Source organism: Nonomuraea sp. NPDC049152 (assembly GCF_040648355.1).
Classification (GTDB): domain Bacteria; phylum Actinomycetota; class Actinomycetes; order Streptosporangiales; family Streptosporangiaceae; genus Nonomuraea.
Genome location: NZ_JBEZDO010000001.1, coordinates 503955 through 554390 on the forward strand (window position 1 = coordinate 503955; position 50436 = coordinate 554390).

78 protein-coding genes (1 of these 78 cut by a window edge) are annotated in these 50436 nt (G+C 67.9%); 11 read left to right on the top strand and 67 right to left on the bottom strand.

Features of this window, described 5'->3' with window-relative positions:
* The 6 genes from AB0B45_RS02450 to AB0B45_RS02475 form a co-directional block, all read right to left on the bottom strand.
* On the bottom strand, window positions 1-109 hold the beginning of the coding sequence (locus AB0B45_RS02450) for a hypothetical protein (protein WP_358124029.1). It extends 179 nt beyond the left edge of the window; only the first 109 of its 288 coding nucleotides appear in the window; the start codon lies at window positions 107-109; its stop codon lies off the left edge, out of view.
* A gap of 10 nt (window positions 110-119) precedes the next feature.
* On the bottom strand, window positions 120-1916 hold the full coding sequence (locus tag AB0B45_RS02455) for a hypothetical protein (RefSeq protein WP_358124031.1): 1797 nt from the start codon (window positions 1914-1916) through the stop codon (window positions 120-122).
* Window positions 1917-2182: 266 nt separating this feature from the next.
* A complete protein-coding gene (locus tag AB0B45_RS02460; protein WP_358124033.1) occupies window positions 2183-2665 on the bottom strand; it encodes a hypothetical protein in 483 nt (160 codons plus the stop codon).
* 163 nt (window positions 2666-2828) lie between these two features.
* A complete protein-coding gene (locus AB0B45_RS02465; RefSeq protein ID WP_358124036.1) occupies window positions 2829-4115 on the bottom strand; it encodes a PBSX family phage terminase large subunit in 1287 nt (428 codons plus the stop codon).
* A complete protein-coding gene (locus AB0B45_RS02470; RefSeq protein ID WP_358124038.1) occupies window positions 4112-4600 on the bottom strand; it encodes a hypothetical protein in 489 nt (162 codons plus the stop codon). The genes AB0B45_RS02465 and AB0B45_RS02470 overlap by 4 nt, the downstream gene beginning before the upstream one ends.
* Before the next feature lie 18 nt (window positions 4601-4618).
* The gene (locus AB0B45_RS02475) at window positions 4619-5350 is read right to left on the bottom strand and encodes a ParB/RepB/Spo0J family partition protein (protein ID WP_358124040.1); all 732 of its coding nucleotides are present in this window, start codon (window positions 5348-5350) and stop codon (window positions 4619-4621) included.
* 71 nt (window positions 5351-5421) lie between these two features.
* Between AB0B45_RS02475 and AB0B45_RS02480 the strand changes: the two genes are divergently transcribed.
* Window positions 5422-5805 (top strand): hypothetical protein, encoded by a 384-nt coding sequence (locus tag AB0B45_RS02480; RefSeq protein WP_358124042.1) that lies wholly within the window; start codon window positions 5422-5424, stop codon window positions 5803-5805.
* A 6-nt stretch (window positions 5806-5811) separates the two neighbouring features.
* Here AB0B45_RS02480 and AB0B45_RS02485 read toward each other — a convergent pair whose 3' ends face one another.
* Window positions 5812-6597, bottom strand: a complete 786-nt coding sequence (locus AB0B45_RS02485) for a DNA adenine methylase (protein WP_358124044.1) — start codon at window positions 6595-6597, stop codon at window positions 5812-5814.
* Between the two features lie 269 nt (window positions 6598-6866).
* Window positions 6867-7031, bottom strand: a complete 165-nt coding sequence (locus AB0B45_RS02490; RefSeq protein WP_358124046.1) for a hypothetical protein — start codon at window positions 7029-7031, stop codon at window positions 6867-6869.
* Between the two features lie 68 nt (window positions 7032-7099).
* Here AB0B45_RS02490 and AB0B45_RS02495 point away from each other — a divergent pair, with 68 nt between their 5' ends.
* Window positions 7100-7390, top strand: coding sequence for a hypothetical protein (locus AB0B45_RS02495; RefSeq protein ID WP_358124048.1), 291 nt, complete (start codon window positions 7100-7102; stop codon window positions 7388-7390).
* Window positions 7391-7407: 17 nt separating this feature from the next.
* Here AB0B45_RS02495 and AB0B45_RS02500 read toward each other — a convergent pair whose 3' ends face one another.
* The 30 genes from AB0B45_RS02500 to AB0B45_RS02645 form a co-directional block, all read right to left on the bottom strand.
* Window positions 7408-8388: a tyrosine-type recombinase/integrase gene (locus tag AB0B45_RS02500; RefSeq protein ID WP_358124050.1), complete on the bottom strand. Its 981-nt coding sequence runs from the start codon at window positions 8386-8388 to the stop codon at window positions 7408-7410.
* 25 nt (window positions 8389-8413) lie between these two features.
* Window positions 8414-8632, bottom strand: a complete 219-nt coding sequence (locus AB0B45_RS02505) for a hypothetical protein (protein ID WP_358124052.1) — start codon at window positions 8630-8632, stop codon at window positions 8414-8416.
* 232 nt (window positions 8633-8864) lie between these two features.
* Window positions 8865-9074 carry a helix-turn-helix domain-containing protein gene (locus AB0B45_RS02510; RefSeq protein WP_358124054.1) on the bottom strand — a complete coding sequence of 70 codons (210 nt, stop codon included), beginning with the start codon at window positions 9072-9074 and terminating at the stop codon, window positions 8865-8867.
* A gap of 375 nt (window positions 9075-9449) precedes the next feature.
* Window positions 9450-9842 (bottom strand): hypothetical protein, encoded by a 393-nt coding sequence (locus tag AB0B45_RS02515; protein WP_358124056.1) that lies wholly within the window; start codon window positions 9840-9842, stop codon window positions 9450-9452.
* A 526-nt stretch (window positions 9843-10368) separates the two neighbouring features.
* Window positions 10369-11055 (bottom strand): hypothetical protein, encoded by a 687-nt coding sequence (locus AB0B45_RS02520; RefSeq protein ID WP_358124058.1) that lies wholly within the window; start codon window positions 11053-11055, stop codon window positions 10369-10371.
* Window positions 11056-11157: 102 nt separating this feature from the next.
* Complete coding sequence (locus AB0B45_RS02525) at window positions 11158-11823, bottom strand: hypothetical protein (RefSeq protein ID WP_358124060.1); 666 nt, start codon at window positions 11821-11823, stop codon at window positions 11158-11160.
* Between the two features lie 1643 nt (window positions 11824-13466).
* On the bottom strand, window positions 13467-14321 hold the full coding sequence (locus AB0B45_RS02530) for a hypothetical protein (RefSeq protein ID WP_358124062.1): 855 nt from the start codon (window positions 14319-14321) through the stop codon (window positions 13467-13469).
* Between the two features lie 93 nt (window positions 14322-14414).
* Window positions 14415-14945, bottom strand: a complete 531-nt coding sequence (locus tag AB0B45_RS02535) for a J domain-containing protein (RefSeq protein WP_358124064.1) — start codon at window positions 14943-14945, stop codon at window positions 14415-14417.
* A gap of 42 nt (window positions 14946-14987) precedes the next feature.
* The gene (locus AB0B45_RS02540; protein WP_358124066.1) at window positions 14988-16100 is read right to left on the bottom strand and encodes a hypothetical protein; all 1113 of its coding nucleotides are present in this window, start codon (window positions 16098-16100) and stop codon (window positions 14988-14990) included.
* Window positions 16097-16642 carry a hypothetical protein gene (locus tag AB0B45_RS02545; RefSeq protein WP_358124068.1) on the bottom strand — a complete coding sequence of 182 codons (546 nt, stop codon included), beginning with the start codon at window positions 16640-16642 and terminating at the stop codon, window positions 16097-16099. The genes AB0B45_RS02540 and AB0B45_RS02545 overlap by 4 nt, the downstream gene beginning before the upstream one ends.
* Entirely contained in the window at window positions 16642-17031 is a 390-nt protein-coding gene (locus AB0B45_RS02550; protein ID WP_358124070.1) for a hypothetical protein, read from the bottom strand. Before AB0B45_RS02550 ends, AB0B45_RS02545 begins: the two co-directional genes overlap by 1 nt.
* Window positions 17028-17495, bottom strand: a complete 468-nt coding sequence (locus AB0B45_RS02555) for a hypothetical protein (protein WP_358124072.1) — start codon at window positions 17493-17495, stop codon at window positions 17028-17030. The genes AB0B45_RS02550 and AB0B45_RS02555 overlap by 4 nt, the downstream gene beginning before the upstream one ends.
* A complete protein-coding gene (locus AB0B45_RS02560; protein ID WP_358124074.1) occupies window positions 17492-18001 on the bottom strand; it encodes a hypothetical protein in 510 nt (169 codons plus the stop codon). The genes AB0B45_RS02555 and AB0B45_RS02560 overlap by 4 nt, the downstream gene beginning before the upstream one ends.
* Entirely contained in the window at window positions 17994-18371 is a 378-nt protein-coding gene (locus tag AB0B45_RS02565) for a hypothetical protein (protein WP_358124076.1), read from the bottom strand. The genes AB0B45_RS02560 and AB0B45_RS02565 overlap by 8 nt, the downstream gene beginning before the upstream one ends.
* Entirely contained in the window at window positions 18361-18909 is a 549-nt protein-coding gene (locus AB0B45_RS02570; protein ID WP_358124078.1) for a WhiB family transcriptional regulator, read from the bottom strand. Before AB0B45_RS02570 ends, AB0B45_RS02565 begins: the two co-directional genes overlap by 11 nt.
* Window positions 18909-19241: a hypothetical protein gene (locus AB0B45_RS02575; RefSeq protein ID WP_358124080.1), complete on the bottom strand. Its 333-nt coding sequence runs from the start codon at window positions 19239-19241 to the stop codon at window positions 18909-18911. The genes AB0B45_RS02570 and AB0B45_RS02575 overlap by 1 nt, the downstream gene beginning before the upstream one ends.
* Window positions 19238-20167: a hypothetical protein gene (locus AB0B45_RS02580; RefSeq protein ID WP_358124082.1), complete on the bottom strand. Its 930-nt coding sequence runs from the start codon at window positions 20165-20167 to the stop codon at window positions 19238-19240. The genes AB0B45_RS02575 and AB0B45_RS02580 overlap by 4 nt, the downstream gene beginning before the upstream one ends.
* A complete protein-coding gene (locus AB0B45_RS02585) occupies window positions 20161-20703 on the bottom strand; it encodes a crossover junction endodeoxyribonuclease RuvC (RefSeq protein ID WP_358124084.1) in 543 nt (180 codons plus the stop codon). The genes AB0B45_RS02580 and AB0B45_RS02585 overlap by 7 nt, the downstream gene beginning before the upstream one ends.
* Entirely contained in the window at window positions 20700-20927 is a 228-nt protein-coding gene (locus AB0B45_RS02590; protein ID WP_358124086.1) for a hypothetical protein, read from the bottom strand. The genes AB0B45_RS02585 and AB0B45_RS02590 overlap by 4 nt, the downstream gene beginning before the upstream one ends.
* A gap of 5 nt (window positions 20928-20932) precedes the next feature.
* The gene (locus AB0B45_RS02595) at window positions 20933-21313 is read right to left on the bottom strand and encodes a hypothetical protein (protein WP_358124088.1); all 381 of its coding nucleotides are present in this window, start codon (window positions 21311-21313) and stop codon (window positions 20933-20935) included.
* Window positions 21310-21666 carry a hypothetical protein gene (locus tag AB0B45_RS02600; RefSeq protein ID WP_358124090.1) on the bottom strand — a complete coding sequence of 119 codons (357 nt, stop codon included), beginning with the start codon at window positions 21664-21666 and terminating at the stop codon, window positions 21310-21312. Before AB0B45_RS02600 ends, AB0B45_RS02595 begins: the two co-directional genes overlap by 4 nt.
* Complete coding sequence (locus AB0B45_RS02605) at window positions 21663-22046, bottom strand: hypothetical protein (RefSeq protein WP_358124092.1); 384 nt, start codon at window positions 22044-22046, stop codon at window positions 21663-21665. The genes AB0B45_RS02600 and AB0B45_RS02605 overlap by 4 nt, the downstream gene beginning before the upstream one ends.
* Before the next feature lie 8 nt (window positions 22047-22054).
* Window positions 22055-22312, bottom strand: coding sequence for a hypothetical protein (locus AB0B45_RS02610; protein ID WP_358124094.1), 258 nt, complete (start codon window positions 22310-22312; stop codon window positions 22055-22057).
* A 70-nt stretch (window positions 22313-22382) separates the two neighbouring features.
* Window positions 22383-22637: a hypothetical protein gene (locus tag AB0B45_RS02615; protein ID WP_358124096.1), complete on the bottom strand. Its 255-nt coding sequence runs from the start codon at window positions 22635-22637 to the stop codon at window positions 22383-22385.
* Window positions 22638-22696: 59 nt separating this feature from the next.
* Window positions 22697-23125: a hypothetical protein gene (locus tag AB0B45_RS02620; protein WP_358124098.1), complete on the bottom strand. Its 429-nt coding sequence runs from the start codon at window positions 23123-23125 to the stop codon at window positions 22697-22699.
* Window positions 23125-24837, bottom strand: a complete 1713-nt coding sequence (locus AB0B45_RS02625) for a hypothetical protein (protein WP_358124100.1) — start codon at window positions 24835-24837, stop codon at window positions 23125-23127. Before AB0B45_RS02625 ends, AB0B45_RS02620 begins: the two co-directional genes overlap by 1 nt.
* Window positions 24837-25793 carry a hypothetical protein gene (locus tag AB0B45_RS02630; RefSeq protein WP_358124102.1) on the bottom strand — a complete coding sequence of 319 codons (957 nt, stop codon included), beginning with the start codon at window positions 25791-25793 and terminating at the stop codon, window positions 24837-24839. The genes AB0B45_RS02625 and AB0B45_RS02630 overlap by 1 nt, the downstream gene beginning before the upstream one ends.
* Window positions 25793-26002, bottom strand: coding sequence for a hypothetical protein (locus tag AB0B45_RS02635; RefSeq protein WP_358124104.1), 210 nt, complete (start codon window positions 26000-26002; stop codon window positions 25793-25795). The genes AB0B45_RS02630 and AB0B45_RS02635 overlap by 1 nt, the downstream gene beginning before the upstream one ends.
* A complete protein-coding gene (locus AB0B45_RS02640) occupies window positions 25999-26208 on the bottom strand; it encodes a hypothetical protein (protein ID WP_358124106.1) in 210 nt (69 codons plus the stop codon). Before AB0B45_RS02640 ends, AB0B45_RS02635 begins: the two co-directional genes overlap by 4 nt.
* Before the next feature lie 16 nt (window positions 26209-26224).
* Window positions 26225-26527: a hypothetical protein gene (locus AB0B45_RS02645; protein ID WP_358124108.1), complete on the bottom strand. Its 303-nt coding sequence runs from the start codon at window positions 26525-26527 to the stop codon at window positions 26225-26227.
* A gap of 281 nt (window positions 26528-26808) precedes the next feature.
* Between AB0B45_RS02645 and AB0B45_RS02650 the strand changes: the two genes are divergently transcribed.
* Window positions 26809-27333: a hypothetical protein gene (locus AB0B45_RS02650; RefSeq protein ID WP_358124110.1), complete on the top strand. Its 525-nt coding sequence runs from the start codon at window positions 26809-26811 to the stop codon at window positions 27331-27333.
* Between the two features lies 1 nt (window position 27334).
* On the opposite strand, the gene AB0B45_RS02655 is transcribed toward AB0B45_RS02650, so the two are convergent.
* The 3 genes from AB0B45_RS02655 to AB0B45_RS02665 are packed head-to-tail and all read right to left on the bottom strand — an operon-like array spanning window position 27335 to window position 28883.
* Window positions 27335-28285: a helix-turn-helix domain-containing protein gene (locus tag AB0B45_RS02655; protein WP_358124112.1), complete on the bottom strand. Its 951-nt coding sequence runs from the start codon at window positions 28283-28285 to the stop codon at window positions 27335-27337.
* A gap of 34 nt (window positions 28286-28319) precedes the next feature.
* Window positions 28320-28607, bottom strand: coding sequence for a hypothetical protein (locus AB0B45_RS02660; protein WP_358124114.1), 288 nt, complete (start codon window positions 28605-28607; stop codon window positions 28320-28322).
* 24 nt (window positions 28608-28631) lie between these two features.
* Complete coding sequence (locus AB0B45_RS02665; protein ID WP_358124116.1) at window positions 28632-28883, bottom strand: hypothetical protein; 252 nt, start codon at window positions 28881-28883, stop codon at window positions 28632-28634.
* 125 nt (window positions 28884-29008) lie between these two features.
* Here AB0B45_RS02665 and AB0B45_RS02670 point away from each other — a divergent pair, with 125 nt between their 5' ends.
* The 5 genes from AB0B45_RS02670 to AB0B45_RS02690 all read left to right on the top strand — a co-directional run bounded on the left by AB0B45_RS02670 (window position 29009) and on the right by AB0B45_RS02690 (window position 32237).
* A complete protein-coding gene (locus tag AB0B45_RS02670) occupies window positions 29009-29431 on the top strand; it encodes a hypothetical protein (RefSeq protein ID WP_358124118.1) in 423 nt (140 codons plus the stop codon).
* A 50-nt stretch (window positions 29432-29481) separates the two neighbouring features.
* Window positions 29482-30018, top strand: a complete 537-nt coding sequence (locus AB0B45_RS02675; RefSeq protein WP_358124120.1) for a hypothetical protein — start codon at window positions 29482-29484, stop codon at window positions 30016-30018.
* Window positions 30019-30020: 2 nt separating this feature from the next.
* Window positions 30021-31106 carry a DUF6545 domain-containing protein gene (locus tag AB0B45_RS02680; RefSeq protein ID WP_358124122.1) on the top strand — a complete coding sequence of 362 codons (1086 nt, stop codon included), beginning with the start codon at window positions 30021-30023 and terminating at the stop codon, window positions 31104-31106.
* Entirely contained in the window at window positions 31103-31657 is a 555-nt protein-coding gene (locus AB0B45_RS02685; RefSeq protein ID WP_358124124.1) for a hypothetical protein, read from the top strand. Before AB0B45_RS02680 ends, AB0B45_RS02685 begins: the two co-directional genes overlap by 4 nt.
* A gap of 334 nt (window positions 31658-31991) precedes the next feature.
* Window positions 31992-32237 carry a hypothetical protein gene (locus tag AB0B45_RS02690; protein WP_358124126.1) on the top strand — a complete coding sequence of 82 codons (246 nt, stop codon included), beginning with the start codon at window positions 31992-31994 and terminating at the stop codon, window positions 32235-32237.
* Between the two features lie 79 nt (window positions 32238-32316).
* Here the strand turns inward: AB0B45_RS02690 and AB0B45_RS02695 are convergent, their stop codons facing one another.
* The 6 genes from AB0B45_RS02695 to AB0B45_RS02720 form a co-directional block, all read right to left on the bottom strand.
* Window positions 32317-32802 carry a GntR family transcriptional regulator gene (locus AB0B45_RS02695; protein WP_358124128.1) on the bottom strand — a complete coding sequence of 162 codons (486 nt, stop codon included), beginning with the start codon at window positions 32800-32802 and terminating at the stop codon, window positions 32317-32319.
* Between the two features lie 148 nt (window positions 32803-32950).
* Window positions 32951-33361 carry a hypothetical protein gene (locus tag AB0B45_RS02700; protein WP_358124130.1) on the bottom strand — a complete coding sequence of 137 codons (411 nt, stop codon included), beginning with the start codon at window positions 33359-33361 and terminating at the stop codon, window positions 32951-32953.
* Window positions 33358-33693: a hypothetical protein gene (locus tag AB0B45_RS02705; RefSeq protein WP_358124132.1), complete on the bottom strand. Its 336-nt coding sequence runs from the start codon at window positions 33691-33693 to the stop codon at window positions 33358-33360. Before AB0B45_RS02705 ends, AB0B45_RS02700 begins: the two co-directional genes overlap by 4 nt.
* Entirely contained in the window at window positions 33690-34025 is a 336-nt protein-coding gene (locus tag AB0B45_RS02710; protein ID WP_358124134.1) for a hypothetical protein, read from the bottom strand. Before AB0B45_RS02710 ends, AB0B45_RS02705 begins: the two co-directional genes overlap by 4 nt.
* On the bottom strand, window positions 34022-34732 hold the full coding sequence (locus AB0B45_RS02715; RefSeq protein WP_358124136.1) for a hypothetical protein: 711 nt from the start codon (window positions 34730-34732) through the stop codon (window positions 34022-34024). Before AB0B45_RS02715 ends, AB0B45_RS02710 begins: the two co-directional genes overlap by 4 nt.
* Window positions 34733-34801: 69 nt before the next feature.
* Window positions 34802-35164 carry a hypothetical protein gene (locus AB0B45_RS02720; RefSeq protein ID WP_358124138.1) on the bottom strand — a complete coding sequence of 121 codons (363 nt, stop codon included), beginning with the start codon at window positions 35162-35164 and terminating at the stop codon, window positions 34802-34804.
* 262 nt (window positions 35165-35426) lie between these two features.
* On the opposite strand from AB0B45_RS02720, the gene AB0B45_RS02725 reads away from it, so the two are divergent.
* Complete coding sequence (locus AB0B45_RS02725; protein ID WP_358124140.1) at window positions 35427-35927, top strand: hypothetical protein; 501 nt, start codon at window positions 35427-35429, stop codon at window positions 35925-35927.
* Window positions 35928-36060: 133 nt separating this feature from the next.
* Here the strand turns inward: AB0B45_RS02725 and AB0B45_RS02730 are convergent, their stop codons facing one another.
* The 4 genes from AB0B45_RS02730 to AB0B45_RS02745 all read right to left on the bottom strand — a co-directional run bounded on the left by AB0B45_RS02730 (window position 36061) and on the right by AB0B45_RS02745 (window position 37544).
* Window positions 36061-36591, bottom strand: a complete 531-nt coding sequence (locus AB0B45_RS02730; protein ID WP_358124142.1) for a hypothetical protein — start codon at window positions 36589-36591, stop codon at window positions 36061-36063.
* Window positions 36592-36683: 92 nt separating this feature from the next.
* Entirely contained in the window at window positions 36684-36848 is a 165-nt protein-coding gene (locus AB0B45_RS02735) for a hypothetical protein (RefSeq protein ID WP_358124144.1), read from the bottom strand.
* Between the two features lie 16 nt (window positions 36849-36864).
* A complete protein-coding gene (locus AB0B45_RS02740) occupies window positions 36865-37092 on the bottom strand; it encodes a hypothetical protein (protein WP_358124146.1) in 228 nt (75 codons plus the stop codon).
* A gap of 173 nt (window positions 37093-37265) precedes the next feature.
* Window positions 37266-37544: an HU family DNA-binding protein gene (locus AB0B45_RS02745; protein WP_358124148.1), complete on the bottom strand. Its 279-nt coding sequence runs from the start codon at window positions 37542-37544 to the stop codon at window positions 37266-37268.
* 139 nt (window positions 37545-37683) lie between these two features.
* On the opposite strand from AB0B45_RS02745, the gene AB0B45_RS02750 reads away from it, so the two are divergent.
* On the top strand, window positions 37684-38187 hold the full coding sequence (locus AB0B45_RS02750) for a hypothetical protein (RefSeq protein WP_358124151.1): 504 nt from the start codon (window positions 37684-37686) through the stop codon (window positions 38185-38187).
* An 85-nt stretch (window positions 38188-38272) separates the two neighbouring features.
* Here AB0B45_RS02750 and AB0B45_RS02755 read toward each other — a convergent pair whose 3' ends face one another.
* The 4 genes from AB0B45_RS02755 to AB0B45_RS02770 all read right to left on the bottom strand — a co-directional run bounded on the left by AB0B45_RS02755 (window position 38273) and on the right by AB0B45_RS02770 (window position 41490).
* Window positions 38273-39058 carry a hypothetical protein gene (locus tag AB0B45_RS02755; protein WP_358124154.1) on the bottom strand — a complete coding sequence of 262 codons (786 nt, stop codon included), beginning with the start codon at window positions 39056-39058 and terminating at the stop codon, window positions 38273-38275.
* A 64-nt stretch (window positions 39059-39122) separates the two neighbouring features.
* Window positions 39123-41036, bottom strand: coding sequence for a DNA cytosine methyltransferase (locus AB0B45_RS02760; RefSeq protein WP_358124156.1), 1914 nt, complete (start codon window positions 41034-41036; stop codon window positions 39123-39125).
* Window positions 41030-41218 carry a hypothetical protein gene (locus AB0B45_RS02765; protein ID WP_358124159.1) on the bottom strand — a complete coding sequence of 63 codons (189 nt, stop codon included), beginning with the start codon at window positions 41216-41218 and terminating at the stop codon, window positions 41030-41032. Before AB0B45_RS02765 ends, AB0B45_RS02760 begins: the two co-directional genes overlap by 7 nt.
* A 119-nt stretch (window positions 41219-41337) precedes the next feature.
* Window positions 41338-41490: a hypothetical protein gene (locus AB0B45_RS02770; protein WP_358124162.1), complete on the bottom strand. Its 153-nt coding sequence runs from the start codon at window positions 41488-41490 to the stop codon at window positions 41338-41340.
* 318 nt (window positions 41491-41808) lie between these two features.
* Here AB0B45_RS02770 and AB0B45_RS02775 point away from each other — a divergent pair, with 318 nt between their 5' ends.
* Complete coding sequence (locus AB0B45_RS02775) at window positions 41809-42363, top strand: hypothetical protein (RefSeq protein WP_358124165.1); 555 nt, start codon at window positions 41809-41811, stop codon at window positions 42361-42363.
* Between the two features lie 338 nt (window positions 42364-42701).
* Here the strand turns inward: AB0B45_RS02775 and AB0B45_RS02780 are convergent, their stop codons facing one another.
* The 12 genes from AB0B45_RS02780 to AB0B45_RS02835 form a co-directional block, all read right to left on the bottom strand.
* Window positions 42702-44330 (bottom strand): DUF3560 domain-containing protein, encoded by a 1629-nt coding sequence (locus AB0B45_RS02780; RefSeq protein WP_358124167.1) that lies wholly within the window; start codon window positions 44328-44330, stop codon window positions 42702-42704.
* 63 nt (window positions 44331-44393) lie between these two features.
* Complete coding sequence (locus AB0B45_RS02785) at window positions 44394-44759, bottom strand: hypothetical protein (protein ID WP_358124170.1); 366 nt, start codon at window positions 44757-44759, stop codon at window positions 44394-44396.
* Window positions 44759-45208, bottom strand: coding sequence for a hypothetical protein (locus AB0B45_RS02790; protein WP_358124173.1), 450 nt, complete (start codon window positions 45206-45208; stop codon window positions 44759-44761). The genes AB0B45_RS02785 and AB0B45_RS02790 overlap by 1 nt, the downstream gene beginning before the upstream one ends.
* Window positions 45205-45615: a hypothetical protein gene (locus AB0B45_RS02795; protein WP_358124176.1), complete on the bottom strand. Its 411-nt coding sequence runs from the start codon at window positions 45613-45615 to the stop codon at window positions 45205-45207. The genes AB0B45_RS02790 and AB0B45_RS02795 overlap by 4 nt, the downstream gene beginning before the upstream one ends.
* A complete protein-coding gene (locus AB0B45_RS02800) occupies window positions 45612-46367 on the bottom strand; it encodes a protein phosphatase 2C domain-containing protein (RefSeq protein ID WP_358124179.1) in 756 nt (251 codons plus the stop codon). Before AB0B45_RS02800 ends, AB0B45_RS02795 begins: the two co-directional genes overlap by 4 nt.
* Before the next feature lie 10 nt (window positions 46368-46377).
* Complete coding sequence (locus AB0B45_RS02805) at window positions 46378-46656, bottom strand: hypothetical protein (protein WP_358124181.1); 279 nt, start codon at window positions 46654-46656, stop codon at window positions 46378-46380.
* Between the two features lie 12 nt (window positions 46657-46668).
* A complete protein-coding gene (locus tag AB0B45_RS02810) occupies window positions 46669-46923 on the bottom strand; it encodes a hypothetical protein (protein ID WP_358124184.1) in 255 nt (84 codons plus the stop codon).
* Window positions 46924-46932: 9 nt separating this feature from the next.
* Window positions 46933-47619 (bottom strand): hypothetical protein, encoded by a 687-nt coding sequence (locus AB0B45_RS02815; RefSeq protein ID WP_358124187.1) that lies wholly within the window; start codon window positions 47617-47619, stop codon window positions 46933-46935.
* Window positions 47620-47861: 242 nt separating this feature from the next.
* Window positions 47862-48569, bottom strand: coding sequence for a hypothetical protein (locus AB0B45_RS02820; protein WP_358124190.1), 708 nt, complete (start codon window positions 48567-48569; stop codon window positions 47862-47864).
* A 146-nt stretch (window positions 48570-48715) separates the two neighbouring features.
* Window positions 48716-49303: a hypothetical protein gene (locus AB0B45_RS02825; RefSeq protein ID WP_358124193.1), complete on the bottom strand. Its 588-nt coding sequence runs from the start codon at window positions 49301-49303 to the stop codon at window positions 48716-48718.
* Window positions 49300-49863, bottom strand: coding sequence for a hypothetical protein (locus AB0B45_RS02830; protein WP_358124195.1), 564 nt, complete (start codon window positions 49861-49863; stop codon window positions 49300-49302). The genes AB0B45_RS02825 and AB0B45_RS02830 overlap by 4 nt, the downstream gene beginning before the upstream one ends.
* Before the next feature lie 85 nt (window positions 49864-49948).
* Window positions 49949-50287 carry a hypothetical protein gene (locus AB0B45_RS02835; protein WP_358124197.1) on the bottom strand — a complete coding sequence of 113 codons (339 nt, stop codon included), beginning with the start codon at window positions 50285-50287 and terminating at the stop codon, window positions 49949-49951.
* Between the last annotated feature and the right edge of the window lie 149 nt (window positions 50288-50436).

Consider the following 50436-nt stretch of genomic DNA (forward strand, 5'->3'; position numbering starts at 1 on the left):
TGGGCTCGACTCCAGGAGTCGTGAAGGCAGCCTCCACGCCCTCCGTGCCTGAGGCGCCCTCGATGGGGATGTACAGGTAAACCTTCGACAGGGAGGAAATGCCCTCCATCTGGCCCTCCCTACGTGTGTGGTGAGCTTGCCGACCAGCGGATACGTCGTCGTCCAGCGCTCCAGATGACGCGGGCCGTAGACGCTGCCCACGTCGGCGCGGGCTGGCCCGCCGTCCACCGGCTCGCTGGCGAGGCCGCCCGCCACGCGGTGCGGGCAGCGCCTGCCTTCAGCGGCTGGGTCTTGTGCAACAGCGGCGTGATGGGCAACGCCCGCTCACCAGAGCGGACGAGGCCGAGCGTCCCGGGGAACATCCGGTCAGCGAGGCCTCGTTCGCCTGCCGTGCCGAGCGTGCGACGGTGGACCTTCCAGACCGCAGCCGCCTGATCCCGGTCGGCAGCCGTGCCCACCAGCCGCACGCGGGCGGGCCGAGCGGTCAACGCGGCGCTGACGTCCGAGGCCTGACCGACCTGATAGATCTTCACAGCCCGGATCGGCAGCGCCGACTCAGTCTCCACCGCGGGGTCGACGCCGCGGCCGCCGCGGACGATCACGGCTCCGGCGTCGTCGCCCTCGCGGGCCTGGCCGACGAGCCGAGCCCGGACCGGCCTGGCGACGGTAGCGGCGTCGATCTGCGCGGCCGCCCCAACGGTGCGGACTTTGACTGGCCTGATCAGCTGCGCCGCGCCGACCTCGCCGACCGCGCCCACGGTGCGGCGATGCACCGACTTGATCGAGGTAGCCGTCTCTTGCGAGACGGGCTGCGCGAGCAGCCGCCGCTTCCGCCGCACAACGGGCAGCGCCTGGTGGCCGCCGCCAACCTGACCGACCGTCCCCGTGATGGGCCCGCCCCCAACAGGGCCGAGCTTGGTCGGGCCGATCGCGACGTCGTCGAGGTAGACCCGGCCCGACGACTCGCTCGTCACGTGGAACTCCGCCGTGGACGGCTTGCCGCCTGGCCAGGCCACCGTTGCCGACGTCACGTGGTTGGTGTGGGTCGTGGAGTCGGCGCTGAGGTACGTCCACACCTCGACGGTGCCGTTGCCCGCGGAGTTGATCGTGTACCGGAACTCGATCCGCACCCACTGATCAGCCGGGATCGCCGTCCCCGTGGTGGCCACGTTGGTGGTCGCCGAGCTGGTGTAGACGTAGATCTTGTTGTCGCTGTTGATCCACGCCTTGCTGACGATCCCCGTGGGGCCGTTCAGCGCGAACAGACCGCGAAACCCGGTGAAGGAGCCGGTCCGGTACACGTACAGACGCGAGCAGAACACGTCGCCCGCCATCGCGACCGATTGCCAGTCGAGGTGTGTGTCGCTGTCCACCCCTGGGTTGATCACCGCCAGGCCAGGGCCGTGTGTGAACGAGGTGGTGTAGTAAGCCAAGCCGACGACGTTGGTGAAAGCGTTGCCGCTGGCGCCGCCCGAGTTGCCGACCGTGATGGCTGCGTTGGCGCTGCCGCCGTTGAACGAGTTGGTCAGCGGACCCGATGGCGGCGTGGGGGCGGGCGCGATCCTGGCCAGCATGATCGCCCATCGCGGATTGGTCGCTGTGGTCGCGAAGTTGACCGTGACCGGCCCGGCGCTGAGCACGGCCCCGGACTTACGCACTGCGATGCCATCCGACTGGCCGCCGTTGTCGAACGCTTCGCCCACGTCGCTCGTGCTGCACGTGCCGGCGCCGCTGTAGTCGTTGCCTGCGCCGATCACCCACTCACCGGGCTGGGCGCTGATCGACGCATCGGTGACGTTCTGCAAGGTCGACGACGTGCCGAACAGGCCCGCGAGTGGATTCGCGGTGTCGGCGCCCGTCACGACGAACACCTTCAGCGCACAGTCGTCGCTGTTGACCGTCAGCGTGACGGTCATCCCTGTCTGAGCAGAGGCCAGGGACGCGGCATAGATGCCTGACCGGCCAGCTGGCGCTGAGGTCTGATCACCCGTCCATGCGCTCGTAGCGGCCGACGCCGACAGAGTGAACGTCGACGCTCCGGCCTCGGTGAAGCACATCGCCACGAGCACGGCTCCGGCCGGTGCGTTGAATGGCGCGGTCGTCGTCGTGCCGCCCGCGCCCGCGAGCTTGATGGGCGGCGAGGCCAGGAAGGAGATCGGCAAGGCTCGGCCCTCTGGTTTTGTTACACCGGGGTGGCGCGGAAGAAGCCCGCGGCGGAGATCTGCGCGAGCACATCGGAGCCGTCCGGTGTGATCACGAAGTCATGGCAGGTGAGCGGGATGATCGCCGAGTCAGGGGAAGCCGACGCAGGCTTGTAGGCGACGACGAGCTTGGACCAGCCGCCGGACGCGACCAGCACGCTCGTCCATGTCTGGTCCGGGATGTCGAGGTCGAGCCTGTCGTTGACGTCGTCGGGCACGACCACGTTCAGGTCGGCCGCCGTCAGCGACTTGCGGGCGTAGCCGTTGCCTGCCGGGACCTCGTTGGTGGAGCCGATGACGACGTCGGCCAGGGTGTCCTTGTCGCGCAGGACCGCGTCGGTCTCCAGGCCGCTGGTGGCCAGCGCAGCGACCACGAGCGTGGAGCCGGACGGGTCGGCGTTCTTGACCCGCCAGTAGAACTCGGCCACGCGCCCCAAGCTGATGTTGAAGGTGAAGTCGGCCACAGCGTCTCCCTAAAGGGTGAAATGGTCTGGCGGTGCGGCCCGACCTGCGCTGCCCCTCAACAGCATCAGGCCGGGCCGCACCGGGGCTCGACGCACGCGGGTGGGACGTGCGGAGCGGCGCACCCCTCAGCCCGCCACAGATTGGGGGTGCGCGTTCAGGGGGTCAGAAGGCAGGCTGCAGCATCGGCAGCCAGGCCGCCTGAGTGGTGTGCAGGGCATACCTGACGGCGTCCAACGCGTGGTCGTCGACCTTCACGGGGGCGTCCTCGCCGCGTTCGGCTTTCTTGTCGTCCCACGCGTAGCTGCCGACCTCGTCGAGGAACCCGGACACCGACCGGTGAATCCGCAGGTGGTCGGCCGCCAGCAGGTTCGACACGGTGCGGATGCCGTCGTTGACGGAGTTGTCGCCCATCGTCGGGGTGAACCCGTCCCGCAGCAGTTGCGTGATGAACGACGCGGCGGACGGGTCAACGACCACCCACTGCGGCCGCACCCCGTGCGTGCCCGGACCGTAGGTGCCGGGCACGTTGTCCAGCCAGTCGGTGAGCTTCTGCGAGTACTCGCTGTCCGTGAGCTGGCGCCGCTCCCTGCGGGAGTCCCACCGGAACTCCGACGCGAGGTAGACGCGGCGCTGCCCGGCGTTGTCCGGGGTGGACACACCGACGAGGATCGCGTCAAACGGGTTGACCGTGCCATAGTCCACACCCACGCTGAGCCAGCGCTCCATCAGCGGCAGCTCGTCAACGACGTGCCGGTCCGGGTCGAACATGTCGTAGATGGCGCCCTCGGCCATCACCCAAAGCCCCTGGATGAACCGCTTGTACCAAAGGCCGGTGTACTCCGCCTTGAGCGCGGCGACATACGACGGGTCCAACGCCTTGTTGTCGTCCAGGGTGAAGTGCCAGTGCCGCAGGTCCAGCTCGTGCTTACGGTCGAGGAACTGCCGCTTAAGCCAGTGATTCGGGGCGTCCGGGTTGGTGGTCGCGAACAGCTTCGCGCCCTTCACAGACAGACGGGCCAGCAGCTGATCCCAGAACTCCTTCTCAATCAGCGTGGCCTCGTCCACGTACGCCCCGGCCGCCGTCATGCCTCGCAGCCGGTTCTCCGACCGGGCGTCGTTCGAGCTGATGATCTCGACCCGCCGCCCGAGGATGTTCGCCGTGGGGGCGCCGCGGGTGTAGATGATGCGGCGCGCGATCGGGCCGGTGATCGCCGGGTCCGTCAGCGGGTCGAACACGTTACGAGCGATCGTGTCGCTCGTCTTGCCCACGATGACCAAGCTGCCGCCGCGGGGCGCGTTCGCGATGTAGATCAACCAGCGCAGCAGGCTGGCGATCGTCTTGCCCGATCGGATCGCGCCCGACCAGATGTTCAGGCGCGCCGTGGACTCCGCGATGCTGCGCTCCTGCTTGGGCGACAGCGTCAACGGGCTCGTCGTCGGAGTGCTCACAGGTCGTCGTCACCCGACTCGATCTCGACAAGGACCTCGGCCTCGAAGATCGTGTCCGTGTCCGGGTCGGGTATGGCGTGGCGCTGCTGGAGCTGGATCAGCATGTTGCCCAGCAGCGACGCCATGTCGCCGTCCGCGACACCGTTGCGGTTGATCAGGTCCAGTCCGAGCAGGCTGGAGCGCCGGTTGATGCACTTGAGCGCCGTCTCAGCCGCCGCGACCTCGCCCTTGATGACCTTCGGCCACAGGCTGGCCATGATGCGGTCGAGCCGGTCGATCTCCAGCTTGAGCAGCTGCTCGCTGGCCATCTGCTCCTGCTTGGCCGCCCGCTGCAAAGCCCGATCGATGTCCTTGGACACCGACGCCGCGCCCGAGTAGCCCAGCCGCTCGGCGATGACCGTGGGCGACACACCCGCGATCCGCATCTGCACCGCCTGGTAGCGGCGCTGGGACACTTCGACCTGGCGTGCCTTGCTGACAACCATGAGGGGACTCCCGGTCTGCTAGTCGGCGTAGGCCCGCAGCGCGGCCAGGACGATCTGCGTGGTGCTGGCGGCGCCGTCGCGGGCCCGGATACGGCCGAGCAGCGCGTTCACCTCGTCGTGCTCGGCGGCGGTCAGCGTGAGGAGAAGGTCAGCCGTCAGGCCGGCCTTCGGGCGGGGCGGGGGCACATCGTCCTCGTGGCCGTCGTCACCGCCGTCGTCGTCCAGGTCGTCCTCGTCGTCGAGGTCGATACGCGGCCGCGCCCGCGGCCGCTCCTGCTCGTCGTCGTCGCCGGCGGCCGCCACGGCGGGCCGGCGCTCGGCCGGGCTGTCCTCGACGATTTCGATACCGCTATCAAGGTTGGCGAGCAGGTCGTTCAGGTCATCGTCGTGCCAGCCGGTGCCGTCGAGGTCGTCGAGGCCGCGCAGCAGTTCGGCAAGCACCTGGTCGTCGTACGCCCCGAACTCAGCGGTCCGGTTGTCGGCCAGCATGATCCGGGTGGCGATGTCGTCGTCCACGTCGATGACGAGGGCGGGCACCTGCTCCAGCCCGTTGGCCTTCGCGCCGCGCCAGCGGTGCTCCCCGGCGATGATCCGCATCCGCGACTTCTGGACAAGGACGGTGCCGTAGAAGCCGTTCTTCGCGATCGACTCGGTGATCACGTCCACGTCGCCCTTGTGCGGGTTATGCGGGTGCGGCTCCAGGTCGCCGACCGGGACCATGCGGTATGTCTGAGAGACGATGGCGGGCACAGCACCTCCAGGCGAGGGAAATGGTGGACAATGGGCCTGCACAGGCGCAGGGTCGCCCAGCGAGGAGAGCCATGAGCGACGATTTCGACGAGATTGAGTCCGCCATCGCGCGTCTGCCCCGCGACTATCTGGATGACGTGATCCGCGCGCAGCGGGAGGCAGCAAGCGCGGCGCCTCCACCGCCGAGCGTCATCCCGGAGCCCGAGTGGCCGTATCCTCCAAGGCACCCGCTCGGCGGGGTCGTTCGATTCCGCTGTCCGCTCGGCTGTCCCTGGTACCACGACGAGAACCCCGGCGCCGAGAGACCCGGACGATTTATGCTGCCGGTCGGTTTCACCAACGAGGACGTGGCATCAGCGATCACCTTGGAAGCCGAAGCCCGTGGCAACGCCATGCGCCTTCGGGTGGAGGATGCCATTGCTGCGCACTTCGCCGCCGACCATGCCAACCGCTAAGAACGACTACCTGTTGACCCAGATCGACTCGACCGCCACGGTGCGGACGTCCGACGACGCCTGACGCACCCGATAGTCGATGCGGCGCCACCCGGACAACACCTCGTCGTACAGCTCCGACCGGTACCCCGACAGGACGACCGCGCCGCGGCAGGAGTTCAGGAGCTCCAGCAGGGGACGGTGCTCGTCGTCGGCGTCCATCTCCTTGACGTACCGGCCCGACCCGGCCGCGTTTCGCGTGCTCCGAAGGTAGGGCGGGTCCAGGTAGAACGCCGTGTCCGGGGAGTCCATGCGGGCGACGAGCTCCAGCGCGTCGCACTGCTCGATAAACGCCTCCCGCAGCCGGGCCGCATGCCAGCGCAGAGCCGCGCCCATCCGCTTCGCGGTCATCGGGTTGTTCACGCGGGTGCGCGACGTCGGCCGCCGCCACGATGCACCGGCCTCGCCTGAGCGGGACTGGGTGCACTGGATCCACCAGCGGCGCGCCCGCTCCAGGTCGGTCGCGGTGGTGTCGCCGAGCTTCGCCGCCTTGTGCTCGGCGCGGGCGTACGGCGTGAGCTGGACGGCGCGCTGCAGGTCGCGGGGCCGGTCCCGCAAGGTCCGCATGAACGCGACCAGGTCGCCATTGATGTCGTTGATCGTCTCGATCTTCGCGGGGTCCTTGGCGAAGAACACCGCAGCGGACCCGGCGAAGGGTTCGACGTACACCTCGTGCTTGGGCAGGAGGGAGGCGAGGAAGGGTGCGAGTCGGCCCTTGGCACCGTAGTACTGGAACGGAGGGCGCAGCGCCACGGGCGGTCCTCCTCGAGAAGTGCATGCGAAAGAGCCGGTGTCTCGTGTCGGTTCACCGGCTCATGCGTTTTGTCGTTATGTCGCTGACCTGCGAAAACGTCTCAGATCGACGCTAACAAGATCAGCATTAGGAGCTATCCGATAACACCAGGACACTCACGAAAGTGCCCCAACGCGAGCCTGGGACGCGTGAAACTCGCGTGATCAGCGTACCGAATGCGCAGCAACGCGACGGATGCGACGAATGCGCAGATTCGCGCGCCGCCGCATCACCAGACGCGCACCAGCCGGAACTGCTCGACATCCTCGGCGTGATCCACCGAGAACCGGCACCCCCCGCACACCACGCGAGCAGTCCACGTGCCCAGGTTGAGCGAGCCGCAGTGGTGAATCCACGCCGACTTGTCCAACGCGTTCGACCTCGACCTGGGCACGCTGCCCTCCTACGACACAGGCGGACCCATCTCGCGCGAACCTCGCGCGACTCCACGACAATGAAGCCATGCCTTCGCTTCCCTCAGACAACGAGCCGCACGGCATAATCAGGGGCATTGTCGCGCACGGCGGCACCACCACCATCTACAACGCAATCCGCGACGTCGCCCCGGCCTCCGAGATCAGTGACGAACAGGTCGAGAAGATCGCTCAAGCGCTCGCGGCCAAGGCCGAGGCCGCCGCTCTCGCCGAACGGCCCCGCCAACGCCGTCGCGAGTGGATGCTTCTCATCGTCGGTCTCATCGGCGGGGCCCTGCTGTCCATCCCCATCGGTATCTGGATCAACAGCATCAGCTAAGTCGGCAGCACTGAGCGTCACTCCACCGCCGACGCCACCAACTGAGAAGGATCTCTTTCCAGCTGGTCCCGAGAATGCAGGTAGATCAGCGTCGTCTCGAACGACTCATGACCCAAGGCCTCCTGGATCTCGCGCGGCTTCGCACCCCGCACCTCCGCGATCGACGCCCACGTGTGCCGCAGCGCGTGCGGGGTCACCTTCGACGCGATCCCGGCCTGCCGGGCGATCCGCTGCACCAGCTCCCACGCCTTCTCCCGCGGCAGCGGTCGGCCCGAGGCCGTAGCGAACAGCGGCCCACGAAGGTCCCGCAGCTCCACCCCGGCCCGGCGCGCCCGCTCAGCGAGGTAAAGATCCAGCACGTACGCCGTCTCCACCGGCAGCTTCCGAAGGTGCGGCTTGCCGCCCTTCAACGTCAGCCGCAGCGTCCGATACCCGCGCGCGAACCCCAGGTCGTCGATCTCGGCGCCCACCGCCTCGGTGATGCGCAACCCGAGCTGGACCAGCATCCGGATCAGCGCCGCGGTGCGCAGCCGCTCCCGGCCGTGATCCTTGTCGGCGGCCTCGACCAGGGCGTGCGCCTCGTCCTCCGTCAGCGCCGTCGTCTCCGAGTGACGGCGAGGGATGTTCGGCCGGTCCGCCTCCGCGAACGGGTTGAACCGGGCGGCGTCGTTCTTGATCAGGTACTTGTACCAGGCCGACACCGCTGACATCCGCTGCGCCACCGTCTTCGGCGCTGGCGGGTCGTCCCCGGCCTCGACCGCGGTCTCGACCATCCACCGGGCGTACAGCTCGGCGTGCCGCACCGACATGTCCAGCGGATCCAGCCCGGTGCGCTGGCAGTACGTGAACCACGGCCGGATCGCCCGCCGGTACGCGTCACGCGTGTTCGGCGACCGGCGGGTCTCCAGCCACATGTGCGTGATCTCAATGACGAGCGGCGGCAGGTCGAGCGGTAGCGCGAGGTCGCCGCGCGGCGCCTGGACGAGCTCGGCCGTCACCGGTCCACCTCATGCCGCTTGTCGCTCATTCGGTGTGGCCGTCTCGGGCGAGTTGGTCGCCGACGTACAGCACGGCGTGGGTGAGGGCTTCGAGGCGCTCGCCTATCGCGAGGAGCGTGGGTTCGGTGCGGTCGTCGCCGGGGGTGAGGCGGAGGAAGCGTTCGTTGGCATCCCGGAGGGCATCGAGGGCCATCTGTCGGTGTTCGCTCATGGGGGTCTTCCGTTCGCGAAGGGAGATGATCACTCGCGAGCGTAACACGGAGAGCGGAACATAACTTGGATTATGTTCCGGTCTTAGCGATCTTGAGATGAGCGATCCGACACGAGGAGAGAGAGCCCGCCGAGGACGCAGACGGCAACGACGCTCACGACGAGTACGGCCACCGCGCCCAACCACCCAAAGTCGGCGACCATCGCCGCGAAGATCCCAACGAACGGAACCAACAGCAACAGCCCGCCAGCGACACGCCTCACGATCAACCCGCCGCCGTCTTCCGCGCCCGACCCCGCGGCCGCAGCAGCGCGCCCGCCTCCTGCAGCAGCCGATGCACGAACCCGTACGAGCGGCCCGTCGCCAGCGCCAGCTCACGAATCGACTCGCCCGAGGAGTACCGGCGCTTCAAGTCCGCCTTCAACCGCTCACGGTCCGCGCCCGACACCCGCGCATGCTTCCGCAGCTCCACCATGACATCCACCCCGTTTCGCTTCACGCGGCCGACGCCAACCGCTCCCGCAACGCATCCCGGTCCTCCGGCTTCTCAGGCACCGGATCGCCACGCCAGATGCAACCCTCGATCGTCGCCAAATCTGCGAAGTCGTACACGACCTCACGGCCGGCCCTGCCCACCACCCGCACGCCATACCGGCGCGCCCACTGCCGAATCGTCACCGCCTCCCGGCCCAGCCGAGCAGCAGCACTCTTCGCCGTCGCAGGGGACAAGGGCACCCCCCCAACAACGAAAAACCCCCGAACCGAACCGGTCCGAGGGCACACGTCTCTCCGTCGCGACGAAGTGTTACACACCCGCGCGCCCACTGCCAAGTCGACAGCGGAACCGCTATCAGCGCGGCGACTCGTCCTCCACCCGCGCCGACGCCTCCCCCTCCGAAACATGCGTGCCACACGCCGCGCACACGTAGAAGCCCGCCTTCACGTCCCACCGGAACGACCGCTCACCACACGAACACCGGGCCGGCGTCCACGCGGGCGGCTCATCCCCCACCACACGCTCGAGCAGCATCCGCCACGACAGCGCGAAGTCCACCAGCCCAACCAGGTCCTCACAGACGAGGACGCTCTCCAACCGGCCCGACTCCGTCAGCCACCCCACCGCCCGCGACCGCGCCACCGCCGACCGAACCCCCGTCAACCTCCTTCCCGCCTCCAGCCACACCCGCGCCCGATCCTCGAAATCCAGCAGCTCACCCGTCAACTTCTCCAGCAGATCCCCCACCGGCGACACCGCAGGCTTCGGCCGCGACCCCGACACGCGCGACCACTTCGACGGCGGACGAAACCCATCCACCTCCCGCGCCAACTGCGAAGCGAACGCATCCACCTCCGACAGCGCATTCCGCACCGTCCCCCGGCACGTCCCACACACCAGCGGCTCCCCCGGCCGCCACCGAACCACCGGAACCTCCGGCTCAGGCGGACACTCCCCCACCTCGCCGCGCCTCACCCACGCATCCACCAGATCCGCATGCTCCTCACGAGCCCGCTCAAACCGAGCCCACGCCCGACGCGACCTGCCATTACACGGACCCACACACGCGCCCCGCACCACCGACACACCAGAAGCAAGAGCAGACACGACACCCCCAACCCGACGCCGAAACCCCCACAACACTACAAGATCAACTTGTTTGCGCAGGTACCCAGGCGAATGCTGCCCTGGCCAGCACCGAACCAAGATCCCCCGGGGCGCGCGAAAGCGCCGGACCGGTCGAACGGTCCGGCGCTGGTCAGCGCGTCGCGCGCTACACGCGCACCTGCGCGCGCTCAGCCAGTCTCCGCGCGCTGTTGGCGTCGCGCTCTACCTCGTGCCACTCGCGGCGCTGCGTGTGCGAGCGGAGTGCCTGCAACAGGTAGAGCGCTGCGGCCAGGTACTGCCCGGACTTCTTGGCGCTGTCCTTCGTCGCGCGGTTCTCGACTGCGATGTACTCGGCCGAACTCCAGACGACCAGCAGAGTGCCCCTGTCGTTGCGGCCCACGTTCACCTCAAGGGCTACGCCGTACTTGGCCAGGACGGCAAGGCACAGTCCAACCGCGTGCTTGACCTTCGCAAGCTGCTCGCGCTTCTGCGCTTCCCGGCTCGTGAGGTGCAGTGACGGCAGGGTCGCCACGAACGGGGGAACGCCCTGTGCCGACAGGGTGTAGGCGCTCCATGGGGCGTTGCGGGCCAGACCGGTCACGATGAACGGGCGGCCCCGGTACTCCTTGCGCTGCCCGTGGTAGGTGACGTGGCTTCCGGGCGGCATGTACGCGGCCAGGGCGTGACGCGCTTCGAGCTCGATCTTGAGCGCGCCGCGCCGCAGCATGCCGCCCAACTCGCATGGGATGGACTGCTGGGTGCACGTGCGGCACGTGGCCGTGTGATCGTTGACGGCTACCCGCGCGTTAAGGGCGTGGTTGCGGGCAAGCTCGGCTTGTTCGCGTCTGATCATGGCTGGGTCCTCCTGTGGCGGTTGTGGCGTTGGGGTGTGGCGGGGTGTGGCGGGGCGGGGCGGGCGCGCCCGTGGTGGCGTCACGGGCGCGCCCTGGTGCTGCTAGGCGTCGGCCTTGACCTCGTCGGCGTCGGCGGTGGCCTCGACTTCGGTCTTGGCATCCGCCTCGGTGGTCAGGGCCGCGATGATCTCGGAGACCTGCGCCCACGACAGGTCGCGGTCGGCAATCACCTCGTCATAGGTGGCCTCGACCTGCGGGGCCTTGAACTTCTCGGCGAACTTCCAGACCAGGCGAACGGCGGCCACGTCGGCGGCGCGCTTGGCGGCGGCCTTGCGGCGGGCCTCGATCTCCTTGCGGTACTCCGCCATGGAAGGCAGTTCCGCCAACAACTTCTGAACCTGCGACGCGGACGTGCCGGGGATCTTCCCGAGGTCGGTCAGCGTGGCCTTACCGAACCCAACCTGGGCAGCGACGTGCATACCGATCAGGGCGTAACTGGAGAACTTCGCCATGTTCTTGCCGGTGCCACGAGTGGCGATGCACTCGGCGGGAAGGCCGGTCAGCTCGTCGCCGGTGATGATGCGATCCGCGACGCTGCCCTCGTTCTCGCTGGTGGCCAGCGTGTCGAGCTGGCCGGTAGCGGCCAGACCGATCACGGTAAAGCCGGTCGGACGGGAGACGCCGAGTCGGCCAAACGTCTTCGGGTGGGCAACGGTCACGGACTCGATCGCGTCGAACAGTGCGGCGGGGTTGGTGTTGAGCTGCATTGATCTCGCCTTTCTGGCGGTTGGGGTGCCCGCCCGGACGGTCCGGGCGGGCGGGGGTTGGTTAGAACTTGCGCGGGTCGTCGATAGCGGTGCCGCTATCAGCGCGATGGATGATGCGCGGGGTGCGACGTCGCCGGATGCGCCGCCACCTGATGAAGAGCCCGATCGCTGCGGCTCCGAGTGCGATCATTGCGGCCCACCATGCGAGCGTCACCGCAGCGTCTGCGACGGCGCTGGACAGGTTGACTGAGTCGATTGCGTCGAGCGTCGGACTGTCGGACGGTCCGGGGGTGGGACTGTCGGACGGTCCGGGGGCGGCCACAACCGGGGTCATGGTCGGTCCGGGCTCGCCCGGGTCGCCCTTCGCTCCGGGGTCGCCGGGAGGTCCGGCGGGTCCGGTCGGTCCGGGCTCGCCGGTACCAGCGGGACCGGTCGGGCCTGGGCTGCCGTCCTTGCCGTCCTTGCCTGGCTTCCCGTCGTCGCCGGACTTGCCGGACGTTCCGGGCTCGCCCTGCTCGCCCTTCGGACCAGCGGGACCGGTCGGGCCCGTCTCGCCGGGCTTACCGTCCTTGCCAGGCTCGCCCTGCGGTCCGGGGTCGCCCTTCGGTCCGGGGACGGGTGAGCTTGTCCCGGGAGGTCCGGACGGTCCGGGGTCCCCCTTCGGTCCGGTGTCGCCCTTCGGTCCGGGGTCCCCCTTGGGTCCGGGGCTGCCCTGCACTCCGGGCGGTCCCTGCACGCCGGGGTCACCCTTCGGTCCAGGGTCGCCGGGGTCACCCTTCGGTCCCTGCGGTCCGGGCTCGCCGGGGGGTCCGGTGACAGGGACGCTCACGGTCACTGTCGGGGCAGGGTCGGCAGCGACCAGCGTTGCACTGGTCGTACCTCCTGCCAGCGTGTAGGCGAGTAGGAGCGCCGTGGATGCGCCTGCAAAGGCCCACGCTGCTCTCTCGCTCGTTCGTATCTGCACATGACAAAACGTAGACCGACATGGACATTCAGGGAACCAGATTTGATAACTGTTTTTCGGCGGTTTGGACACGTTTAGATCACGAGCTGCGTGCCTGGTAGGGGCATATGTCCATGACAAGGCACGCGAGTTTTCGCGCCTGCGTTCGGGTCAGACGAGGGTCCGTCACAGCCTAAACCGAATGTCTGTTCGCATGTTCGCGTGGGCGGCTGATCGTCTGCGTTGGCACCGAAGCGGACATTTCGCCGCCCAGCGACCAGTCACAGAGCCTCCGTCTCTTTGTGATCTTGCTTTGGTAGCTATAGCGCTCTGAAATCAACGTAGAGCGACGTTGATCTAGAGGGGTCTCCTGCCTGGTACCAGGATTGACCTGTTCGCGTCTCTCCGTGGAGCTCAGAGCGTCCTGTGCGGTGCGTCGTGTCTCTTATGGTGCGTCAGTCGTTGTCTGTTGCGTCTGTAGGCATGCGAAAACCCATCAGCGACGAGGAGGTGGGCTCGGCTCTGATGGGTTTCGGTGTGTTTGTGGCGCTGTTTCAGGCGGTTTCCGCGTGGTTTCCGTTGTCCGGCGCAGTGGGGGTATCCACCTCGTGCCTGGTGGGCGAGCTGCTGTCTTGGTAGCGGTCCGCCAACGGTGTGCGGCTGGTGAGCAGTGGGGCTGTGTGTGCTGCCCACTCCTCGATCATGCTTCGTCCTTTCGTGCCTTGCGGTCGGCCGCGCATCCTCTGCACGGCTCCTCGGTGTGGTGGATGGGGCACCGGCCGGCGCTCGTTCTGCTCGCCGCGGTGGTGGTGGGTGCTCCTGGCAGGTAGGGGCGGGAGTCCTGCTGGAGGGTGCGGCGGATGTAGGCCTGCGGGTTGCGGACGTTGCCTTTGCCCTTGTCGAGGATGGTGCGTCTTACCCAGGCGGCGTGGTCTCGGGTGATGCGTTCCGCAGTGAGTGGCCCGAGAAGTCGGGTGATCATCTCATCTAGTCGATCAAAGTCGTCGTCAGTCTGGCCGACCCGGTACGGACCGTCAGATGACTGACTAGATGTATTTGCACTAGGGACCGGGACGGGACGGGACGGGACGGGGTTACGAACTTCTTCCGAACTTCCCCCCGAACTTCGCCCGAAGTTCTCCCGAACGTTCGCGGTGTGTTCGCGCGAACGCTCCGGTGGTTCCAGCTCGCGCGGACCATCCGTTTCCGCAGATGAGGGACCATCCTGGCGTCTCCTGGCGCGCAGCTTCCGCATGCGTTCGCGTGCAGCTTCCCTGTCCGCGTTCACCTCCTCAGCCGTTGGGTTGTAATCAATCCAGTCATGAAAAGTGAAGCCGTTGTCAACGCGTTCCCACAGTCCACACTCGACGAGATCCTTCGCGAGACGCTTCGCACCGGGCAGCAGACGGGGCAGTACGGCGTCCGGGATGAACCCCTCAGTGAGGTTGGCCGACGACCATGACCCGGCCACCGTCCATAGGCCGATCGCGGCCGCCTTCGTCACCAGCGTCTTGCGATGGCTGTGGAACCCGTCATCGACCTTGAACCAGGTCACGGGCCGCCTCCTTCTCGGGTGTTGCTAGTTGATCTGCTGGAGCCACTGAGGGAAGAGGCGCCCCGTCACCGTAAGCGGTACCGCTATCAGCCGTCATCTCGCTCTCGGCGCCCGCCCCGTCATGTCGTACGTCTTGCGCCGGCCAGGGTCGGACAGAATGTGGTACGCCTCCCCGATCTCCTGGAACCTCTGCGCCACCGCGGGGTCAGGGTTGACGTCAGGGTGAAGCTGCCGGGCCAGCCTCCGGTACGCCCTCCTGATGTCGTCCTGGCTCGCAGTCTTGGTAACGCCGAGCAGGCCGTACAGGTGCCCGGCCGGGGGCGGCGCAGGCCTCCGCGGTGGGCGCGGCGGGGGCGGTGTGCGGACGCGAGGTTTGCCGGTGCAGGTGACGGCGTGCGGCATCATCCGTTTCGCCGGGGGGACGAGCGGCTGATCCGCCGTGATCCGCCGGGATCTCAGCACCCCGTGGACGTCGCGCCAGACGGCGGTGTTGCCGTCCGCGTGCGGGGCCAGGTCCACGGGGAACGTCGCGCCGCTCTCGGTGCGGGTCCACCAGACGTCCTTCCCGCATGGCAGCTTGTCCTTCGTGCCCTTGCATGGTCCGCGGTCAGATCTGGGGAACACGCTGCCTCTCCCCGTCCGGCAGGAACCTGGCCAGCACAGCGGTCACTGCTTGCCGCTGGTGAGCCGCGAGAAGAGTGCATTGATGGTGGCGAGCTCGGTCTGCGCCTGGTCCCGCTCGGCCCGGACCTCGTCCAGTTCGACCCAGAGGTCATCGCGCTCGGCGCGGATCTTCTCCATCGCGCGGACCGCCTCGTTCCGTTCGCGGACCGCCTTGTCCCGTTCGGCTTCAACCTGCCGGACGGTCTGCTCGAACGCGATGAGGGCCTGCAGAGCGGGACCACCGGTCGCGGCCGACGCGCCAGGTGCGGGTGTCGTCGTCTTGGCCTTCGCCGCGGCGACGGTCCGGGGATCAGGGTTCGGTGTGGTCTTGGTGACGGTCAGGCCTCCGTTGTTCCACTCCAGCGCGACCCACCACACGGGCGGGGTTGCTCGGGGCCGGTGGCAGCGGGTGTGCTCCGTCCGGTTCAGGTACTGCCGGACCTCCTTCTCATGCACGGAGTCCCAGCCGTGGCCGACCGCCTTGATGATGTCGGCGAGGGCGCCGACCCACTGCACGCCCTTGGTGCCGCCGTTCGTGAGCGGCACGTCGCCCTGGTCGCGGGCTGCGTCGCGCAGCAGCCCCCACAGGGCTTCAGCGTCGGCAGCGATGTCGCGGGGCTTGCTCTTGGGGACGTGGGCGGTCTCGCCGATCGTCGGCACGGTGTCTCCTTCGGTAGTGGCGGTGGTGGTGTTGGTGAGGTGCGCGATGACCTCGGCCTCGCGGGCGTGCAGCAGGTCGGCGTACGGCTGGGCCTCGACCGGGCCGGGGGTGTGGAGGATGCCGCCCGACACGTACGGCTTGAGGCCGTTCGCGAAGGCTCCGGCGAGGAGCGATTCGACGCTCCACCAGGTGTCACGCATGCTGTCGGCTTTCTCGGTGGCGTGGTCGGTGGCGGCGACCATGGGTGCGGGCTTGGTGGGGTGGTCGTGCAGCAAACGGCGGATCTCGGCCTTGTAGTTGTCCAGGCCGCGGCCCATCGCCTGGAGGGGGATGGACCCGGTGCGGCCGTTGGCGGGATTGGTGATCTCCCACCGGCCGTTGGCGAGCTTCATCGTGAAGCCGAGGCGTTCCGTCTCGGCTTCGACGAGCTTCTTGACGTCGGACTTGCTGCTCATGTGGCGGGTTCCTTCCGGATGCGCAGGCCCATGTACTCGGCGTACGCGGCGGTACCGGCTGCGCCTCGGCTGTTGGGGTGCAGGTGGGCCAGGACCTCGAAGTCGCCGGACCGGCCCGCGGCGAGGCCGAGCATGTAGCCGTTGCGGTACGGCCCGGCCGCGCGGGACAGGGCGGGGATGTGCCACGGCGCTGGATGCGTCTCGACGGTCACGCCGGGCGTGTTCATCGCCCACTCGTAGGTCCACCGGTCGCCGCCGGGCGGGTCGTCGGTATCGGGGTTGTAGCCGACGATCACGTGCAGGCGGCCGCCGGCGCGGGCCCGCGCGTCCTCCAAGTCGTCGCGAACCCGGTGACGGGCGGCGGCCCGCCACCCTGTGTAGACGAGGGTGAGGGGGCGCGGCCGGGATAGGGCGTCGAGTTCGGCCCGGAACGACTGGCGGATGTGGTCGGCGGCCTCGCGCGGGACCTGCTCGTCGTCGAGGATGCGGGCGAGCAGGTGCCGCAGGTGCGCCCGCTCCGCTTCGGTCAGGTGGTCGAGCATCAGCTGCCGCCTCCACCCCTACCGCCGAAGCCGCCCACGATGACACGGCCGGTGCGTGTGCTGATCCCCACGTTGCTCGGCCGTATGGTGGTGGCGCCGTGGACGCGGCCGCTCGAGTAGGCGCCGCCGTACACGTAGGTGTAGCCGGAATGGGAGCCGCCGTCGCAGAACCGCTCGTCCACCGGCTGGTAGGAGCCGTCAGCGGCGAGCGTCGTGGTGTCCACGCAGTCGGCCATGACCGTCTCACCCTCCTGGGCTTCTTCGACGGCGGCGGCCACTGCGAACACCCCGACACCGAGGATGACCGCCGACACTGTGGCCAGGGTGCCCACGATCACGGTGTCCCCCGACATCCGGCGCCTGGGCCGGTACCCGTGGTACCTGCTCATCGGCTCTCCCACTTGGCGCGGACCGCGTCAGCTTCTCCGGACTTGGCGTCTCTGCCGTGGGTGCAGGTGTCGACGACGGTGACGTTTCCGATGATCAGGAGCGTGACGGGCTTGTGCTCGACCTCGTACTGCTCCCATTCCGGGTGGCCGTCTTCGTCGCGGACGATCTCGCCCTGCTCGTCGCGCTTCACCTGGTAGTTGCTGGGGCGGGAGCTGCGTCCGGTCGGCTGCACCTTGACCCTGGTGGTGCGCTTCAGTCCCTGGTGCTTGGGGTTATCCGGGTCGAATCGGGCCCAGTCGTACGTGTCCGGGTCGGTGACGACGTCCCAGATGTCGATGACCTCGGCTTCTTGGATCTCGATGGATCCACTGGACCCGCGCGGGTAGAAGATCGTCGTACCGATCGTGTACGGGTTGCCGCGCCAGTCGGTGAGGGTGCGCAGTTCGGTCTGCTCGTTGGTCATCGGCTGTTGTCTCCCTTGTGGGTGCAGGTGGCGGTGGTCTCGCCGTACAGGGCCAGGTGGTCCGCGCATGGCCAGGTGGGGCAGCTGTCGTTCGTGCAGTGGGTGACGGGCCGGGGCGCGCACATGGGGCACATGGTCAGGAGCGCGTGCACCCACTGCTCGGCGTGCTCGGGGCAGGTGACCCACAGCTCGATCGCGGTGGGTTGGTGTCTGGCGTCGATGCGGTCGAATGCGGCACGCAGATCGGTGCCGTCGTTGAGACCTTCGGTGACGGGCATGTCGGTCCTTTCGAGGGTGGCCCAGTTCACGGCCTCGTCGGTGATCACGAGGGAGGCGCGCTGGCCCCGCAATGTGCGGCGGGTCTTCATGCGCTGCTTGATCTGGTTGGTCGTCGGCTGGGTCCATCCGTGCCACCCGGCCGAGGGGGTCCACCGCTGGAAGTGGACGCGCTGCGCGAGGCCGCACCAGCGGCATCCGTTCGGCTGCGCGAGCACCTGCTCAGTCATGGCCGCGTCGCACGCTGCGGCGTTCCCGCCGCGACATGTACAGCTGGATGCCGTACGAGCCTCTCGGGCCGCCGCGGCGGTGGGCGATCCACTCAGCCTCGGTGTAGCCGCCGACCTCGATTCCGACCGTCCGGGCGGTCTCGACCAGCTCGGTCATCGACATGGGGTAGATGTGGTTGTCATCGTCGAGCCACATGACGAATCCAGCGGCGCGGCCGCGGGCGAACTGGGAGAGCTGCAGCCTGGCGGTGAACGGCTCCGGAGCGCGCCACACCACCTCCCCCTCAGGCACCCACGGCTTGCGCAGGAGGTTGCCGAACTCGTCGAACGGCACCAACGCCTTGTCGTCGTCGTCCATGTCAGCTGCCATCGGTGTTGTCTCCCTTGTTGAGCTGGGCCAGGGCGTGACGGGCGATGTCCACGCCATGCAGCCCGGCCGGTGTCGCGGGCGGCGCGGGCGCGGCCGCCGGCAGGGTGTAGGTCCACCCGTTGGCGCGGAGCCAGGTGATGTACTCGAACGCGAAGTCGGTCGTGCTGGCCCGGTCGTCGGCGTCGGCGTGGTCGCGGTCGTAGACGCGGTGGGCGAGCGCCTTGATCGCGCTCTCGGTGGCATCGCTCGGCACGGTGTCTGCCTTTCCTTCTCGTTTCCTGCGGAGTTGGCGGCGCCGGTAGGAGGTGCGTTCGTCCTCGTCGAGGCCTCCGGCGACGCCGTGTTGGGTTGCGCTGACCTGCAAGTTGAACTCCAGGCATTCGGCCTGGACTGGGCAGAAGCGGCAGATCTGCTTGGCCCGCTGGACGCGGCGCTCCTTCTCCTTGGGTGTCTCCCGGTCCTCGCCGTCGCCCGGCCCGTAGAACAGAGCCAGGTCCTGGCCCTTGCAGGCGGCTCGGTCAGTCCATGGGTCGGCCATCAGCGTCTCCGCTCGGTCAGTCCCAACTCGCGAGCGGCCGCGCTGTACCGTTCGGCTTGCCGGGGCGACACCCGCATGGTTTCGGCGACCTGCTGCAGCGTCTTGCCGTCGTTGACCAGGTCCGCGCACTGGTGGACCCTCGCGAGGCTCCGCGATGTGACCGGCATCCAGGCCGGCCCGGTCTCGGGATGGATGACCCGGAACCCGGCGTTGCCGAGCGCATCGAGGATGCCGTCAGCTGTGGGTGTGGGCGCAGCCAGTTCCTTGGAGATGACGTCGGTTGCTACGTCACCGCTCCTGATAGCGGTTCCGCTTTCTACAGTCGCGTTCACGCGGACTCCCGTAGCTTGTCGAGGCTGATCTTCGCCCGGAGCAGGGTCCGCTCCAGCGCTTCCCAGTTCGTGCCGAGCCGTTCGGCGAGGCGGTCCCGGTCGATCTCCTCGGTCTCCGGGTCGATGGGCGGGTCGGTGGCGAGGATGAACCGGGCGTCCTCGATCAGTGCCTTGCGGTTCCGCATGACCCTCAATCCCTCGAGGGTGCCTCGCTCCTTGAGCCGTTCCAGGTGCTGGTCGCACAGCAGCCGCTCGTCCTTCGACCCACGGATGCAGGTCCGGTGGGAGCAGCGGACCATCTGCCACGGCTTGACGTCGGGCTCGTCGATGGCGTCGGCCCACGCCTTCGAGGGGAGCCATCCCTGGGCGGTCGCGTGCGAGCGGGCGTAGCCGACCGAGCGTGACGGCAGGTAGTCCAGGGGGTTGAGGGTGTCCAGCTCGTCGAATGTGCACCGGATGCGTTGCGCCATGCTGACGAAGACGGTGGGTGGCTCGCCGCTGCGGATGACGCTCAGCCGCGAGATGTCCGCGTTCGCGCGGGCGCCGATCTCCGTCAGCGGCCAGCCTGCCGCGGCGAGCGCCTGCAGTCGGCGGATAGAGCCGACCGCGTTGATACGCACGTGGTCGGGCAGGTCGTCCATGGTGAACGCGAGGATCGCGTCGGACGCGCGGGCGCTGATCTTCGCGGGTGGATTGAGCCCGCGGTTGGGTGCCCCGTCCATCAGGTGGTAGACGGTGGACTTGTTGAGGCCTACCGCCAGGGCGACGGCTTCGTAGCTGATCAGCCAGATCCGGTTCATGTTCCGCACGTGGGCGCGGGCGTCTTCGGCGTCCACCAGTCCGCGCCAGGTTCCGGCGCGTATCTGGCGCTCCCGGTGGAGTCGGTAGCGGCGCCGGGCTTCGGCGAGCGCGTCGCTGGTCACCACGTCGCCTCCGGCCAGCCCTTCACGCGCTGCAGCACGTCGCGCTGCGCCTCGGGGACCTTCACGATCGGCTGGCCGAGCCAGTCGCAGCCCATCGCGCGCATCCACCAGGCGTCGCACTCGTCCTCGGTGGGGAACACCAGGCCAGCCCGTCCCTGCGCGCTGGTCGCCATCTGGCTCTTGGTGGCTGCGCCGTTGCCGGTGGCGTAGATCTTCACGTGGGTGAGGTTGACCAGCGCGATCGGCACGTCCGCGCGCCAGCAGGCGAGCCGGATGTTGCCACCGATCTCCGCGAGCCGGTGGAGGCCGGCGCCCTTGGCGTGAGCGGCGTAGTCCTCGACGACGAGGAGGTTCGGCCGGTAGACGGCGAGCAGGTGGCTGAACGACGCTTCGACGTGGTCCATGCGGGCCTGGTCGTCGGCCAGGGTGCGGGTGCCGCTCACCTTCTTCGCTTTGATCGCGACGGTGGTGTCATCGGGCAGCGCGACACCGGACTGCTCGGCGGCCAGGTCGAGGCCCATGACGCGGGGTTCGATCACTGCCACTCCTTCGGGGTTTCGATGTGGTGGAGGTCGTGGTCAACGAAGTAGTCGGCCCACATGGCGGGGTCGGTGATGACCTTCTCGGGGGGCCGCCGAGCTCGTTCGTCTCGGCGGCGGCGGGAGTGGTGCTGCTCAGTGCGGTGGCTGAGCCACGCGAGGAGGAGGACCCCGGCGGTGACCGCCACGCAGAGCGCGCCGATCACCGCCAGGATGTCTTTCATGACGGTCACGCCGAGCCGTCCGCGTGGAGCTCGTCGAGCTGGGCGCGCAGCGACGTCTTCTCGGCGACCGTCATCATCAGGTCACGCTCGGCCGACTCGGCGCGCTTGGCCTGGGTGGTGCGCTCCTCGTTCAGCTTGTACGCCAGCTCGGAGGCGGCCTCGTACTGGGCGCGCAGCGCGGTCATCTCCGCGGCGGTGTCGCGGCGCATCATTTCGGCACCGCCGACCAGGCCGAGCATGAGCCCTACGACGAGGCTGATCGCGGCGACGACGAGCGCCCACACTCCGCCGAGGATGACCAGGCCTCCGAAGAACGCGAGGCATGCGCCGAACACGAGGGCCTTCTTGTACGGTTCGGCCTTCGCGGCCAGCTGGTCGATCTTCACTTCGTGGCCTGGCCTTCGATGCCGAGGATGTTCGGGTAGGAGGAGGTCACGGGCACGCGCCAGCCGTTGACCTTGACGCGGTAGGTGTGGCCTTCCTCCAGCTCGCCGTAGATGTCGGAGCTGTTGAACTTGAGGGACAGCCAGGCGTCGGTGTTCTCGTAGACGTCGCCGTCCTTGTCCCAGACGAGGTAGCGGCACGACTTGGAGCTGCCGCAGACCCGCTCCTTGTCCTTGACGGTGATCGTCTCCACGCGGCTGGTGCTGAGCTTGACCACGCCGATGACGAGCACGACGAGGAGCCCGAGGACGATGACCCCGCACCCCCACAGGCCGGAGTTGTCGTTGCGGTTCATCGCGAACCGCCTCCGAGGGCGGCGTCGATGCGAGCCTGCTGGTCGGCGGGGACGTGCGGCCGCGCCATCTCGGCGATCAGCCTGGTCGCGGGACGGCCCGCGAAGTTCTCCCCCTCGTTCGGCTTGTCCATACGGAGCGCGTCCAGGGTGAAGGGCGGCACCTCGACGCCGTGCGCGCGGAGCGCGGTGACGAGGGATGCGACGTCGGGCAGCTCGCATGGCGTGTATCCGATCCAGAAGACCTCGGCGTAGTCCTCGTCGCCGGTGGTGGGAGGGTCGAACGCCATGGCGAAGTAGCTGTTGAGGGGTCCGTCCCAACCGACCGTCGTGACGCGGTCTTCCGGGGCGCCGGGGGCGTTGGGGATGGTGTAGCGGCTCATGGTCTTCCTCAGTGGTTGTCGTCGGCTCGCGCCTGCAGGAGGGCGATGCCGGTGTCGGTGGACTTGGCCAGCTCGAACGCGGCCGCGTACTTGGGGAACCCGGCGGCCAGGCGGGCGCGGTTGAGCGCGTCGGCGACGTCGAACGCCTGGAGGAGCTTCTGCACGAAGGCGGAGCCGGGCCATCCGCCGCGGCCGAGGTGGAACAGGACATGCGCGGCGGTCTCGGGGGTGATGTGCGGGTCGGTGGCGTGCGGGTTGATGCTCATCCGGTCTCCCGTGGTGTGGCGGTCGGGCCGGCGCGGACCCCGGACAGGGGCCCGCGCCGTGGTGCTGGGGTCACACAGTGGCGTTCTCGCGGGCGCGCTGGTCGGCGTCGAGCTTCTGCAGAGCAGCCACGATGTCGCCGCGCCAGGCCACGACCGAGGCGGCCAGCTTGTCGGCGATGTGCAGGGCCTCCAGCAGGCCGTTCCGGTCGGTGAGCGCGACGGGGTAGCGGCGGTTGCCGATCGCCAGCGTCGTCTCGTTGTCGGTCAGGCGCTGCTCGATCGTGGCCGGGGTCACGTCGTCGTACTCGACGGTGATCGTCTTCATGGGTACTCCTTGAGGGGTGGGCCCGGCGGCCGCGGCCGCGCGGACGCCGGGCGGGATGGTCAGGTGAGGTAGTCGGGCTTGAGTGGGGCGTAGGGGTCTTCGACCTCTTCGCCGTGCCAGGCGTTGGCGAGGTGGACGGCGACGACCCATGCGGCGTCGTGGACCGTGCGCGCGAGGGGCGTACCGAATTGGGCGGCCTCGGCGATGGCCTTGTGCACGTCGCGGATCCGCTCCAGGCGCTCCCATGCCTCGTCGAGCTTCTGACTGACGTGCTCATGCTCCTCGCGGATCGTGGGCTCGAACGGCACGTACTCGGCGAGCAGCCGGAACGCCTTGCAGGTCAGGCAGTCGCGGGTGTGATCGCACGTACCCGCGTGCTGCGCGATCTCCGCGAGGACAGCGGCGCGCTGCTCGCGCTCGCGCCGCTGCCGGGCGAGCCGGTCGGCGCGGACGGCCGCTCTCTCGCCGTTGGTCAGGAGCATCGGCATCACTGGCCGCCATCCAGGGTGATCTCGCCGTCGCTGAGCTTCTGCAGGAACGCGGCGTAGTCGGTGTTCGTAGCGTTGCCGACCGGGGTGTTGGTCGTCTTCTCGAACGTGGCGGACAGCTGCTCGTTGGTGCCGCCGAGGTCGGACCACACGTTGACGATGCGCTGCCGCAGCTCGTTGCGGCGCTCGGCGGCCTGCTGCATCAGCAGCTTGACGGCGTCGCTCACCTGCGTGAGCGTCAGGTCCTTCGTCGAGGTGACGGTGACGCCTAGGTGCTCGACGATCCAGGCGAACCGGGCCTCGTCCTTCGCCTTCGAGGAGCCCTTCCCCGTCTGGATCGTCACCCCGGCTTCGGTGAACCAGATGCCGAGCTCGCGCAGCGCCTTGGCGCTGGGCTTCGGCTGCTCCTCGTCCTCGACGATCTGGCCCTCCACGATGTCCCCGTCGTCGGCGGCCGCCGCGGCGGCGGCGGCGGTCTGCTGGCGGAAGGACTGGAGGAGCGCTTCGGCCCGGTCGGACGCCTGTCGCGGCTCGTCCGCGATCGGGCCCGGCGCGCTCTCCCCGCCCAACCGGGCAAGGGTCGGCGCCAGCTTGATGAAGGATTGGAGCTGGTCCAGGGTGGCCTTCTTCATGGTGGTGCCGGTGGCGTCGTGGAACTCCTTGTGCAAGGCGCTGATCGTGCCGGGCCAGGCCGTCATGATCTGCTGCCGCAGCAGGTCACCCTCGGGGTCGTCCTCGGGCTGCGCGGCCGCCGCCGGCGCGGGCTGCGTGGCGGGTTCCGTCTGCTCTGGAGCGGCCGGTGCGGGGTAAGTCTGCGGTACCACGCTGTTCTGCTGGGAGAACTTGGCGACGCGGGCCTTGGCCGCGTCCTCCACCTCCAGCGTCCGCGCCTTCCAGACGGGGTCCAGCTTGGCGGCCCGCCAGATGGAAACCACGTCATCGCGGTTCGTGGCCGCCTCGATCATCGCGAGGTAGTCAGTCGCAGGTGCCGCCTCGATCGCCCGCTGGCTGGCGCCGCTCCGGGACAGCTCAGCGCGGCGCGCGACCTCACCCGACATCAACTCGTCGAAGCTGGCTCCCCCGATCGTCAGGCCAGGCACCATGTATGTCGTCGGCTTGGGCCGCTTGGTCTTCTCGTCGAGGATCGTGCCGTTGCGCTTGGCCAGGTACAGCCAGGCGTCCACGTATGTGCCCGCGTGGGCAAGGAACTCGGCGGCGTTCGGGAGCTCCGCCGCGGCGTTCTTGCCCTTGCTGTCGAGCCGCCACAGGCCGAGGCTGGGCACCTCCTTGAGGAACACGCCGAGCCGCGTGGTCGGCTTGCACAGGCGGCTCTCGAGTTCGCGGTCAGCGCCGCACAGGCACGGGCCGACGAACGGGGCCTGCATCGTCACGCCGGTGCAGCGGCGGACGCAGACCTTCGCCTCCCACGCCTCCATGTTCTGTGACAGCCCGTTGGGCGGGACGATGACCGGGATGCGGGTCGCGTTGGTGATGACCTCGAACTGTGGGCCCTCGGGTGACTGCCACGGCCGGGCCTGGCCGCCGTACAGCTCGGCGACGCCCCGGATCATCTCCTCGGACGGCGAGGTGAACCGAAACGTCTCGATCTTGCTGGGGTACTGGCTGCCGCTCTGGCTGGTCTTCTTCACGCCGAGGCGGATACGGCCGTCCTGCCAGTGGCGGCGCTGCAGGACGGAAGGGTCGATGGGCATCAGGCGGCGTCCTTCCTGGTGGTGTTGGTCGGCGGCTGGACAGGCTTGTAGCCGCGCAGTTCGAGCTGGTGGACGTAGCGGGCCAGCGGCAGCAGGCCGCGGAAGCCGTCGAACGCGGCCGCGTCGGCCGGGAGCGGCACGAAGCCGTACGTCGTCTCGCGGAGGTTGAGGATCGCGGTCCCCACGAACTCGGGGACCTCGAACTCGTGGCTGTCGTCGTGGCCCTCGGCGGCGCCGTACCGGCACTCGGGCGGGCAGGCCAGCCCGACCTCCGCGTTCCGGATGGCGGCGAGCTGCATCACGTGGTCGTCGTAGACGGCGCTGGCCGGTTTGGTCAGCGACGTCTTGATGTCCACGAGCCACAGCCCGGACGGCGTCGGGATCGGGTCGGCCGGGACCGCGCGCGGCTTGAAGCGGGGCACGATCGGCGACGTCGGACCGTCGAACCGCAGGTTGACCCAGATGTCGCTGGTGCACCCGTAGCCGAGGGTGCGGTTCAGCACCGTGCACTCGGCCGCCTTGATGTCGCGGCCGCGGCGGATGTCCACGCCGAAGTCGCTCAGGAACTTCCGGTAGGACTCGACGAACGGTTCGGCTTCCTCGTCGGGGATGTACGGGGCGCCCAGGTTGATGGCTTCGGCGATGTGGTGGACGCGGGAGCCGAGGTCGGCTTTCTTGTCCCACTGCACCTTGTACTGCGCCTTGGCTTTCTTGGTGAAGGCCTCCATGTCGTCGGGGTCGGCGGCCGCGCGGATCGCGTCGGGCAGGTTGTCCATCAGCCACTCGGCGGTGGCCTTCGCCGCGGCCGGGGCCAGGGCCTCGATCATGTGCTGGTCGAGCGCGTTGGTGCAGCTGACCAGCATTTCGCCGGTCGCCGGGTCGCAGTAGTAGCGGCCGTTGTCGGTGTGGACGGCGTGCTGCGGGTCGTACTGGTCGTTGCGCTCCTCGGTGTCCACTACAGGCCCCCGTCGTAGTCGGCCTGGCCGAACCAGCCGAAGCGGTACTCGTCCTCGAACATCGACTCGAGGGCGGGCCCGCCGCGGTGGCTCGGCCGGCGCCGCTCGGGGAACGCCTCGTACGGGTGCTGCGGTTCTTCGGGCTTGAGAGCGCCGATGTAGTTGGTCAGCTCCTGTTCGGTGGGGAGCTCGGTGCTCGGTGGGGTCACTGGTGGTCCTCTTCGTATTCGGCGGCCAGGAGCTTTCGGCCGGTCTCCTCGATGAGCTGATAGGCGGCGTCGTAGTCGCCGCCGAGGACGTCGGCGAGCAGAGCGGTAAACGCGCACTTGGCCGTGTAGTCCCAGTGCTGTGCGGCTCTTGTGGCGATGAGCTGCACCAGGTCGTCGAGGGGCAGCGCTGTGGCGGTGTTGGTCACGCTGATTGCGGTGCCGCTATCGGTTGGCGAGGATGAACTGGGCGTGGACCCGGATCACCTTGTCACCGTTGTCGGTGCTGCCGGTCCGGGTGGTGGCCTTGTAGATGCCGCCCTCGGTGCGACTGAAGCCCCGGTAGCCGTGCTTGACGGCGTTGAACAGTCGGGCGGCCTCACGCTTGCCCTCCCGGGTGTCGGGGGCTTCGGCGATCACCGCCCACTGGCCCGGGTTGTCTCGGAGCTCTGCGGCGATGGGCTCGTAGTCGTCGCTTGCGGGTGTTCGTGGGGCTGGATCTTCCCAGCGGAGGATGCCAGCGGGCATGGCGCTCCGTTCATTGCAGGCTGTGATTGAGGTTCGGCGGTATGTCAGCGCGGTCCGATTTCGGTCACTCACGCAACTACCGACATAACCGACACTATCGTCTCTTGACGCAACTAGCAACGTCTGACGCGTCAAATGCGTCCGAGCAGTTAATGCGCAATGATCACAGAGAGTAATCGCGTATGTTGCGACTGAGAAGTACGCCCTGACGCACTTGTTGGTACCGTGTGCGCCAACACTCATACGACGCTTCAACCGCCACGAAAGGACACGGACGCGCCGTGGCCGACATCAGCCAGCCCTCAAATGTGGTTCAACTCATCTCCGACCGTAGAGAACGTCCAGGACCTCTACGGCGGCGCATCTCCATCCGCGCCGCCGCCAAGCGCGCCACAGAGTTGTCCGGCGAGATCTTCTCCGAGCCTGCCTGGCGACGCATCGAATCAGGCGAGAAGGACCCACAAGACCGGGAGATCGTGTTCATGGCGGCCGCCATCAACGACCTCGCCAACGACGCCGTCATAAGCCCAGACGAACTCGACCAGCGAGACCGGCCCGCAGCGGCCGAGCTGTTCCGCCAATGGATCCGGGAGCGGACCAAGGCCGATCCAGCCCTAGCTGCGATCGACCCAGACCTCACGCCCGACTCCGTGCAGCAGAAGCTCCAGTCGATGCTCAGCGAAATACGCGCACTGAAAGGTGTCTCCGCCACAGAGCGGGCCCAGATGGAGAAGCTCCTACTCTCCCACCTTGAGTCAACGCTGGACGCGTACGGCGCCCAGCTGCGCATCCTCAAGCCGAGGTAAGTCAGTTCATCCAGTGGCGCGAAGCGTAGGCGCCGAGCTGGTACAGCGTCGTCACGCCGGCCTTGCGCTTCAGCTTGTCAAGATGGCGGTTGACGGTACGGGCATGCACCTTGAGCACGCTGGCGATGCGCTCGACGTGTGCGCCTCCTGCCAGCAGTTCAACGATCAGCATCTCATCGTCATCCAATCCGCCAGAGAGGGCGAATCGGCCAGGGTCGGGCTGGATCGGCAGGGCCCGATCCCATTCGGTCTCGAAGACCTGGACAAGGAAGTCCATCAGCGTGCCCGGATGCACAAGCAGCATCTGGTTGACCTCGTGGCCCCGCGGATAACGGGGCGTCAATGCCATGTGCAGATCCCCGATGAGCAGTTTGTGCGGCAGCCTGTCAGCGAGCCGGATCTCACACCCCCGGTCGACGGAGTGCTGCAGGCCGTCAATCGCTGACTCGCTCTGGAAAACTCTCCACTCGCATATGACGCGGCACTTTGCCGGATGGTTTACGCGATCCGGGCCGGCGCTCTCGCCGGTCCGCTTGGCCCGCTTCAGCGCGAGGAACGGGTGGGTGACGAGCTGCATGATCTCGTTCTCGGCCGTGGCGTTCAGCGTCTCGTACCAGTGCTGGACCTGTTCACGGCTGGTGAGCACGGTGACGGGGTCGCCGCCGGCGGGGTGGTCGGCGCTCTCGTAGATGCGCTCCAGCTCGTCCACATAGGACTGGACCCGGCGCAGCTCTGCCTCCTGCGCCGTGAGGACGCCGTTCATGGCGATTGAGGGTCGCCGCGCCACCACGGGGTTTCCGTTCACGAGGCCCCTGACCGTCAGCTCGTACAGGTCATCGTCGAGCTGGTAGCCGAACTGGTCCTCCAAGTGCTGGATGCTGGTGGGCCCTGCCGCAAGCAGGTGCCGATAGAGGCGTTCCTGCTCGGGGCTGAGACCGGGGATCCAGTGCACGCCCACATCCTCCTTGATGGCCCGGCGATCATCGTCACCGAAGGCTAGCAATCTCCCCCGACATAATCTCGAACATACGTTTGTGCTTCTGACCGAGCATGAGCACCCGGCGAGCAGCACGGACGCGCCGCCAGCACAAGATGGTTTGGAACGTTACAGGCACAGAGATGGCCGAGATCCACACCAGCAGCAGCGCCGCCGCGTGACCAGGCACCTTGTCTGCATCGATCAGGATCAGCAGAGAAGCCGTTGCCGCTACCCAGCTCGCGATCGACATGGTGGCCATACCGAGGACCCACAGGCGTACCTCTGGGCTGATCATGGGATTAGCTCTCGCCCTCACTGCCTACATTCCGCCCATGTGCGCACTCAGAGACTGGACAGTCATCTCCTGGCGGCCGACGTCGGGCTCCGACTCGACAGGAGGGGTTGTGACAGCAGGGGTCTGCAGGCCCGCCTCGTCTACGATGCTGCAGACGGGAGCGGCCGCGTCGTCGGCGTAGGCTGCGCTTGCCCCCACGCTTAGCGCCAGCACCGCAGCAGCGAGGACCGCGGCGACTGTCTTGAACGAGCCAAGGAACGAACTCACGTCATCCATCTCCTTTGAAACGTGCGAACGGCTGACTTCCATCGCTTACAGATGTGAGCGCTTTCGGCTCGTGTATGGTTCCCGCTAATGTAGGTAGATGTCAACTTTTGTAAGCACCTGATCGGAGACGACCGATGATGCCGCTAGCCGCGCGGCTGAAGCGTCTGCGCGAGGTGATGGTGAACCCGAAGACCGGGTTGAAGTACTCGCAGCGCGAGGTCGCAGCCGCGGTTACGGCGGCTGGCACACCCATGACGGGCTCCTACATCGCGCTGCTGGAGGGCGGCGACCGGACGAAGATCTCGCTAGACAAAGCGCTGGGGCTCGCCAACTTCTACGGTGTGCCCGTCGAGTACCTGAGTGAGAACCCCGACCAGGAACTTGTCCGGCAGGTTTCGTCACAACTCGACTTGTTCGAGGCGATCCTCAAGTCAGGAGCCGTGCAAATGCGCTTCCGGCAAGCCGGCGAGCTGTCACCTGACGCCAGACAGCGGATTGCGCAGGTCATCCGGGAAGAGATGGAGAACGAGGGCATCGTCTACGACCCGGATGCGTAAGGGGGTTTGTAAACTTTCCGGGTGTCCGTCCGGAAAGGCTTCTTGTTTAAATGTCCGCAGCTCGCCTCCACGTCCCACCTGAGGTGCATGCCGCTTTAGCCCAGGTACGGCCGCCGCGCCCCTTCGATCTGGACGAGTACCTTGCCCGAGTTTCCCAAGCTCGCGGGCACCGGCTCGTACTGCACGAGGACGACCTGCCCGTGGACCTGTGCGGCCTCTGGCGATTCGACGGCCGCACCGACCACATCTATGTCCCCCGCGGCGCGGCCGGCTCCCACCGCTGGCAGATCATCGCGCACGAGGTGGGCCACATGCTGATGGCGCCCGAGGGCGTCACCTTCGGCCACGGTATCGACGAGACCTCACGCGAGCAGATGGCCCCGGACGCCACCGACTGGCTGCAGAACATGTTCCCGCACATGGATAACGAAGTGCTGGCCCGCTACTTCGCACGGACGGGCTATGACGAGGAGAACGAGCTGCACGCGGAGCTGTACGGCACGCTGGCCATCGCCGGCGTGCACGCCGATGAGCGGGCCATGAAAGGCCGGCTCGGCAGGATTCGACAAGCAATGGATGGGTTGTGATCATGGGCGGCTGGTTATGGACGGTCGCGGCGTGGGCCGCGGTCGCGGCGCGACTCCGGCAGACGGCCACACTCCAGGACCGGGGACTGCTGGCCATCGTCATCGGCATGGCCACCACGTTGACGCTGGCGCGGCCCGAGGTCGCCGCGCTGGTCGACGCGAGCGGGATGCCAATCTCGTCGCTGGCCAAGCGCTGCGTGGCCATGGTGGGCGTCATTGGGATCGTGGTCTACATGTCCGGCGTCGCAGGCCGAAGCGCCCGCAAGTCGGTGCTGGCCACGCTCGCCGCCGTGACCGTGCTGGTGGTGTCTTACCTCGCGGGGGCGTGGCGGTGGCCGGAGACCACCGTGTTTTACGCCTTCCAGGGCCGGTTCGAGCTGACGACGGCGACGGCGATGGGCTGGCTGCACTGGATCACCTGGTACGGGTACGTGGCGCTGATCCTGCTCGCCCTCGCCGCCACCTGTGTCACGGCCGCCCGGGAGGCGTCCGGGATCGTCCGGACGCAGCTCGTCCTGTTCATCGTGGGCGCCGTGTGGTGCGCCCTGTCCCCCGCCTACTGCCTGACCGCGCTCGCCGGGCTGCTCCCCTACCGGCTGCTCGTTGACCAGGCCGCGCTCCTGGCGCCCGGCATGCTGATCATCATCTTGGCCATGGCGTTCCAGCAGATCCAGCGCCGCCGCGCCGGCACCCGCTCGTGGCTGCTGTACCAGCGGCTCAAGCCGCTATGGAAGCTGCTCCTCACTGCCGACCCGAAAGTTCCCGTGCTGCACCTCAGCGGCTTGTGGCGGATCCGGCTGCAGCGGCAGGTGTCGGAGTGCCATGACGCGATGCGCCGCCTGTGGGCGTTCCTGCCGCCGGGCACCTACGAGGCTGGCCGAGTGGATCCGGAAACGACGGCGCTGCGGATGCGCGACGCGATCGCGGCCAAACAGGCGGACACCAGGGCCGAGCAGACGGCCGAGGGAACCCCGGTGCAGGCCGGGACTGAGATCGCCGAGGAGGCGAAGTGGCTGATCAGCGTGTGGAAGGCGTGGAAGAAGCTGGAGGCACGGCCGGACGTGGCGGAGGTTTTGCCCGTGCGGTGACCGAGGTGTTCGCCCCGCAGTACGTGGCGATCGTCATGCCGCCAGTGGCCGGCCTGCTCGCCGAGGGCTGGACGGGGCTGGCGTGGGGGCTGCTCGCCGCGGCGCTGTGCGCGGGCGTCCCGGCCGCCGTGATCTGGGTCGGGGTACGACGTGGCCGGCTCGACTCGATCCACCTGGTCGAGCGCAAGAGCCGGAAGGGGCCGATGCTGGCGGGGTTCGCCGCGGTGGTCGTCGGCCTGGTCGTACTGGCTGTCCTGGACGCGCCGCGCGTCGTGGTGGCGTCGGCCGCCGTGATGCTGGCCTGGGTGGTGGTCATGGGCTCGATCACCTTGCTGTGGAAGATCAGCTTCCACACGGGAGTGTCGGCCGGGACCGCCGTGGTGTTGGCGCACGTGCTCCCGCCGATGCCCGTGCTGGCCGTTGGCATGGTGGTGGTGGCGGTGATCGGGTGGGCGCGTGTCCGGGTCTCCCACCACACCGCTGGCCAGGTGATCGCGGGCGCGGCGGCAGGTACGGCGACAACTTGGGCGACACTCGCCATCCTTCTGTAACGACCTCCGCTGCCGGAGGGGACATGTGTGTGATGCGCCGACGTACTTCACGACGCACAGCCGGGCTGACGGATTCGCTTTCTGTCAGGAAAGCGACATGTCATCAAGACGGTGCCTAAAAATGTAGACAGGACGACCGAAAGCGACTTTTATGGTCATCCTGGCTTTAGGCATGACATCCCGCACTGGCAGTTATGCCCTCTGTCGCAGGGAATCCGCAACACCAAGTTGCCGTGCGGGAGGGCACCGACGTCGAGGTAGGGCAGCAGCTCTAGACAATGCTGCGCTACGCCCGAGCGCCAACACGACCAATCAAGACAATGGGGGCTTAAACATGACACGGGCGATGGTGGCTATCACGCTGGTTTTCGTCGCGGGAACGGCGGCGTTTGCGGCGTCCATGGTCCACATCACCGCGTCCCGCGAGTTCGACGGCCTGAGCGTTGCCTGCATGGTGGCGGCCGGGCTGGTTGCCGCCGTCAGCGCGCTTGCCGCTGTGCGACGGCGCCCGGCCATGGAGATGGCCTCGATCGTCGATGTTTACGCGAAGGGTTACGGACACGAGCGCGTCGAGCGCTGAGGAAACACATGGAGCCGGACAGGTCAAAACCTGCCCGGCTCCATGTCCGTAATTGCCAACGCGAATGTACTTCCACAGGTCAAGTGGTATTCGGCCATTTATCGCGGGCCGCCACAAACGTCCCGATCGCGGGCACGGTGTAGACCCAGCCCTGCTCACGCAGCAGCGCGACGGCCGCGCGGACCGTCTTCTTGGCCACGCCGTACTCCTGCATCATCTCCGACTCGGACGGCAGCACCTCGTCCGTCTCGTAACCGCCGCGCTTGATGCCCCCGGCGACCGCGGCCGCGACCTTCTCGAACGGCCACGGCTCGCGGATCCTTGGGGCGTCCTCGGGCCCGACGAAGGAGCCTTCGGGGCGAAGGGTGTAGATGACGCCTTCCTCGCGCAGGGTGGATAGCGCCCTGCGCACCGTCAGCCGCGAAGCGCCATGTGTCTCGCCGAGCTCGGCTTCCGTGGGCAGCGCCTGACCAGGCTTCAGCCGACCGGCGGCGATGTCGTCCTTGAGGGCGTTGATGATCGTCTGGTAGATCGGCACCGGGCCGCGGGGCCCTCGTTTGGTCATGGTCGAAGCATACATCTTGGGTACCTTCACATACGTTGGGGGAATCAATCAGTCGGGGCGGGAGAGCAGTAGCCCGGAAGCGACGAAAGCCCCGGCGCCAGCGGCACCGGGGCTTTCTCGCGCATTGTGCAGATACGCGACAGCAAGCCTACGCCGTGCCGCCCGTAAGCGTCGGTGGGCTGGGAAGCTGCGCCCTAGTAGGCATCGTGCCGGTCTGGGTGCGCAGCTGGTAGTCCTGCAGCGCGTCCACCATCGCCGCCCAGCGTGGGCCGAACGGCTCGTACCGGTCGCGCATGTGCTCCAGCCACGTCATGACCGGGTCGGGCTCGTCGCCCGCCGGCTCCGGCGCGGCCGGGATCGGGCGGAACTTGTCGTCGATGCGCTCCCAGACCTCCGCGCCGACCGCGACCAGGTCCTCCGTGTTGTCGAAGAAGTCGAGCGCCCAGTGCAGCGGGTTCGACTCCTGCCACTTCTCACTCCTGCACGCGGCCGCGGCGAGCTTGATGAGGTCGCGGGCCTGGTCGTCGGTGATGCCGAGGTGGGTCAGGTCGAGGCTCATGCCGCAGCCCTCCCGCGCATGTGCGACAGGCACGACCCCTTCGAGCACTTGGGCAGCGGCTTCCTCCCTGTGACCTTGCGGACGATGGGCAGGAGCGGCGTGAGGTACCAGCCGAACGCTGTCAGCATCACCATCAGCACCCCTCCTACCGGCCCGAGGATCTCCCATTCGTCGGCTTCGTTCATGACTGCCCTGCGCTCGTCCCGGCAGCTGTCACACAGCTCGAGCGGGTCGCATGTCGTGATGAGGGACCACCGCTTGAGGATGCGCGGCGCGGAGTAGGCGACGCTGAGCGCCCAGGCCAGGAAGGTGACATCGACTGGGGTGATCACAGGGAACGCCTCTCTTCCGTGGCCAGCGGGAGCCGGGCGGCTTGCTCGGCGGCTCCACGGAGAACTGCGACGACCTGGGCCTGAGTGCGGTGGGGGGCTCGCAGCCAGTCGCTGACAGCCACCGCTGATGCTGCGACCTGGCTCTTAAGAGCGTCGAACGCTGCGGCGAGGAGCGCCGCGCGCGCCGCGTCGGCATCGTGAGCGTCGCGGGCTTCCACCGCGATGGCGTCGCTGATCGTGACGCCCGGCTGCTGGTAGCGGGATGCCCATCCTCTGTCTTCGATACGGTCGGCGGCGGCGGAGAGGATGTCGCTTACGGTCGCGGCGTTCATCGCCAGCCTCCACGGATGGCGTCGTACACGTCGCGAACGAGGCGGGCGTCGCCGAGCCCGGTGTGCTTTGTGGCCGGATCCTGCTTGACGCCGACGATCTCCCACGCGGGGCTGTCGGAGGCGCCTTCCAACCAGTCCATGACGTAAGGGAAGGCCTCGATCCCGAAAGCTTCTTCGACATCTCCGCTCGTCAGGGCCAGGCAGCCCTCGATGTAGCCGATCAGCAGGTCCCGGACGTTCAGCATCCGGTGATGGGCGGTGAGCAGCTGCCCGGTGGCCCGCAGGAACTTGTCGAGGAACTTCCGGTCGAAGGCAGGGTTGTTCGCGACGATCGTGGTGCCGTCCAGCATGGGGGCGATCGTGCGGGCGATGCGGAGGGCGTTCTGGTTCATGTAGAAGTCGCCTTCGGTCAGGGGCTTGCCGGTGTGCTCCTTGATCCAGCCGGTCGAGTCGACCTGGGTGGTGGGTGCGAGCCTCCGGCCGTCGCCTATGCACGTGTGCAGGACGCGGGAGCGCTCGTAGTACCTGCAGACGCGCAGGGCGTTCGGGTCGGCGAGGGTGAGGTCGGGGCGGACCTGCCACCACCATTCCTGGTCAGGTTCTGAGGGCTGGCGCAGGTCGCGGGTGATCAGTCCGATCTCCCAGAGGTCGCCGTGGCGTTCGTCGAGGGAGGTCGTTTCGAGGTCTACGAAGACGAGCTTCTTCATCGGTCTCTCTGTCCGTCGGGGGTGCCGCCCCGCCCAGGGCGGGCGGGACAGCCGATTGCGTTTCCGCTATCAGCGGTAGTAACCGGAGCCTTTGTCGCCGCCGTGCATGCGGACCCGGTACTCCTCTTCGGGCGTGAGAAGGAGGGCGGGCAGGGTTTCGACGCCGGTCTTGCGGGCCTTCCAGATGCGGTGCCAGCCGTCGATGACGAGGTGCCCGGCGTCGGGGATGGGGGCGACGATCAGCGGCTTGGCGAGGTCAACGGTGGCGGCGTAGTCCTCGTTGATGTGGACCAGGAACAGCGGCCCGGTTTCGTCGGCGCGGACGTAGTCGGGTTCGCGGCCCTGGACGATGTCCTCGGCCAGGTTGATGTTCCAGGCGTAGGTCCCGAAGTGGAATACCTCGCGCATGCGTGGGGCGTGTTCGGTGGGCATGGGCTTGCCTTCCTGGGTGGCGTGGTGTTGGTGGCTGATTGCGGGTCCGCTATCAGCGTGGCGAAGTCAAAGTTGATCTTGATCAGTTTTCGACTACCTTCGATAATACCATTCAGGAGACGTCTGTGAACCATATAGAGACCAGTAATAACGATTGGTGTACTGATCATCTGTGCTGTACGTTCCTACGCGACAAGACGACAGAAACGCCGTACGGTTGAACCCACGCCACGCCACACCCACAGGGAAAGCCCACACCGCCATGCCACCCAGGTCGAAGCCGTCGCAGCCCACCTCCGTCGAACCCGACTCCGCAGCCACACAGCAGCCGACAGCGGAACCGCAATCGACGCGTCCAGGACCCCGCCGTGGCCGCAAGCCGCAGTGGACCAAGCTCAAGCCCACCATCGCCCACCTGTACCAAGACATCAACGACCGCCTCACCGCCGCCCTCGAAATCAACGGCATGGGCTTGCAAGAGACGTTCGAGGACGCCATCAACACCTACTGCGACGCGCTGCGGCCACCCATCCCGGCCGAGATGCCCACGGACGCCAAAGCCCTCACAATGCCGCGCGACCCCAACCAGCCGCTGCCCGGCACACCGGCCGACCGCCCCACCGCACCGCCGGCGGTCGTACGGCTTCAGCCGAACACGCGGGCGCGGCTCGTCGCCGCATGCCATCAGGAGCAGATGGGCGGCAAGGCGGTCATCAACGACGCCCTGGAGGCGTATCTCGACGAGCTGGACCTGGAGCAGTAGCCGGGCCGACCAGAGCGAAAAGGCCGCCGCCAGAGTCAATGGCGGCGGCTTTGTGCTGGTGGTGACGGGACGCGAGCCGTCCCCCGATCAGCTCGCGCCCCGCGTCTTCACCCGCGCTGGCAGTCAGTCATCCTCACCCACGAGTGGGGTACGGCATTGGCACAGCCACGGGCTCGTCCTGGCCATCCCACGTGAGCCACATTTCTCGAGGCGCAGCCTTCTGCCACGTCTCGACAAGCAAGAACCTGTGCTGCCCGCCAGCGCGCACGGCGGCATCCTTCGGGAGCTCACGAGCCAGACCGCCAAACGGCGTCGCATCAGCCGTTACGCCCGTCGCGACCTGCGACCCGCTGTTGATCAGCACGTACGCGGCATTCCTGAAGTGCTCGATGGTCCAGGAGACATCCGGCGCCGTGCTAGTCGACGATTCCCGAGCAGAGACGTTGTGAGACGTGAGTTCGTTGTAGGCCGCCGCCTTCTCTGCCGCGTTCGCGGAGCGGACAGAGGCATCGGCAGCCTTCTCGTTGGCCACCGCGGACCTCTTGGCCCAACTAAGGTTTCGCCAAGACACCAGGAGGCTGGTACCGCCGAACACGAGGCCTAGCCACCCTGGCAGATCGCTCAGAGTGAAGTTCGCCGTGAACCATTCGATGATCGCGTTCATGGGGCAGAACCTAGGGGGCGGAAGGAGTTAGTGTCTCGGCCTGCTTGAGATTCACCGTCGCGAGGCGTCGCCCCCGCCCTCTTGGTGCTTCGTCATGCGGGGCCGCGACGCCTCCACTCCTCGAACACCTGTAGCGCCCGCTCGCGCACGGCGTCCGGCCGAGTCTCATACACGAGCAGCATGGCCAGCCGCTCCTCGGCGGTGAGCTCGGCCCACTCCTCGGGGCTCAAACCGTGGGGGATGTCGCACGCGTCCATGACGCCAGCATCTGTGCTACGACCGCGCGTGGTCCCGGGAACGGCGTCTTGCCCTGACTTGTCCGAGGTCCACGACTTCGACCAGCTCCGAGAGGTCTACGTGCTGAGCGACCTGGCGGGGGTGCCAGCAGTAGGCGACCAGGTAGCGGGTACCGCGCACCCAGTGGCAGACGCGCAGGCAGGGCCGGCCGTTCAAGATGATGTGCTCGACCTCCATGCCGTCGGGGCCGAGCCAGCACACCATGAGGCCGAGCATACGCCGAAACGGATATTGGGTCGCATTCTGGGCATGCGAGATGCTCCTGCCTGGTCCGCATGACCGGGGCATCGCAGCGTCTATGACATGTGACGTCTTCCCCCGCGAGGAAAAAGCGTCGGCGGCCCGCGCCCCCGCAGCGGACCGCCGACGAACTGGTGTTACTTGTTGACGGCGTCCTTGGCGCCCTTGGACGCACGGAACCGCATAACCCACTTGCCGGGCACGTCAATCTCCTCGCCCGTGTTGGGGTTCCGAGCCGCGCGGGCCTTGCTGTAGCCCCGCTCGAACACGCCGAGGCCGCCGATGCGGACCTCGTCCCCGCTGGCAACGGTGCCGACGATGATGTCGATGAACGCCTGGACGCCGCGCTTCGCGGCCGCCATGGACGGGGCGCCGGTCCGCGTACCCCACGCCTCAGCCAGCTCTGCCTTGTTCATGCCCCACTCCCCGATATCACGATCTCGCTGATACCAACCGTAGAGCACGCGACAGACGCAAATGACACGCCAGGCGCGTCAGATGAGAGCTGGCCGACCGAGGCGGGACTACGGGCGAGTTGCGCTTCATACTGAGGCGATGGCATGGGAATGGGTAGCGCCAATAGCGACCGCCGTCACCGGCATCGCGGGCACGTTCTTCACGTGGTACTCCGGCAAGCAGGGCCGCGAACACGCCGAGCAAGTGGCCAAACAAAGCGCCGCCGCCTCACTTACACAATTACGGGAAGCACGTCGAGCAGCCGCCTACATCGAGGTGCTCACAGCTGTCGGCAATGCGACGGCGGCAGCTATTCACGCCACCATGCCACCCGGATTCGTGGATGAGGATGATGAGGATGACCCCCCCTTCCCCACGATCGCCGATCAGGTCGAGCTTAGGGCGAAGGTTGACCTCTATGGGACGCAGGAAGTCCGCCGGATATTCGCCGAATGGCGCCAGAACCTGCACGAGGTGATGGACAGTCGAGGCGAAGCCCAGGTGCAGCTGCCAGCCCGGTACGAACGGATGAAGGATGCTTCCGCACAGCTCGCTGAACAAATGAACAGCGAGATGACCTCTGAACGGCATCACCTTAGATGAACGCGCCGCCTACCGAGCCGACCCCCGTGGACGTGCTCCCGAATCCGCTCGGTGCTCGGCGGCGCCAGGTACAGCGGGGCGTGCATCAGCAGCCGACCGCCGCGGTGTCGAATAGCGCAGCCTGGGCCTTCTTCCGGCGGCGGGTGATGAGGCCGGCCCCATGCCTACGGCGGAGCTCGGCGAGGGTGAGCGGCCGTTTCTCCCCGCGCACGGTCTCGGTGAGGATCGACACGTCCTTGCCGAAGCGGTCGCGGAACTCCTGCTCCTGGCGTTCAGCTTCGGCGTACCGCTCGGGGAACACCTCGAGGGTGTGCAGCCACTGCTCTCGGCCAGCCCGGACGCATACCCCGCCGCAGTTGTTGTGTTCGTAGCCGAGCTCGTACAGGCGGGGCACGGCGATGCCGAGCGTGCGACATTCGTCCAACATCCGATCCTTCGACCAGTGCGGGGCTTCGTCCATCGGGAACTCGACCCGCCAGGGCGCCCATCCTTTGATGACGCCGGGGATGCGCCGCTGCTCCGCGTGGTCGATTCCGACGTACACCACGGTGTCGGCTGGGTCGCAGTTCGCGTCCAGCCACTTCCGGCAGGGGATCTGCTTGAGGCGCTTGGTGCACGGGGCGAGCCTTGAGTTGCCCAGGAAGTGCTCGTCGAAGAACACCTCGAACGGCGTGCGGCCGTCAGCGACGACGACCGGGGTGACGCCGATGTGGGTGCTGGCGTCGTCCATGAACCGGTACAGGTCGGGGTCTTCGACCAGGGTGTCGGCGAACAGCATCATCATGTTGTCGGTGCCGTGCTGGGCGGCGACGCGGTGCGCCGCCCAGAACGATCCGATGCCGCCGCTCATCTGGATCACGTGGCGGGTCATCGCAGGGTCCTCCTTATGGGGTGGGCCCGCCCTGGGGCGGGCCTTGTTGATATCGGTTCCGCTATCAGACGGCGAGGTCGTAGGCGAACCGGTCTAGCTCGATGCCGAGAATCGCCTCAATGACCGCGCAGGTCAGGATCTCGGCCATGGGCGGCGGGACCGCGTTGCCGATGAGCTTGACCTTGTCACGCGACCGGTCGGCGACGAACTGGTAGTCATCGGGGAACGACTGCGCCCGCTGGAGCTCGCGGAGCTTGAGCATCCGGAACAGGATGGACGACACGTCGACCCGCCCGTCTGAGGTGAGCAGCGCCCATCTGTCGCGGGTCGACAGCGTCCCCACCGGCTCGTCCACGTCCCGCACCCGGCCCGTGCCGTAGTACGACATCAGCAGCGCCTCGGGCAGGCCGGGCGGCGCGGTGACGAGCGACTGGTGCCCGGTCGTGGTGACCGTCCGCATGTGCTCGCTGGTCGAGGTGACGTGCTCGCGCCCGTCGCCCTTGCTGCCGTTGTTCCTCATGAGGAGCGACGGCGGCGGCTGCCAGCCGGGCGGGACGCCGAGCCCGTGATGGTAGCCACCGGCCGTGACCGCGTGCGCGGGGTCCTCGAACGCGGGCCTCGACTTGAGCGCGTCACCGCCGCCCCGGAAGGGGAACACGAGCGGCAGCATCCCGTCCTGCATGTCCGGATGGCTGGCCAGCGCACCGTTCGCGCCGTCCGAGACGAGGGTCGCCAGCGGGTCCTTGGTCGGGTTCGTGTTCCGGGCCCGGTCCGACCGCAGCAGCGTCAGGAACGCCGGGAACGCCCCTGGCCGGGTGTTGGGGTCGAACGCGATGGCGTCCTCGTGCCGGGTGGTGCTGGTCCGCTTCGGCAGGCTGACCGGCCGCACTGTCTTGCCGTCGCGGCCTTCGCACGGCACCACGAGCGCGTTCGCCTCGCGCGTGGTGAGCGCCGGGATCGGCTCGTCCACGCCCTTCGGCCCGTCGTTCCAGGTGCCGCCCGCGGGGACGGTGAACGGCTTGATCCAGTGCTCCTCGACTCCGGCGCGGATGCGCGCGATCGTCTTCGGGGCCAGGCCTTCCGGCTTCTTCTGCGTCTTCTTTCTGGACCCGATGGGGGTGCCGAGGTCGGTCCAGTCGATCGCGTATGCGGCCGGGAGCATCGGGGGTTCGATGATCTGCCCCTGGCAGGCCACCTCGGGGCACACCCACACGTACTGGCCGTTCTTGATGCCGTAGACGCCCATGTCCACGCCGCGGCGCTTCCACGCCCTGACGGCCTGGACCCATTCGCCGTGGCGGGGGCAGTAGGCGTACGGGTCGAACCACTTGCGGTAGTTCGGCAGTCGACCGACGCTCTCGTGGATGCCGGAGATGAGCATCCGGTCGCGTGACTGCGGGGTGGGCAGCGTGGAGCGTCCCTGCACGTGCGCGGCGTTGACGGCGTGGATTTGGATGATGTAGCCGAGCTTCCGTAGCTCCCGGATCCACCGGTCCCAGTGCGCCCACAATCTGGCCTGCACCACGTTCTCGACGCCGAACCCGAGCACCGGCTTGCCGAACTTCTCCTGGCAGTGCCGCAGGTAGGTGACGACCTCCTCCATCAGCGCACGGCTTCGGATCCGGGTCTTCTGGTGCTCGGTGAGGTTGTCCAGATCGTCGGCCCACAGGGCCATCTGGTTTTCCTTGTCGAAGTACCGCGTCTCGCCCGATGCGGTGCTGAACGCCGGGCAGGCCGGGCTCGCCCAGAAGAAGCTGGCGTACGGAAACTTCTCGATGGCGTCGGCCGCCTGGACGTCGCCGAGCCAGAAGTCAACATCGGGGTGATTCTGAACGTACGTCCACTTCGCGGGTTGGGCGTGGTTGGCGGCGAACTTCAGCTTGGTTCCAGGGACGGCGGCGATTCCGGTTCCGGAGCCACCGCCGCCGGCGAACATCTCGGCAACGTCGAGGTCGTCGGGGAAGAGCCTGTTCAGCATCCCGACTCCCCGTGGGCCGATTCCTCGGCGGAGACCTGCGCGTCGCTGTCCTGCCTGACCGCCTTGGCCAGCTCGGCCTCCGAGGGGAACGGGATCCGGATCATCTCCGGGACCCGGCGGTAGAAGATGAAGCCGGAGGCCATCAGGACCGCCTCGTAGCGGCCGGGTGACGTCCAGAGCACGGAAACGGCTCCCATGGCTCGAAGCGCGGGGTCGAGCGCCAACGCCGAGTGATTCGGGGCAGGGGGTACTGCAGAGTGGCGGTTCATCAGTGGTGTTGCCTTTCGCGAATAGCGAGGGGTTAGAACGAGAGCGAGAGCTGGGCGGGGCCTTTCAGGCCCGCCAGCCACGCCTTGTAGAAGGACTTGAGGGTCTTGTCGTGCGCCAGCGCGGGCGCGACGACCAGAAGGTGCTCGACGCACGGGTAGTAGAGATTCCGGGTGCGCAGCCACACCCAGTGGTGCGCTATCGGGACCCCGGGAGCCCTGATCGCGCGAACCCAAACGGGGGGTCTCCGGGAAAATTCCTCACTCTCCCCGAGGCCGAGATGTGGCCACTCTGTGCCAGTGGGTCATCGTTTCGCTACCGACATCCGCCTTTGCACCCCTATTAAACGTGAAAAATAATTGCGTTTTTGGATTATTTACAACAAATTGAAAGCCGATTAACATGCGATAGTCAGGCGAACGAAAGCCCCGATTGTTGACGTTTATGCCGGTGAAGGGGGCTCGCCGACGCACCGGCATCCCCACCCTCGAGGGAGCGACGGAACATGGCTGATGTGGTGAAGTACGGCGACAAGATCCATCTGCAAAACGGAGCCGACGACTGGAAGGGCGGCTACCTCGACACCAACGGCGGCGCCAACGACGGCAACAAATACGGCGTTTCGACGGCATCCTCCCCCACCCGCGCTGTGGGAACCGGAACGTGGGAGATCACCTCGGCCACGGGGAAGGCGGTGGGCGCGGAAGTCCTCACCGGCGATGTGGTGTACCTGCGCAACCTCTTCGGGGGCGATGGCGGCTACCTCGACACCTGCGGCGGCGCGCCCGCGCCCAACAAGTACGAGGTGTCCACCTCGCACGGCAAAGACCGGGCGACCGGGACGGGAAGGTGGCGGGTGTTCGCCGCGTCGTCCTCTCCCGACGACGCACGCGTACGCGTCGGCGACGTCGTCCACCTCCTCAACGGCTTCAACGACTGGAACGGCGGCTTCCTCGACACCTGCCACGCCGGGCCGGCCGAGGGGCTGTACGGAGTGTCCACCAGCCTCTACCTCAACCGCGGAAACGGCACGGGCCAGTGGAAGTTCTCCAAGGCCTGAGGTGATCTCGATACACCAGGCCAGTTAACGGTCTGTCGTATCGCCCCGCAGCTTGGTGAACTCCGCTGTAGAACGACGTTGGCCGACAGGGCGCCCAGGTCACAGGCAGGTTCGTTGGAATCTGCTCGATTGCTACCAGGACCCTGTCAGGCACAGGATCGGGCTCATGGTGTCGTCGAGGACGATCCGCGCCACCTGCACGGTGCAGACACCATGGCAGGCGAGCAACGGCTAGATGTGCTGCTCGACGAGATAGGCCGACTAAGACGGCCCCGCCCTTGAGGGGCGGGGCCGTAGGATTCGGGGAGCGCGAGCCCAATTCGGATGGGCTCGCGCTGTTACGCCTCGGGCGCGGGGATGACCACGACGACCGTGTTGATGTCGGTCGCCGGGGCGAACGAGCCAGCGGGAAGCGGCTCGAACTCGCCGCCGCGTTCCTCCACCAGGGCGCGGAACTGCTCGGCCGCCTTCGACTGGTGGAAGATCACCCCGGCGGCCATGACGGCGACGAGGCGGCCGCCGGGCTTGAGGAAGCGCAGCGCGTGGGTGACGTGCGCGATGTCCTTGCCGCCGGAGAACGGCGGGTTCATCACGATCCGGTCGTACGCCGACTGTTCCACCTGCTCCAGGTCGAGGAAGTCCTGGCGACGCACGCAGTTCACGCCAGACACACGCTCGACGAGGACGTTGGCCAGGCCGTTGTCGATCTCGACGCAGTCCACGACCGCGCCCGCGTCGACGGCGGCCGCCGCGATATTGCCGGTCCCAGCGGAGGGCTCGAGGAAGGCCATGCCGGGCTGGACGTCGGCGAGCTCCATCAGCCGTTCCACCACGGCGGGCGGGGACACGAACGCTTCCCGGTCGCGGGACACGACGAGGTTGGAGGCGGTCTGTGCGGCCACCGCGAGGTCGTCGCGGTCGATGGTGGGGACCTCGACCTTCGGCGCCGCTGGCTGCTTGCGGGTGGGCCGCTTGGCGGCGAGCACGACCGGCCCATCTTCGCCGTGGGGGCATTCGATGGCGCGGATGTCGGTGAACTTGACCTTGTCGGGCCAGGAGTAGCCGGACTCGGCGTTCACGGTCACCCGGTTCACCTTGAGCACGGTGCTGCGGCTCATCCGCCAGTAGGCGATCGTGTCGCCGACGTGCACGTTGTGCGGGCCATACTCGACGAACTCGCCCGCCTCGGCCGCGGCGGCAAGCTGGGCCTGGTCGTATTCGAGCTGGTTCTCCAGCTGCACCTTGCGAGCGAGAAGCTGCTCGCGGTAGTCGCCGGTCGCGGGCTTGTGCTCCTCGATGTAGTAGGGGTTGCCCGCGTGGTCGAGGTGCCTCCGGATGTAACCGTCCAGGTTCTTCTGGATCTTCCTCAGCTCGGCTTCGGCGGTCTTGATGCGCCTGGCGGTCACGGTCGGCTTGGCGGAGTACTCGGCGGCGCTGCCGACCGCGTTCGCTCGCCGGGCCACCTCCTGCGCGGTGCGGTCCGCCTCGACGCTGGTCCGCATCGCCGAGTGCATCCGCTCCTGGTCGCGACGCGCTCCCCGCTCGGAGTGGTGGCCGACGAGGATGGGCTGCCCGCCGGCGAACCGCTCCGACAGTTCGTTCGCACGCTGGGCGGAGGAAGCTGCCTTGTCCGCGTGGCGTTCCGCCTTCTTCGCGAGCGCGTACCTCCGGTCTTTGAGCCGCTCAGCCTTGTCCTCCAGGACCTGGGCCCGGTCGCGCGGGGTGTCGTCGATCTCGACCTCGACCTCGAACCCGGCCTCGCGCAGCGCGGCCGCCGCGCCGTTGATCTTCCAGCGCTGGGCCACCTGGTCACGGGACTGGCGGATGCCGATCGCGCGGATGGAGGGGAAGAAGTGGAAGCCGTGCTTGCGCAGGATCTCCCACGCGCCGTCTCCCTTGCGGGTGCCCTCGACAAGGGTGCCTTCTTCGTGGGTGTGGCTGATCGTGATCAATGTTCCTCGTTCCATGGGAAGGAGCAGGGCGGCACGGCGCCGCCCTGCTGCACTTGATTGCGGGACCGCTATCAGCGGTCAGACATGGACGATCTCGTCGCCGCCCGGCATGGACACCGACCGGGCGCACTGCTGGCACTCGAAACCGTCGCCCTCGAACTCGCTGTCGCCGAGATGCGCGACGATCGTGCCTTCCTCGTCGATGGACAGGCGGTTCTCGCGGGTCGCCACGTCCAGCTCGATGACCTGGTCGGCGGCGCCGCAGTCACCGAAGGGGCAGACGAGTTTGCCGTCCTCGATCAGCACGGTCGGCGAGTCATTCAGGTCGGGGATCACGGCCTCGCAGCAGGCGGAGACGATCGTGCCGTCCGAGTCGCCGCAGGTGATGATGCGCGAGCGTTCACCGCACCTCGGGCACACCCGAGTCTCGGGAAGAAAGGTCATCACACCGCCACCTCTTCCTCGGCGCGGACGTGCGTGGTGTACGGCTCGCCCACGCCGCCGCCGTCGTAGCGGATGACGAGCCGGACCTTCACCTCGTCGTCGGGGATGATGTCCTGCACCGTCCCCGCCTGGTCACCGACGATGACGCGCTGGCCACGGCTGAACGACTTCATCTGCTCCCGGTCGCCCCGCAGGTAGCGCGACAGCAGGCCCAGCGACAGCACGCCCGCCGGGTGGGTCTGGCCGGGGTACTGGATGGCGGCCGCGAACGCCGTGTGGCCCTTGAAGCCGACGTAGATCCGCCAGTCGTCGCGGGTCAGGATCAGCTCGGTGACGCCTTCCTCGTAGGTCGGCCCGGTGGTGATGGCCCACCCGCCCAGGTTCGCCTTCGTGGCGATCGTCGGCCGGTAGGTGTTCAGGTTGACGGCGGGACGGACTTTCCTGGTCATCGACTTCCTCTCGGGATCGAGTCGGACACGGCGCGCACCATGTCGTAGAGGGGGTCAGGCAGGTCAGCGGGGGCGCCGCAGTGGCACAGCCCGGTGATGGCCACGCCGCCGCGCAGGTCGAGCCACCACCGGTCGGCGGCGGGCGGGAAGACCTGGTCGAGCAGCAGCCCAGCGATGTGGTTGCGCTGCCGCTCGCCGGGATTGGTCAGCCGGCCCACGAGGAGGTGCACGAACGGGTACTCCTCGACCTCGCACGTCTCGGCGTCGGTGTCGCCGTCGCCGAGGGTGAGCGCCCCGGACAGGTACGTCAGGTCGAGGCGGTAGCCGTCGTCGGCCATCAGCAGCGGCACCCGGTCGCCCCAATTGAGGTCGGTGGTGAGCAGCAGCCCGGTCACGGTGGACGTCACTGGGCGTCCTCCTCGCCCTGGTCGCGGAGGTCGTCGCGGTCGTGAAGCAGGTCGATGACGGCGACGGTCGTGTTGTCGCGGCCGCGGCCGCGGCTCGCCATGTCCAACAGCGATGCCGCGACGTACCCGCCGTACAGGTCGGGCGCGGCCATCTTCGCCAGCGTGTCGAGCATGGCGTTCATGTGGTCGAGCCGCCCCACGAGCGGCAGGTGCGCGGTCAGGCCGTCCGACGCGAGGATGATGCGGGCGTAGTCGTCGGTGTGGGTGTAGAGCCGGTGCGGCCACGTGCCGTTCGACCCGTCGTGCTTCTCCTCGACGTTGCACGGCGTCATGCAGGGGTGGCAGGACGGGGAGGTCAGCGGGACGACTGTGCCGTCCAGGCGCACCGCCCAGGCGGGCGAGTCGCCCACCCAGGCGAGGTCCAGGCCGCCGCTGGTGATGGCGGCGGCGACCGCCGTGGTGATGCCCTCCTGTCCGGGCGGCGCCTCCTCGTTGCGCCGCTGCAGGTAGGTGCGGGCCGCGTACAGGCCCTCGACGGCGCTGGCGGTCGAGCCGGTGACGGCGGTGGAGATGTGCGCGCTGATCTGCGCGGCTTCGGCCGCGTCGACGTCGTCGCCCGCGCCGTCGCAGACCGCGACGGCCAGCGCCCACGCACCGTTGAGCACGGCGACGCAGTCGGCTTGGCAGGTGCGGCCGTTCTGGATGCTGTCGTAGTGGACGCGGGCGACGCCCGGCACGTACAGGAGGTCCATGGGGGTCCTTTCAGTTGGCCCAGCCGTGCTCGGGCAGGCAGTTGAGCAGGCCGATGATGTGGGAGCCGCCTGCGGCGGTCCGGGTGCTGCTGTTGGGCTGCCAGGTGAGGGAGATCCGCAGAGCGCGGCCCTTGTCGGCCGAGACGTCGAGGGTGCCGAAGTACATGCCGCGACTGAGACGCAGCTGATAGATGCGGCGGTACGGCTCGTCAGGGACGTTCACGGTGAAGCCGTCCTTGCGGAGCCGGTTGATGATCTGCAAGGCGGTGCGGTTCGGCTGCAACGTCATGAGCTGGTCCTTTCAGGGTCGGAGCTCGGGCGGGAGCTTGGCGATGGGGATGCGCTGGACGTAGGCGCCCGCGCCCCAGTTGCGGACGGTGTTCCAGGCGTGCGCCCGCGCCCACTCGCAGGGCACGGGCCGGGTGTTGTTCGGGTCGTCCGCGCAGGGTGCGCAGGTCATGCAGGGGCGGCCGGTGACGTAGGTGTTGCCGCCGCCGTTGGGGCTGACCGCCATGTAGGCGTAGCCGCGCTCCTGGTCGAGGAGGTCGTTGCGCACGGCTCGCCCCTACCAGGTCCGGAACGACGGGAGAGAGCCGTCGTGGTCGTCGCAGTCGGGCTCGATCTCCGGCTCCTCCGACAGGGTGCGGATGTAGTCGAGGGCCTGGTGCGTCGCCCACTGGCTGACGCCCCGCAGCTGGACGATCCCGGACAGGTGGTGGATCAGGGCCCGCCGGTCGGCGTCGGTGGCGTCCGGGTCGCTCAGGAGCTCCGTCATGCAGATGTCCATCCCGGCGCGGACCATCTCGTCGGCGCCGGAGTGGGCGTTGCTGGGCACGTGCACGATCTCGCCGCAGCCGGTGTGCTTGTACGCCCAGTAGCCCATGGGCGCGGTGACCGCGTCGGTCTCCTCCCAGACGGCGCTGTTCTGCAGCAGGTGCAGGTACGCCTCGTACGGCATGGCGGCCAGCGGGAGGTAGGTGCGGGGCTTGCGCGCCTTCGGCTTGGGTGCGGCCAGTTCGATCGGCTTGTCGCCTGTCTGGAAATATAGGTATTCGTCAGTGTCGGGGCCGTCGTAGCGGACGCGGATGCTCCACCAGCCAGGCTTGGCCTGCCTGCGCGCGGTACGGGAGACGGTGGCGTTCACGGGCGGGGAGTCGGTGCCGCAGAGGGGGTGAGGGATGAGGATCCGGTCGCCGATCTGGAGTTCTGTGATGCGCTTGCCGGGCATGTCGTTGACGGTGGCGGTGCTCATGGTGTTGGTTCCTCCTGGACGCGAGACGGCCCCGCGACCGTGGGGTCGCGGGGCCGTGCCGGTTGTTGATTGCGATGCCGCTATCGGCGTACTGACGTGCGCGTTTCGGTGGTGAATAGACCAGCATCGTAACACGTCTAGCGCACCGATATAGACATTTGCGCTACCAGTGAGCGCATGGAAGATCACAGCTTGATCACGACCAGCGCATGCGCGAACGTGGTGGCGATGGCGAGGCTCCGTCAGCCCCAACGGGTGGAGCAGGCCACGTGATGCTCCTCCGGCGGCGCGTCCCTGCGCTCCGAGCAGTCGCCGCACCGGTCGCCGACCTCCACGGGGAAGGCGTCGGTGACGCTCTCCGGCTGAACATCGTCGTCGAGGTAGCGGCAATCGACAATGACGCCAGGACACCCGACAGCGGCGCACCAGTACAGGCCGTTCCACTCGGGATGGTCGGGCTCGACGAGCGCACCACCAGGCAGGCACTCGTGGAACCCCGCGAACGATGCGATGTTGCCGCACAAGCAGGTGATCTCGTCGTACTCGTCCACCGTCACGACGCCCGGCATCGGGTCGTCCGAGCGGCGGACCCGGACGGGCTGGACGAGTCGCGGCGCCTGGTCGCTGCGCTGGTGCGACGGGTAGGCGATGACGCCCTCGAATGACAGGCGGCGGCCCTCCACGCACTGCGGGGCGTCGCAGCTCGCGGTCCTGTACGGCCCATCGCAGTCCTGCTCGACCACCTGGGGCCGGGCACGGCACCAGGTGCAGGCGGGCACCCGCTCGACCTGGAGCGGCAGCGGAGTGACGAGGAGCGGCAGCTCCGCGAGACGAGCCGCGCGGATGGATCTGGCCAGCGCGTAAGGGTTGTCAGTGGTACGCGGCTCGAACCAGTCGTGGCCGGGGAGCTCCATGCGGTAGCGGCGGACGGCGACAACGACGTACTTCACTGTTCCTCCTAATTTGGGCGGCCTGGGCGGGCCAGGGTGGTGCGTTACGCTGAGGTGCACTGGGTCTCCCGTTGTGGCGACAGGAGTCCGGGCTTTGTGGTGTTGGGTGACGGCCGGGCCTGTGGCGGGCCCGGCCGTCAACGCGTTCAGGGCTTGGGCAGAACGCGGAGCGCCTGCGGGTTGACCGGCTCGACCCACACGCCCGCGGGCAGCGGCATCGGGCCAACCTCGATCGGCGCGTACTCCGACTCGCCGCCCTCACTCACCAGGAACGCCCAGTCGTGCAGGCCCTCGGACCAGACGATGACGCGGCCGGCGCCGCCGTCCCAGTCGGCGTCCATGACCTGCGGCCAGTAGTCGCGGTCGCCGACGAAGTGCTCGCCGATCGCGTCGGCGACCCGTTGGGCGAGCTCGTCTGTGATCTCGGTGATCGTGGCGTTCATACTGGTCCCCCTGTTGATCGCGGTTCCGCTACCGGCCTGCACGGCGAACATCGCCTGGCGGAGCGTGCAGCCGTCGAGCATGGCGTGCTGGATCGCCTCCTCGGCCATCGCGTGTGGCCACTGGAACGGCGCGGGCTGGGCCTCGGTGATCACGTGGATCAGGGCTTCATGGACAGCGCCGTAGGCGTGGTCGCTGCGGGCGAGCGTCTGGTTCTCGGCGCTGTTGCAGCCGCGCAGCAGGTCGAGGAGCTTCTCGCCGATCTGGGCGGTGGTGGGGTGCTCGCCACTCACAGCTGGCCGTCCATGTACGCGACGGCTTCGGCGATGCCCTTGCCGGTGGTGAGCGCGTGGTCGATGGACTCGTTCGCCAGCAGGTCATCGACGGACTGGGTGGCGAGCAGCGTGATCAGCGAGGTGCGCACCGAGACGTACGCGGGCCCGAAGTGCGGGCCATGCTCGAGCTTGAGCGCGGCCGCCGTGCGCAGGCAGTTGAGCAGTTGCTCAGCAAGCAGGACCGGCGGGGCGGGCGGCTCGTCCAACTCGCCGAACGTGTCGATGACGTGCTGGATGACCTTCATCTGGTCGTCGCCGGTCAGGTCGTCGAACGTCGCGGTCTGGTGCGGGTACGGCGTGGCGCCGGTGTCCCGCTCGTACTCACTGGACAGGTCGTCGTAGTAGAAGCCCGCCGTGTCGAACACGCTGCCCGTCTCCTGCTCGAACTGCGGCGGGGTCGCGGCCGGCCCCGCCGTCATGCGGGCGATGGTATGGAGCATCTGGGTGGTGGTTCCGCCCGCGTCGCGGACTGCCTCCACGGCGGCCAGCAGCTCGCTGCGGGTGATCGTCGTGTCCATGTCGTTCTCCTCAAGAATGCGGCGGCCCCGCGACCGTGGCGGTCGCGGGGCCGGTGGTATTGATTCGTTGCTTGCGGTTCCGCTATCAGGCTGCAGCAGCGTTCTTGTCCGCCCAGAGAGTCGCAGCGACCAATGCGTGGGCCGTGACGCGTCTGGCGGACACGCCGTCTAGGTCGTCGTAGGTGAAGCCGTCCTCGATGTCGTAGCCGAACTCCTCGGCCTCCTCAGCGGTCACGGCGGCCGCGGCGCCCATCGTGCGCTCGGTGGCGCCTTGCAGGAGGTCGTCCCACTGTGCGAGGGGCCGACGCTCGGCTGCGTAGTTGGCGGCCGTGAATGCGAGGGCGTCGAGCACGTGGCTGGTGCTCGCTCCGGCCGCGTGGGCGGCGGCGTGGACTTGCCAGGGCGGGGGGATTGTGGCGGTCACGGCGTTCCTTCCGGTGTTTCGGCTGGTCAGCGGTGCTTTTGTGTGGTGCTTGGATCTCCAAAGTAACACATAGAAGAGAGGTATAAGTACATATAAGGTACCAGCGATCATTTCCGCTGATCACAGTTCGGTTACCGTCTCAGACGCAA

What these genes read in the sequence shown, in the direction of transcription:
- AB0B45_RS02455 (WP_358124031.1), bottom strand. Translation starts at nt 1,916, where the DNA reads ATGACCGTCACGCTGACGGTCAACAGCGACGACTGTGCGCTGAAGGTG.
- AB0B45_RS02470 (WP_358124038.1), bottom strand. Translation starts at nt 4,600, where the DNA reads ATGGTTGTCAGCAAGGCACGCCAGGTCGAAGTGTCCCAGCGCCGCTAC.
- AB0B45_RS02480 (WP_358124042.1), top strand. Translation starts at nt 5,422, where the DNA reads ATGAGCGACGATTTCGACGAGATTGAGTCCGCCATCGCGCGTCTGCCC.
- AB0B45_RS02495 (WP_358124048.1), top strand. Translation starts at nt 7,100, where the DNA reads ATGCCTTCGCTTCCCTCAGACAACGAGCCGCACGGCATAATCAGGGGC.
- AB0B45_RS02510 (WP_358124054.1), bottom strand. Translation starts at nt 9,074, where the DNA reads ATGGTGGAGCTGCGGAAGCATGCGCGGGTGTCGGGCGCGGACCGTGAG.
- AB0B45_RS02520 (WP_358124058.1), bottom strand. Translation starts at nt 11,055, where the DNA reads ATGATCAGACGCGAACAAGCCGAGCTTGCCCGCAACCACGCCCTTAAC.
- AB0B45_RS02525 (WP_358124060.1), bottom strand. Translation starts at nt 11,823, where the DNA reads ATGCAGCTCAACACCAACCCCGCCGCACTGTTCGACGCGATCGAGTCC.
- AB0B45_RS02540 (WP_358124066.1), bottom strand. Translation starts at nt 16,100, where the DNA reads ATGAGCAGCAAGTCCGACGTCAAGAAGCTCGTCGAAGCCGAGACGGAA.
- AB0B45_RS02545 (WP_358124068.1), bottom strand. Translation starts at nt 16,642, where the DNA reads ATGCTCGACCACCTGACCGAAGCGGAGCGGGCGCACCTGCGGCACCTG.
- AB0B45_RS02550 (WP_358124070.1), bottom strand. Translation starts at nt 17,031, where the DNA reads ATGAGCAGGTACCACGGGTACCGGCCCAGGCGCCGGATGTCGGGGGAC.
- AB0B45_RS02555 (WP_358124072.1), bottom strand. Translation starts at nt 17,495, where the DNA reads ATGACCAACGAGCAGACCGAACTGCGCACCCTCACCGACTGGCGCGGC.
- AB0B45_RS02560 (WP_358124074.1), bottom strand. Translation starts at nt 18,001, where the DNA reads ATGACTGAGCAGGTGCTCGCGCAGCCGAACGGATGCCGCTGGTGCGGC.
- AB0B45_RS02565 (WP_358124076.1), bottom strand. Translation starts at nt 18,371, where the DNA reads ATGGCAGCTGACATGGACGACGACGACAAGGCGTTGGTGCCGTTCGAC.
- AB0B45_RS02570 (WP_358124078.1), bottom strand. Translation starts at nt 18,909, where the DNA reads ATGGCCGACCCATGGACTGACCGAGCCGCCTGCAAGGGCCAGGACCTG.
- AB0B45_RS02590 (WP_358124086.1), bottom strand. Translation starts at nt 20,927, where the DNA reads ATGAAAGACATCCTGGCGGTGATCGGCGCGCTCTGCGTGGCGGTCACC.
- AB0B45_RS02600 (WP_358124090.1), bottom strand. Translation starts at nt 21,666, where the DNA reads ATGAACCGCAACGACAACTCCGGCCTGTGGGGGTGCGGGGTCATCGTC.
- AB0B45_RS02605 (WP_358124092.1), bottom strand. Translation starts at nt 22,046, where the DNA reads ATGAGCCGCTACACCATCCCCAACGCCCCCGGCGCCCCGGAAGACCGC.
- AB0B45_RS02610 (WP_358124094.1), bottom strand. Translation starts at nt 22,312, where the DNA reads ATGAGCATCAACCCGCACGCCACCGACCCGCACATCACCCCCGAGACC.
- AB0B45_RS02615 (WP_358124096.1), bottom strand. Translation starts at nt 22,637, where the DNA reads ATGAAGACGATCACCGTCGAGTACGACGACGTGACCCCGGCCACGATC.
- AB0B45_RS02620 (WP_358124098.1), bottom strand. Translation starts at nt 23,125, where the DNA reads ATGCCGATGCTCCTGACCAACGGCGAGAGAGCGGCCGTCCGCGCCGAC.
- AB0B45_RS02625 (WP_358124100.1), bottom strand. Translation starts at nt 24,837, where the DNA reads ATGCCCATCGACCCTTCCGTCCTGCAGCGCCGCCACTGGCAGGACGGC.
- AB0B45_RS02645 (WP_358124108.1), bottom strand. Translation starts at nt 26,527, where the DNA reads ATGCCCGCTGGCATCCTCCGCTGGGAAGATCCAGCCCCACGAACACCC.
- AB0B45_RS02660 (WP_358124114.1), bottom strand. Translation starts at nt 28,607, where the DNA reads ATGATCAGCCCAGAGGTACGCCTGTGGGTCCTCGGTATGGCCACCATG.
- AB0B45_RS02665 (WP_358124116.1), bottom strand. Translation starts at nt 28,883, where the DNA reads ATGGATGACGTGAGTTCGTTCCTTGGCTCGTTCAAGACAGTCGCCGCG.
- AB0B45_RS02670 (WP_358124118.1), top strand. Translation starts at nt 29,009, where the DNA reads ATGATGCCGCTAGCCGCGCGGCTGAAGCGTCTGCGCGAGGTGATGGTG.
- AB0B45_RS02675 (WP_358124120.1), top strand. Translation starts at nt 29,482, where the DNA reads ATGTCCGCAGCTCGCCTCCACGTCCCACCTGAGGTGCATGCCGCTTTA.
- AB0B45_RS02680 (WP_358124122.1), top strand. Translation starts at nt 30,021, where the DNA reads ATGGGCGGCTGGTTATGGACGGTCGCGGCGTGGGCCGCGGTCGCGGCG.
- AB0B45_RS02690 (WP_358124126.1), top strand. Translation starts at nt 31,992, where the DNA reads ATGACACGGGCGATGGTGGCTATCACGCTGGTTTTCGTCGCGGGAACG.
- AB0B45_RS02695 (WP_358124128.1), bottom strand. Translation starts at nt 32,802, where the DNA reads ATGACCAAACGAGGGCCCCGCGGCCCGGTGCCGATCTACCAGACGATC.
- AB0B45_RS02700 (WP_358124130.1), bottom strand. Translation starts at nt 33,361, where the DNA reads ATGAGCCTCGACCTGACCCACCTCGGCATCACCGACGACCAGGCCCGC.
- AB0B45_RS02710 (WP_358124134.1), bottom strand. Translation starts at nt 34,025, where the DNA reads ATGAACGCCGCGACCGTAAGCGACATCCTCTCCGCCGCCGCCGACCGT.
- AB0B45_RS02715 (WP_358124136.1), bottom strand. Translation starts at nt 34,732, where the DNA reads ATGAAGAAGCTCGTCTTCGTAGACCTCGAAACGACCTCCCTCGACGAA.
- AB0B45_RS02720 (WP_358124138.1), bottom strand. Translation starts at nt 35,164, where the DNA reads ATGCCCACCGAACACGCCCCACGCATGCGCGAGGTATTCCACTTCGGG.
- AB0B45_RS02725 (WP_358124140.1), top strand. Translation starts at nt 35,427, where the DNA reads ATGCCACCCAGGTCGAAGCCGTCGCAGCCCACCTCCGTCGAACCCGAC.
- AB0B45_RS02730 (WP_358124142.1), bottom strand. Translation starts at nt 36,591, where the DNA reads ATGAACGCGATCATCGAATGGTTCACGGCGAACTTCACTCTGAGCGAT.
- AB0B45_RS02735 (WP_358124144.1), bottom strand. Translation starts at nt 36,848, where the DNA reads ATGGACGCGTGCGACATCCCCCACGGTTTGAGCCCCGAGGAGTGGGCC.
- AB0B45_RS02740 (WP_358124146.1), bottom strand. Translation starts at nt 37,092, where the DNA reads ATGGTGTGCTGGCTCGGCCCCGACGGCATGGAGGTCGAGCACATCATC.
- AB0B45_RS02745 (WP_358124148.1), bottom strand. Translation starts at nt 37,544, where the DNA reads ATGAACAAGGCAGAGCTGGCTGAGGCGTGGGGTACGCGGACCGGCGCC.
- AB0B45_RS02750 (WP_358124151.1), top strand. Translation starts at nt 37,684, where the DNA reads ATGGCATGGGAATGGGTAGCGCCAATAGCGACCGCCGTCACCGGCATC.
- AB0B45_RS02755 (WP_358124154.1), bottom strand. Translation starts at nt 39,058, where the DNA reads ATGACCCGCCACGTGATCCAGATGAGCGGCGGCATCGGATCGTTCTGG.
- AB0B45_RS02760 (WP_358124156.1), bottom strand. Translation starts at nt 41,036, where the DNA reads ATGCTGAACAGGCTCTTCCCCGACGACCTCGACGTTGCCGAGATGTTC.
- AB0B45_RS02775 (WP_358124165.1), top strand. Translation starts at nt 41,809, where the DNA reads ATGGCTGATGTGGTGAAGTACGGCGACAAGATCCATCTGCAAAACGGA.
- AB0B45_RS02780 (WP_358124167.1), bottom strand. Translation starts at nt 44,330, where the DNA reads ATGGAACGAGGAACATTGATCACGATCAGCCACACCCACGAAGAAGGC.
- AB0B45_RS02785 (WP_358124170.1), bottom strand. Translation starts at nt 44,759, where the DNA reads ATGACCTTTCTTCCCGAGACTCGGGTGTGCCCGAGGTGCGGTGAACGC.
- AB0B45_RS02790 (WP_358124173.1), bottom strand. Translation starts at nt 45,208, where the DNA reads ATGACCAGGAAAGTCCGTCCCGCCGTCAACCTGAACACCTACCGGCCG.
- AB0B45_RS02800 (WP_358124179.1), bottom strand. Translation starts at nt 46,367, where the DNA reads ATGGACCTCCTGTACGTGCCGGGCGTCGCCCGCGTCCACTACGACAGC.
- AB0B45_RS02805 (WP_358124181.1), bottom strand. Translation starts at nt 46,656, where the DNA reads ATGACGTTGCAGCCGAACCGCACCGCCTTGCAGATCATCAACCGGCTC.
- AB0B45_RS02815 (WP_358124187.1), bottom strand. Translation starts at nt 47,619, where the DNA reads ATGAGCACCGCCACCGTCAACGACATGCCCGGCAAGCGCATCACAGAA.
- AB0B45_RS02830 (WP_358124195.1), bottom strand. Translation starts at nt 49,863, where the DNA reads ATGGACACGACGATCACCCGCAGCGAGCTGCTGGCCGCCGTGGAGGCA.